This is a genomic window from Achromobacter aegrifaciens, assembly GCF_902859735.1.
GTDB lineage: Bacteria > Pseudomonadota > Gammaproteobacteria > Burkholderiales > Burkholderiaceae_B > Achromobacter > Achromobacter aegrifaciens.
Genome location: NZ_CADIJY010000002.1, coordinates 1 through 57671, shown reverse-complemented (window position 1 = coordinate 57671; position 57671 = coordinate 1). Strand labels below are relative to the sequence as shown.

Genomic DNA, 57671 nt, shown 5'->3' with positions numbered 1-57671 from the left:
ATGGGCGAAGGCCGCGGCATGGACGCCGACCAGATGCGCTTCGTGCGCGAAATGGAACAGCGCACGGTCGAACGCATCCTCACCATCCTCAATCCGCTGGTTGGTCCCGGCAACGTGCACGCCCAGGCCAGCGCCGACGTCGACTTCGCCCGCCGCGAAGAAACGTCCGAGGTCTACCGCCCGAACCAGGAGCCCGGCCAGGCCGCCGTGCGCAGCCAGCAAACCAGCGATTCGACCCAGCGCGGCATCAACCCCGCGCAAGGCGTGCCCGGCGCGCTGTCGAACCAGGCGCCGGCCAACCCCCAGGCCCCCATCGCCAACCCGCCGCAACCCCAGCCGCCCCGCCCCGGCCAGCCGCAGCAACCGGCCAACGCCCAGCAGCAGACCAGCACGCAAGCGGCCACCGGCAACCTCAACGAACGCCGCGACGCCACCACCAACTACGAAGTGGATCGCACGATCAGCCACATCAAGCAGCCGGTAGGCAACCTCAAGCGCCTGTCGGTGGCCGTGGTGGTCAACTACATGCGCGACAAAGACGGCGAACTGCAGCCCCTGCCGGCCGAAGAGCTGAACAAGCTGACCAACCTCGTGCGCGAAGCCATGGGCTACTCCGAGACCCGTGGCGACTCGCTCAACCTGGTCAACAGTCAGTTCAACGATGGCCCGCCGCCGGTGCCGATGTGGCGCGATCCGGAAATGATCTCGCTGTTCAAGACAATCCTGGCCTGGCTGGTCGGTGGCGTGCTGGCACTGTGGCTGTATCGCCTGCTGCGCCGCACGGTGGGCGACTACCTCTACCCGCCGGTCGATCCGGAACAGGCTGAAGCCGAACGCATCGAAGCTGCACGCGAGGCCCAGGACGCGGCCCGCGCCAAGGAAGTGGACCGCTACCAGGACAACCTGGAACGCGCCCGCACGATGGCCAACAAGGATCCGCGCGCCGTCGCGATGGTTCTGCGCACCTGGATGAATAAAGATGAAAAATGATTCCACCCCGCTGGACGGCATGACGCGCAGCGCCGTGCTGATGATGTCGCTGGGCGAAGATGCGGCGGCCGAGGTCTTCAAATACCTCGGCGCCCGTGAAGTCCAGCAGGTCGGCGCCGCCATGGCCAGCCTGAAACAGGTCACGCGCAGCGACGTTGCAGTGGTACTGGAAGAGTTCCGCCAGGAGGCCGACCAATTCATGGCCGTCACGCTGGGCTCGGACGACTACATCCGCACCGTGTTGACCAAGGCACTGGGCAGCGACCGCGCAGCCGGCCTGATCGAAGACATCCTGGAAGCCGGCGAAGGCGGCAGCGGCATCGATGCGCTGAACTGGCTGGATCCGAACACCGTGGCCGAACTTATCGGCGACGAACACCCGCAGATCATCGCGACCATCCTGGTGCACCTGGAGCGCGACCGCGCCGCCGGCGTACTGGCGCTCCTGACGGACCGCCTGCGCAACGACGTGATGCTGCGTATCGCCACGTTCGGCGGCGTGCAGCCCGCAGCGCTGTCCGAGCTCACGGAAGTCCTGAATTCGGTCCTGGCCGGCCAGGGCGCAAAGCGCAGCAAGATGGGCGGCGTGCGCACCGCGGCCGAGATCCTGAACATGATGAACTCGACCCAGGAAGAAACCGTGGTCGCCAGCCTGCGCGAGCGCGACAACGATCTGGCACAGAAGATCATCGACGAGATGTTTGTCTTCGACAACCTGCTCGACGTCGAGGATCGCGCCATCCAGCTCATCCTCAAGGAAATCGACAACGACACGCTCATGGTTGCGCTCAAGGGCGCGCCGGAAGAGCTGCGCGCCAAGTTCCTGCGCAATATGTCCAGCCGCGCGGCCGAAATGCTGCGCGAAGACCTGGACGCGCAAGGTCCGATCCGCATGTCCAAGGTCGAGACCGAGCAGAAGAAGATCCTGCAGATCGCGCGTCGCCTGGCCGAAAGCGGCCAGATCGTCCTGGGCAACCAGGGAGACGACACCTATGTCTGAGGTGGACAGCGGCGCCACGACGCTCATCTCGCGCAGCGCCGCCTGGCGGCGCTGGCAGATGCTGTCGTTCGACGAGCCCGCGGTCGTCGAGGCGGAGCCGGAACCCGAACCCGACCCCGGACCGGATCCCGACGTGGTGATGGCCCAGCTGCGCGCCCAGGCGCTTGTCGAAGGCCGCGAGGAAGGCCACGCGCAGGGCCATGCCGCCGGCCTGGAAGTTGGCCAACAGGCTGGCTACGAAGCCGGCCTGGCCGCCGGCCGCGAACAAGGCTACGCAGAAGGTCTCGTCCAGGCGCGTGAACAGGGCGCCGCGGAAGCACAGCGCCTGCATGCGCTGGTCGAAGCCTGCGCCGCTTCCCTCGGCTCGCTCGAAGAAAAAATGGGCCAGGGCCTGCTGACCCTCGCCCTGGACATCGCCCAGCAGGTAGTGCGCACCACGCTCGCAGACCAGCCGGAAACCGTTATCAACGCGGTGCGGGAAGTGCTGCACATCAACCCCACCGCCGGTGGCCAGATGCGCCTGTGGGCCAACCCCGAAGACATCGAACTGATCCGCCTGCATCTGGCGGATGAGCTCAAGGAAGGCCACTGGCGCGTCCTGGCCGACGAGTCCATCTCGCGCGGAGGCTGCCGCGCCGAAACGCCCTTTGGTGACATCGACGCCACCTTGCAGACGCGCTGGCGCCGGGTCGCGGCCTCCTTGGGCCGCAACGTATCCTGGGAGGAACCGGTGTGAGCGCCAATCCGGCCTCCCTCCAGCCAGGCCAACCGGCTGCGCCCGCTATTACGGTTCCGGTCATCGACCGCTGGCAGACCCAACTGCAAATCGGCTCCATCCGCGCGGGCTCGACCGATCCGTGGCTCGTCAGCGGCAAGATCACGCGCGCCACAGGTCTGGTGCTGCACGCGACCGGCCTGCGTCTGCCCGTCGGAGCAGCCGCCCGCATCGAAATCGCTCGCGGCCACGACCACTGGGCGGATGCCGAAGTCGTGGGTTTCGACGGCCACACGCTCTACCTGATGCCGCAGGCTGATATCTCGGGCCTGCCGCCCGGCGCCCGCGTCGTGCCTGGCGAGCCCCCCGTGCAACGCCAGATTCCGTTGCCGCGCAAGGCCGAACTGAACGGCAACGCCAAGCCGCAGCTGGGCCGCCACCTGCCGGTGGGCAACGCCTTGCTGGGCCGGGTCCTGGACGGCGCCGGCCGCCCGCTGGACGGACTGGGCCCGCTCACGGGCGCCGAACTGGCCCCCCTGTCCGCCCAACCGATCAACCCGCTATCCCGCGCCCCCATCGATACGGTGCTCGACACCGGCGTGCGCGCCATCAATGGCCTGCTCACCGTCGGCCGCGGACAGCGCATGGGCCTGTTCGCAGGGTCTGGCGTCGGCAAGAGCGTGCTGCTCGGCATGATGGCTCGTTACACCAAGGCCGACGTCATCGTCGTCGGCCTTATCGGCGAACGTGGACGCGAAGTCAAGGAATTCATCGAACACAACCTGGGCCCGGAGGGTCTGGCGCGCTCCGTCGTGGTGGCTGCGCCGGCGGACGTGTCGGCGTTGCTGCGCCTGCAAGGCGCCGCCTACGCCACGCGTCTGGCCGAACACTTCCGCGATCAGGGCCTGGACGTGCTCCTGATCATGGATTCGCTGACCCGCTACGCCATGGCGCAGCGCGAGATTGCGCTGGCCATCGGCGAGCCGCCGGCAACCAAGGGCTATCCGCCCTCGGTCTTCGCCAAGCTGCCGACGCTGGTCGAGCGCGCCGGCATGGGCGCGCCTGGACCATCCGGCAAGGCCGGCTCGATCACCGCCTTCTACACCGTGCTGGCCGAAGGCGACGACCAGCAGGATCCGATCGCCGATTCGGCTCGCGCCATCCTGGATGGCCACGTCGTGCTGTCGCGCCACCTGGCCGAAGCAGGCCATTACCCGGCCATCGACATCGAAGCGTCGATCTCGCGCGCCATGACTTCGCTGATCACGCCCGAGCAGTTCGCCGTGGTGCGCCGCTTCAAGCAAAGCCTGTCGCGCTACCAGCGCAACCGCGATCTGATCGCGGTGGGCGCCTACGCTGCCGGCAACGATCCGCAGCTGGACGAGGCCATCGCCCGCTATCCACGCCTGGAAGCCTTCCTGCAACAAGACATCGGCGAAAACGTCGGCTATGAAGCCGCCGTCAGCCAATTGCGCGCCAGTTTCGAATTGAGGGACGCTTATGCCTAGCCAATTGCCTTTGGACATGCTGATCAACCTGGCCAAAGAGAGCACGGACGAAGCCGCCCGCCTCCTCGGCAGGCTCAGCGCCGAACGCACCAACGCCGAACGCCAGCTGTCCATGCTGCACGACTACCGTCAGGACTACCTGGAACGGTTGCAACAGGCAATGACCAGCGGAATGTCCGCCAGCGACTGCCATAACTACCAGCGCTTCATCAGCACGCTGGACGACGCCATCAGCCAACAACAAGGCGTGTTGCGCCAAGCCGACGACAACCTCGTCAAGGGCCGGCTCTACTGGCAACAGGAAAAGCGCAAGCTCAACTCCTACGACGCCCTGGCGCAGCGCGAACTGCGCGCCCAGGCCGTGGTGGAATCCCGCCGCGAACAGCGCGCCAACGATGAATATTCCGCCCGTCTGGTCCAGCGCCAGACCGGCATGCATTAAGCAATACCTAACAGGAAGCCCCAGATGAACGCTCCCCTGCCCCTGCCCTCCATCGCGCCCGCCGCACCCTCGTCGATCGCCGACGCGCTCGGCGCCAAGAGCGCGCCTACAAGTAACAAGAAGGGCCCCAGCTTCTCCGACGTGCTGGCCCAGCAGCGTCCCGCGCAACAACGCCCCAACCAGGCCGCCGACTCGCGCCCCGCCAACAACGGCGCCAAGACGCCGGCTGATGGCAAGACATCCAGCGACCCAGCCGCCCGCGCCGAAGGCGCCGCCGCCGGCGCCATCGACGAGGCGGTGCAAGCCGCCGCGCAGGCCGAGGCAGGCGCACTCGCCGTTGCGGCCGCTCAACCCGCGGTCATACTCCCGCAGCAAGCCCTCGAAATCGCGGCCCAGGCCGCAGAACAAGTGCAGCTCGCGCGCGGCAACGCCACCGCTGCCGCCGCAGCGATGAGCAGCGGCGCCGCCGTTCTGACCGCCGCATTGAATGCCGCCGACGCGGCACCCGCGACGCAGGCGCAGGCCGCTGCCATCGCAGCCTCTGGCGCTGTCGGCCTGACCGCTCCGCAGGCAGAGGCTGCCGCCGCGTTGGCCGCCCGCGAGACAGAAATCGCCGTACCGGTGGTCACCGCGGCAGCCAAGCCGGGCACTGACGCCGCGGCCGTCGCGCAAACGCCGGTCCGCACCCCGGCCGCTACCGCGCCCGTCAAGGCCGAAACGCCGCGACTCGCTGCGGAGGTCGCGCTGCCCCGTCCCGCGCGCGACGCACGCCCCGCCGCGGACCATGGCACCATGCCAGAACAGACCGACGAGACCCCTGCCCTGGCCAGCGCGCAACAGCAATTCCAGGCGCCCCAGCATGGCGCCTCGGCCCAGGACCATCTGGCCCAGGCGCTTGCCGCAGCCGCGCAGCGTCCTGCCGCCGCTCCCATTGCAAACCCCGCAGCAGTCGCCGCACCGGTCGTGCCGGTCGTGCTGCAAGTCGCCACTCCCGTCGGCGGCACCCACTGGGGCACGGAGCTCGGCCAACAGGTCGTCATGATGAGCCACAACGCGCGCCAAGGCATGCAAACTGCCGAACTGCGCCTCGATCCGCCCGATCTCGGCCCGCTGCGCGTCAGCCTGAACCTGTCGGACGGCGTCGCCAGCGCTTCGTTCGTGTCGGCCCACGCCTCGGTGCGCCAGGCGATCGAAACCGCCATCCCGCAACTGCAGCAGGCGCTGGCCCAGGCCGGCATCTCGCTGGGCCAGACCAGCGTGGGTGAACAAGCCGCCCAACAAGAATTCGCGCAACAAGGCGGCAACGGCTCGCAGCGCCATGCCGGCGGCAACCAGATTGGCGCCGAAGCCGTGGCTGAAGCACCGGCTGCGGTAACGGCCCCGCGCAACGCCAACGCGCTGGTGGACACCTTCGCCTGACAAAGCAACGCATCGCTCCCGGCCACGGCTGCGGGCGGTGCAGCAATAGCTTGAGATACGCGGCTTTCGCCCTGTTTTTCGCCTCCAAGCGGAAGCGGCATTTGGGGCAGAATGCTTTCATCCACTAAGAACCCGTTTTCATCAGCGGCAAAACACGCATCGACACCGAGATGGCGACTTCCAAACCTTCACCCATGCCTGCGCGCGGCGCGCCTTCTTCCCGCTCCGGCGGCATGGGCCGTATTCTTCGCCCCTTGCTGGCAATCCTGGTCCTGCTCATCGTTGCCGCGGCCAGCGCCGGCGCAACCTGGTTCATCACCCAACGCATGCAGCCGCAGAACAGCGCAACCGTGCAGCTCGGCGTCGGTCAGGTGCCGGCAGGGCAACCTGGCCAACCCGGTCAGCCCGGCCAACCCGAACAAGGCCCGCAAGCAGCCCCGACCACCTTTGTCGCGCCGCCGGCCAACCCGGTCGCCGTGCCCGCGCCGATCTTCGTGCCGATCGAACCCTTCACCGTCACGCTGCAGAATCCTGATACGGAACGCATCATGCACGTGGGCCTGACGTTGCGCGTCAGCGACGAACAAACCCGCACGCGCCTCGAAAAGTACATGCCTGAAGTGCGCAGCCGCATCCTGATGGTGCTGTCGTCGCAATCGCCCACCGGCGTACAGACTCAGCAAGGCAAGACCGACATGGCCAACGCCATCAAGCAGGCCGTGAATCGCCCCTTCTCGCCCCTGCCGGACGGCCAGTACGTCACCGACGTACTGTACACGGCGTTCGTGGTGCAATAAGCATGGCCTACGAGGCATTTCTTTCGCAGGACGAGGTTGATGCGCTGTTGGCGGGCGTCACCGGCGAAAGCGACAGCAAAGCTAGCGCCACGGACCCGAACGCCGGCGCCCGCGCCTACGACCTGAGTTCGCCCGAGCGCGTCGTACGCCGCCGCATGCAGACGCTGGAGCTCATCAACGAGCGTTTCGCCCGGCAGATGCGCCACGTGCTGCTGAACTTCATGCGCCGCAGCGCGGACATAACCGTAGGTTCGATCAAGATCCAGAAGTACGCGGATTTCGAACGCAACCTGCCCGTGCCGAGCAATCTGAACATGATTCAGATGAAGCCCCTGCGCGGCACGGCCCTCTTCACCTATGACCCGAACCTGGTGTTCCTGGTCATCGACAGCCTGTTCGGCGGCGATGGCCGCTACCACACGCGCGTCGAAGGCCGCGACTTCACCACGACTGAACAGCGCATCATCCGGCGCCTGCTCAACCTGACCCTGGAAAGCTACGGCAAGTCCTGGGATCCCGTCTATCCGATCGAATTCGAGTACGTGCGCTCGGAGATGCACACCAAGTTCGCCAGTATCACCGGCAACAATGAAGTGGTGGTCGTCACCTCGTTCCACATCGAATTCGGCGCGACCGGCGGCGACCTGAACATCTGCCTGCCTTATTCCATGATCGAACCGGTGCGCGATCTGCTGACGCGCCCGCTGCAGGAAACCACGCTCGAAGAAGTGGACCAGCGCTGGGCGCAGCAGCTCTCGCGTCAGGTGCGTAGCGCCGACATCGACGTGGTTGCGGAATTCGCCCGCATCCCCTCGTCGATCCGCGAACTGATGAGCCTGAAGGTCGGTGACGTCCTTCCCGTAACCGTGCCCGAAACCATAGTCGCCAGCGTCGACGGCGTGCCGTTGATGGAATGCGGCTACGGCGTCTTCAACGGCCAGTACGCCCTGCGCGTACAGAACATGTTTACCCACGATACAGAATCCAACGAGGCCTCTGACCATGACTGACAAGAACGAGCCCGGTACCGGCTCGTCCCCGGCCGACGACTGGGCCGACGCGCTCGCCGAACAATCCCGCGCCAATCCGCCCACCCAGGCCGACGGCCTGAAGCCCCAGGACGACTGGGCGGCCGCCATGGCCGAGCAGACCAGTGCGGCGGCACCCGCTGCCGCGCCGGCCCCCGCAGCGGCGGCGCCTGCCGCTCCTGCCGCAGCCGCCCAATCTGCCGCCCAATCCGTATTCAAACCCCTGGCCGGCGCCACCGGCGGCGCGGGCGCGGATATCGACCTGATCATGGACGTACCCGTCCAGCTGACGGTCGAGCTGGGTCGCACCCGCCTGACCATCAAGAACCTGCTCCAGCTGGGTCAGGGCTCCGTGGTCGAGCTGGACGGCCTGGCAGGCGAGCCGATGGACATCTTCGTCAACGGCTACCTGATCGCCCAGGGCGAAGTCGTGGTCGTGGAAGACAAGTACGGCATCCGCCTGACCGACATCATCACGCCGTCCGAGCGGATCAACCGCTTGAACAACCGCCGCTGACCCTGGCGCCATGGACGATACCGCCCTCCTGCGCGTCGTTGCCGGCCTGATCCTGGTCGTGGCCGCCATCCTGGCCTCGGCCTGGCTGGCGCGCCGCGCCGGGCTGACACAACGCGGCGGCGGCAACCTGCTGCGGCAGGTCGCAAGCCTGCCCGTCGGTCCGCGCCAGAGCATCGTGGTGGTGGAAGTCGAGAATACCTGGCTGGTGGTGGGCGTCGGCCCGAACCAGCTCAATACCCTGCATACCCTGCCCGCCGGCCAGTTGCCGGAGGCTTCGACCTTGCCCGCGGCCGCCTTCGCGGCCAAGCTGGGCCAGGCGCTCAAGCGCCGCTAGCGCCGCCGCGCCCTCCAAGCGACACCCATGAGTTTGCCCACAAGCACGACACCCGTCCGCGCCCGGCCCGGCGCGCTGCACCTGCTCGGCGCCGCCGCCCTGCTCGGCCTGGCCCTGTTTCCCGCGGGTGTCGTCGCGCAGGCAACCTTGCCCGCGCTGACCGCCACGCCGGGTCCGAACGGCTCCGAAACCTATTCGCTCAGCATGCAGACCCTGCTGCTGATGACGTCGCTGTCGTTCCTGCCTGCCGCGCTGCTGATGATGACGGGCTTCACCCGCATCATCATCGTGCTGGGCCTGCTGCGCAGCGCCATGGGCACGGCCATGTCGCCGCCCAACCACGTGCTGATCGGCCTGGCGCTGTTCCTGACCTTCTATACGATGTCGCCGGTGTTCGACAAGATCTACACCGACGCCTACAAGCCGCTGTCCGAAGGCTCGATCCAGTTCGAGGCTGCAGTCGAGCGTGCCGCCGCGCCGCTGCGCACCTTCATGTTGCACCAGACGCGCGAGAACGATCTGTCGCTGTTCGCCAACCTGGCCAAGCAGCCGGCGCTGGAAGACCCTACTCAGGTGCCCCTGCGCATCCTGGTGCCGGCGTTCATCACCAGCGAACTCAAGACCGCGTTCCAGATCGGCTTCACCATCTTCATCCCCTTTCTCATCATCGACCTGGTCGTCGCCAGCGTACTGATGGCGCTGGGCATGATGATGGTGCCGCCAGTGACGGTGGCCCTGCCCTTCAAGCTGATGCTTTTCGTGCTGGCCGACGGCTGGAACCTGCTCATGGGCTCCCTGGCCCAGAGCTTCTATCAATAACGCCTGGAGGAAAATCGCCATGACCGCCGAAACCGTCATGACCATGACCTACCAGGCGATGAAGATCGTGCTGGCGATGGCCGGGCCCTTGCTGCTCGTGACGCTGGTGGTCGGCCTGGTCATCAGCATCTTCCAGGCCGCCACGCAGATCAACGAAATGACGCTGTCGTTCATTCCGAAGCTGCTGGCCATGTGCGGCGTGCTGGTGCTGCTGGGCCCCTGGCTTATCGGCGTCATGGTCGACTACATACGGCAGCTGATCGGCCAGATCCCCATGCTGGTGTCCTGAGCGGCACCCGCCGCCGGACACCGGACTTCTCCCATGATCGCCTTCACGCTCGAGCAGCTCAACGGCTGGATCGGCCAGTTTCTCTGGCCGTTCGTGCGCATCCTGGCGCTCGTGGGCACCGCCCCGCTGTTCTCCGAATCGCTGATTCCCATCAAGGTCAAGGTCGGGCTGTCCTTCGTCCTGGCCGTCGCCATCAGTCCGGCGCTCGATCCCGTGCCGCCCATTGCGCCCGGTTCGTTTACCGGGCTGTGGATGGTCATGCAGCAAGTGCTGATCGGCATCTCGCTGGGCTTCACGATGCGCCTGGTGTTCGCCGCCGTGCAGACCGCCGGCGAATTCGTCGGCCTGCAGATGGGCCTGTCGTTCGCCTCGTTCTTCGACCCGGCTTCCGGCGCCAACACCGCGGTGCTGTCGCGCCTGTTCAACATCATCGCGATGTTGACTTTTCTGGCCCTGGACGGCCATCTGCTGGTCCTGGCTGCGCTGGTTCGCTCTTTCGACACCTTGCCCGTCGCCATGATCCAGTTGCATCAGAACGGCTTTGGCGTGGTGGTGGAATGGGGCAAGACCATATTCGTATCGGGCCTGTTGCTGGCCCTGCCCCTGATCTGCGCGCTGCTGACCATCAACCTGGCCATGGGCATCCTGAACCGCGCGGCGCAGCAGCTGTCAGTGTTCTCTATCGGCTTTCCCGTAACGCTCATCATCGGCGTCACCATTCTGACGGTCGTGCTGCCGCACGCCGGGCCCTTCCTGGAATCGCTGTTCGAATCTGGGCTCACGGCGATGAGCCGGGTCGCCGACGCTCTGGCGGGCAAATAGGACTGGACTGGTAGTGGTGGATGCCGGGCGGTGCGTGACACCGCCCGTTTCCGTTTACTGCTGCCCGGTAAGGCGGAACACCCGGATCGTCTCGCGCAGCGCGCCGGATTGGTTGCCCAGCTGCATCACGGCGCCACCCAGATCCTGAACCAGCGCGGTGTTCTGCACCGTCATCACGTCCATCTGCGACACCGCCGTATCCACCTGCTCGATGCCGCTGGACTGTTCCTGCGAAGCCTGCGAGATCTCGCCGATGATGTCGGTGACACGATGCACGGCGGCCACGATGTCCTGCATCGTCGCTCCCGCCTGCTCGGCCTGCTGGGAGCCCTCGGTCACACGTTCCACCGAGTCTTCGATCAGGCCCTTGATCTCTTTGGCTGCCTGCGCGCTCTTCTGCGCCAGGCTGCGGACCTCGCCCGCCACCACCGCGAAGCCCTTGCCGGACTCCCCGGCGCGGGCCGCTTCCACGGCGGCGTTCAGGGCCAGGATGTTGGTCTGGAACGCGATGCCTTCGATGATGCTGACGATATCGGCGATCTTGCGGGAGCTGTCCGAAATGCCGTGCATGGTGCTGACCACCTGCCCGACCGCCACGCCGCCCTTGCGCGCCACTTCCATGCTGCTGGCCGCAAGCTGGTTGGCCTGACGCGCGTTGTCGGCGTTCTGCCGCACCGTGGACGTCAGCTGTTCCATGCTGGCCGCGGTCTGCTGCAAGGACGCCGCCTGGCCTTCGGTACGACCCGCGAGTTCCTGGTTGCCGCGCGCGATATGCGCTGCGGCATGGGTCGTGCCTTCAATGCCGCGATACACGTCCTGTGCAATCCCGATCAGGCTCTTGCGCATCACTTCCAGCGAGAACTTCAAACTTCCGACTTCATCGTCGGAATCCGCCACGATCTGCGTGGTCAGATTGCCCGCGGCCACCTGACGCGCCATATTGGCGGCATCCACCATCGGATCCAGCAGCGAGCGCGACAGGCGCCAGCCCATGCCAAAGATGGCGATGACGCCCAGCGCAATGGCCGCGCAGCCAACGCTCGCGCCCAAGGTGCCCAGTTCCGCCCAATTGGCCCGCAGGCCGTAAATGCCCGCGCCAGCCATGATTGCGGATGACAGCAGCGCGTGGCGCAGCATGCGGCTGCGGACATTGCGCCGGAATGGAAATGCCAGCACGTCCACGCCGCGCCGCCAGCCCGCCCGCACGGGACGCCCGCGCAGGATGCGCACGCCCTTGGCCGTGCCCTCGCGAATTCGGGCATACAAATCCTCAGCCATTTCGATCTGTTCTTCGGAGGGGCGCACCCGTACCGAGGAATACGCCACGACCTCGCCGTTTTCGACGATGGGCGTTGCATTGGCCAGCACCCAGTAGTAACCGCCGTCCTTGCGCCGATTCTTCACCAGGCCCAGCCACGACTCTCCGGCCTGCAGCGTTTCCCACAGGTCTTCGTAGGCTTCGGGCGGCATGTCGGGATGGCGCACGATGTTGTGCGGTTTGCCGATGAGCTCTTCGCGGGAGAAACCGCTGACTTCGACAAAAGCCGGGTTCGCATAGACGATCCGGCCCTTGGTATCAGTACGCGAGATCAGGTATTGATCCTCGCGCAGCTTGGTTTCTACATTGTGGACGGGTAGGTTGACGCGCACAGCTTGCCTCCGGATACATCATGTCGAGCAGCGAATGGATATCGGCGAGCAAACCGGATCTGACGCCCCGCATAGACGTGTTCCCCCGCCAGGTTCGTCAGGCTCCGGGACGGCATGGCCCCGCATTTTCGAACACTGTTCACCGCCCTTTTCAGGCGTTATTGTTGTTAACGACCAAATTTTCGAAAACTTAACGTGCGCATGAATTTGCGCACACCAAGGCGCAAAGCATATGGACCGCGACCGCGCATCAGCGCGGCCGCGGTCCTGTTACTGACGTCAGACGACGGGCATCAAGCCTGCGTCAGCGTCGGCGCGGCGTAACCGCCTGACAACTGGTGCGCAGGAACTTCGATCACTTCGCCCGTGTTGATCTTGAACACGGCCACTGCTTCGGCCAGGCGCTGCGCCTGCTCCTGCAGCGAACCCGCGGCCGCGGCCGCCTCTTCCACCAGCGCCGCGTTCTGCTGCGTCACCTCGTCCATCTGCGACACGGCACGGTTCACCTGGTCGATGCCGCTGGACTGCTCTTCGGAAGCGGCCGAGATCTCGCCCATGATGTCCGTCACGCGCTTCACCGAGGCCACGATCTCCTGCATCGTGGCACCCGCACGCTCTACCTGCTGCGAGCCCGCGCCGACCTTGCTCACCGAATCCTCGATCAGGCCCTTGATTTCCTTGGCCGCCTGGGCGCTGCGCTGCGCCAGCGAGCGAACCTCGCCCGCCACCACGGCAAAGCCCTTGCCCTGCTCACCCGCGCGCGCTGCTTCCACCGCCGCATTCAGCGCCAGGATGTTGGTCTGGAAGGCAATGCCATCGATCACCGACACGATCTCGGAGATCTTGCGCGAGCTTGCCGAAATGCCTTGCATCGTGCTGACCACCTCCGACACCGCCGAACCGCCGCGCTCGGCCACATCGGACGCGCTGGCCGCCAGCTGGTTGGCCTGGCGCGCATTGTCCGCGTTCTGCTTCACGGTCGACGCAAGTTCTTCCATCGAAGCCGCGGTTTCCTCCAGCGAAGCCGCCTGCTCTTCCGTGCGGCTGGACAGATCCGTATTGCCGGCCGAGATTTCGCGCGAACCCACGGTGATTTCGTCCACGCCGCTGCGCACCGCGGATACGGTACGGGTCAGGCTTTCCTGCATGCGCTTGAGCGCGGCGAACAACTGGCCGATCTCATTGTGAGAACGCACTTCCACGCGGCTGGTCAGGTCTCCGGCTGCAATCTTGTCGAAATGCTGGCCGGCTTCCACCAAGGGGCGCACCACCAGGCGGCCGAACACCAGACGCGCCAGAATCATCAGCAGCACAGCCAGGCCGACCGCGACACCCACCGCCACCATGGCGAGGTTGAAATTGGCTTCGGCCTTTTCGATCGTGGCTTGCTGCTGGTCACCGATGTACTTGCCAAACTCGCTGAGCGCCTCGATGAAGGCTGCGCTGCGCGGCGTGCCGTACTCGTTGTTCACCATGTAGAAGGTGGAATAGTCTTCGCTGCGCAGGGCTTCGACCATGGTATCCACGCCGTCGTCGATGTAGGAACGATAACGACGGACCAGGTTCATGGACAGCTGGCGGCCCGTATCGTCCTGCAGCATGTTCTTCTGGAAATCGGCGAAACGGCTGCGCACGCCGGTCAGCAGGTCCGTGGCGCCCTTCAAGGCCGCCGCGGCATCGCGGGCCGAGTTCTCGCCGCTGCCCCAGCCGGATTCCTGCAGGTGGCGCGCGGCGACCATCAACGCAACCCGCGCGCGCAACATGTCGCTGTTGATCACTTCGACCTGCTTCGAACGTTCGGTCAGTGCATTGACCTCGCGAATCGACTCATAGTTGTTCTGCAGGAAATACGCGGCCAGACCGCCCACCGCCGCGATCAACACGGCGAAGAACGCCATGACCCACAGCAACATGGTGCCGACGCGGGCATCGCGCAACCGCAGCTTGCGCTTCACCTTGGGTGCGCGCGCGGCCTTCTTCTTGCCGACCTTTCCGGACTTCGTACCGGACTCGAGACTCGCTTCCATATTATTTCCCCATCCCTCAGGAACTACTCTGACCAAATAAAAAACCACCCGATGGACATGCCTTGTTACACGAGACATGCACTCCGGGCGACGTACATCGCGGCTCGCGCCGCGATGCTCCCCGCTGGACTACAGGGCGCTATTTGCCCTGAGGCTGCAATCCGGCCGGTTCACCCGGACCCGGTATGTAGATGGTCTGCACCTCGGGGGCCGCGGCGGGCGGCGCCATGTCCTGACGCAAGTCAGGCATAGGCGCGGGTCCCAGCAGCTTCTGGCGTTCCCAGGGTTCCAGCAAGATATTGGTGCTGTCGACGAGGCGCAGCAGTCGGCCGTCCGGACCGAATTGCAGCAGCGCTTCCTTGCGGCTGTACAAGCCGTCCGCGACGAAGGTGATTTTGAAGGCCCAGAGCGCGAGCAGCGTACCGTCGGTCTGCTTGTAGAGTTTGTCGGGCGGGGCGGTCAGTGCACGTGAAGCCTCTTCCAGCGTCGTCTGCCCAGGGGTCAAGGTCGACAGCTTGTCCGGGTCGAAATTGTGCCCCGACGCCGCGCAGCCGACCAGAAGAACCGCCACCACGGCCGTCGCCAGAAGATGTATATAGCCTCGCATACCCTACCCATTTACCGGCAACGCCGGTGTCAGAAAGATTCCCAGTCGTCATCCGCAGGCGCTGATCGGCGGCCAGCCGTCGCGGCGGGCTTGGCCGCCGGTGCAGCAGCCGGACGTACCGTGGGACGGCGCAGCGGCCGCGCCGCTGTCGCCCCTTCAGCCGCAGCCGGCTTGGTCCGGGTGGAATGCGTCAAGCGCACGGCCGGCACTGCCTTGGTCTCCGCCGCGGGCGCGTCCGCCTGCACTGCGGGCGCGACCGGGGCAGCCACGCGCGCCGCCGGACGTTGACCCGCCAACTGATGCGCGGGGACTTCGATCACTTCGCCCGCATTGACCTTGAACACAGCCACCGCTTCGGCCAGGCGTTCCGCCTGTTCCTGCAGCGAACCCGCGGCCGCGGCAGCCTCTTCCACCAGCGCCGCGTTCTGCTGCGTCACCTCGTCCATCTGCGACACGGCACGGTTGACCTGGTCGATGCCGCTGGACTGTTCCTCGGAAGCGGCCGAGATCTCGCCCATGATGTCCGTCACACGCTTCACCGAGGCCACGATCTCCTGCATCGTCGAGCCGGCGCGCTCCACCTGCTCCGAACCCGCGCCGACCTTGGACACGGAATCCTCGATCAGGCCCTTGATTTCCTTGGCCGCCTGCGCGCTGCGCTGCGCCAGCGAGCGCACTTCGCCCGCCACCACGGCAAAACCCTTGCCCTGCTCACCCGCGCGGGCCGCTTCTACCGCCGCATTCAGCGCCAGGATGTTGGTCTGGAAGGCAATGCCATCGATCACCGACACGATCTCGGAGATCTTGCGCGAACTGGCCGAGATTTCCTGCATGGTATTGACCACTTCCGACACCGCCGAACCGCCGCGCTCGGCCACGTCGGACGCGCTGGCCGCCAGCTGGTTGGCCTGGCGCGCGTTGTCCGCATTCTGCTTCACGGTCGATGCCAGTTGCTCCATCGAAGCCGCGGTTTCCTCAAGCGAAGCGGCCTGTTCTTCCGTGCGGCTGGACAGGTCCGTATTGCCGGCGGAAATCTCGCGCGAGCCCACGTTGATCTCGTCCACGCCACGGCGCACCGCAGATACGGTACGAGTCAGGCTTTCCTGCATGCGCTTGACCGCAGCCATCAACGTGCCGATCTCGTTGGTCGAGGTCACGTCTACGCGGACGGTCAGATCACCGCCAGCGATCTTGTCGAAGCTGTCGCTGACAGCGCGCAAAGGCCGCAGAACGACACGATTCATGAACAGGAAGGCGCCCAGCCATACCGCCACGATCAGCACCGCCAACGCGGCGTACACAATGGCCATCGTCGCCGCCTGCGAGCGCGAGGACGACACCATCTCTTCGCTATAGGAGGTAATGTCTTTGGCGAATTCGCCCAGTTGTTTCGAGAACGCCCCGCTCGCGGCGCCGGCCCTGGTGTTTTTCAAATCCAGGTAAGCCGCCGAATCGCCCTTGTCCAACGCCGACATCATGGCTTGCAATGCGTCTGCGAAGCCGTTGAACGAGGAAAGAAGGTCACCCTCGGCGCTCTTGCCTACCGCCGTGGTCTTCGGGATGGCCTTGAAGGTCTCCATCTTCTTCTTGGCGTCGGCGACCAGCTGTTGCACCGTACGGGTGTTCTCGCTGGCGCCATTGGCGTCGCCCGTGGCCCGCTGCGCGGCAGCGATGTCGGCGCGTATGGTCGCGCGCAGCATCTGCGTGTAAGCGTCCTTGATCAGATTCGCCTGCTGTACGCTCAAGCTATCCAGTGCATTGATCGCCTCGGAGTTGGAACGCATGCTGTTCCAGCCCAGGACGATGGAAACCAGCGCGGCCAGCGCTACGGCCAACTGGGCAAGCATCAAGCCCGTACGCACCTTCAGATTGCTAAACATTTCCGTATATTCCGGTAGTCGTCCCGGCGGCACTCTTGCCGCCAGGCCGTAAATAGGGGGGTAGCTTTACTGCCTGTGCTGCGCTGACGGATCCCTCCGTCAGAAAGACTCCCAATCGTCATCCGCCGCAGGCGTTGGGCGCCGGCTGGAGGCTGGCGCCGCAGGCGCGGCATCCTTGGCGCTCGCCGGGCGACTGGCTGGCCGGCGTAGCGGACGAACGGTGGTGGCCGCTTCCGGCGCCGGCTTGGGCCGGGCGACCTGAGTCAGGCGTGGCGCAGGCGCCGCCTTGGGTGCAGGTTCCGCCGGCTGAGGCGCTTCAGCGTTAACGGGTTCGGCGGGCACCTTGCCTGCCGCAGCCTGCGGCTGTGTGGGCGGCGCCGGCATGCGGGGCGCGCTGCGTTGCGATGCCAATTGCTGCGCGGGGACTTCGATCACTTCGCCCGCATTGATCTTGAACACGGCCACTGCTTCGGCCAGGCGCTGCGCCTGTTCCTGCAGCGAACCCGCGGCCGCGGCCGCCTCTTCCACCAGCGCCGCGTTCTGCTGCGTCACCTCGTCCATCTGCGACACCGCGCGGTTCACCTGGTCGATGCCGCTGGACTGTTCTTCGGACGCCGCCGAGATCTCGCCCATGATGTCGGTCACCCGCTTCACCGAGGCCACGATCTCCTGCATCGTCGACCCTGCGCGCTCCACCTGCTGCGAGCCCGCGCTGACCTTGCTCACGGAATCCTCGATCAGGCCCTTGATTTCCTTGGCCGCCTGGGCGCTGCGCTGCGCCAGCGAGCGAACCTCGCCCGCCACCACCGCAAAGCCCTTGCCCTGCTCACCCGCGCGCGCCGCTTCCACCGCCGCATTCAGCGCCAGGATGTTGGTCTGGAAGGCAATGCCGTCGATCACCGACACGATCTCGGAGATCTTGCGCGAGCTGGCCGAAATGCCTTGCATCGTGCTGACCACTTCCGACACCGCCGAACCGCCGCGCTCGGCCACATCGGACGCGCTGGCCGCCAGCTGATTGGCCTGGCGCGCATTGTCCGCGTTCTGCTTCACGGTCGACGCAAGCTCTTCCATCGACGCCGCGGTTTCCTCCAGCGAGGCCGCCTGCTGCTCGGTGCGGCTGGACAGGTCCGTGTTGCCGGCGGAAATCTCGCGCGAGCCCACGTTGATCTCGTCCACGCCACGGCGCACCAGCGCCACGGTGCGGGTCAGGCTTTCCTGCATACGCTTGATAGCGCCAAACAATTGGCCAATCTCGTTGGTGCTGCGCACGTCGATGCGACCGGTGAAATCGCCGCCCGAGATCTTTTCAAAATGGTCGCCCGCTTCCCGCAACGGGCGCAGCACGGTCCGGCTGATGAACAGCCAGCAGCCCAATGCCAAGGCCAGGGAGATCGCCAGCATGACTATCGTGACCGTGCGCGAAACGCCGTGGGCCGCTTCGGCCTGCACCACCAGCTCATCGGTGCTGGAGTCGATATGCGCCAGCACGCCGCCGACCGCCTCTCTCAGAGCCGTGTTCGCCGCGCTTCCCGCGTCGTTCAGATCCAGGTAGTCCTGCACGGCCATGGTCGACAACGCGGCCGCCTGACGCCTGACCACGTCGCTGAACTGCTTGTAGGCGCCTTCCAGCTTTTGATTCAAAGCCTCCGAGCCTTCCAGGCGCGGTGCCTTGCGGTATGCGTCCAGCGCCTGGGCGCCTTCCTGCATCAAACCTTCCGCGCGCTTGGCCTGCGAAGTCGCCTGTTCGGTCTTTCCTTGCTGCAGATCCATCAGCGACGTCGCCAACAGCAAGCGGCCGCGCAGGAACAGGATGTAGGCCCGGTTCAGCTGCGAGGCCTGCGTGGAATAGGCGTCGTTGACCCGCTCCAGCTTCTCATTGCTCGAGTTCAGCCCCATCCACGCCACGCCATTTGAGATGAACATGGCGCCCGTGAAGAGCAGCAACACCAAAACGAGACAGGTGCGGACTTTCAAGTTGACAAGCATGGAATATCCGAGCGTTAAGCAATGTGAAACGACTATTTCCTACTCTGCACGCACACACGGACGCCCCGGCCCCTGGCCAGTAGCGTCCGCAAAGGCGCAACCCTACGCACCCGATGGCGCGTTTTTGTACCTACCGCATTGCTACTTGCGGCTGAACAGACTTGATCCCTGGATGGTCATGAATGCTGCCGACGCCGCTTGCAGCGCGACCTGGCGTAGCGCGAGCTGGCTGGCGCCTTGGTAGTAGTCCAGTTCTTCCAGATCAGACAGAGACTTCGAGTAAGACAGGCCTTTCTGCGTACCCGTGGAGTTCAGTGCGTCCAGTTCGTTCATCCTGGCGCCGACCGAAGCCTGCACCGTGAGAACGTTGTCGTAGGTGTTCGCCAGCTTCTTGTTGGCCGTCGCTAGTGCATTGTTCAGTTTGGCGGTCGCGACGGGGTCGCCAGCGCTGGGCGCGTCCAGCGCAGCGATGACATTGTCCAGGGTAGCGAACACGTCCATATCGATAGCCTGGACGCTATCGACGTTGATCACGTCACCCGCATTCGGGGCGCCCTTGATCGATACGGATACACCGCTACCCAAATTGATCGTGGCGCCGTCAGCGTAAGCTGCAGGCGACCCGGCCGCCGGAACAGTCGTGCTGGAACCATCGGGATTCGTCGTCGTGACCCGATACCCAATCTTTCCAGTAGCCACATCGGTTTCAAACTGCACCGCGAACTTCTTGCCAGCGTTGGCCGAGCCCGGCGTCACGGATGCCGAGCCAAACTCGGCGGTGCCAGTATTGGAGTCTGCCCCCGACGCGACAAAGGCTTGCGATCCCGGATTGGCGCGACCGAAAATATCCTTACCCAGATCGCTGGTGGACAGTTGGCGGCTTTGGTCAACCTGAATGGTCCGCTCACCTACCGAATTGCTATAGACGATCTTGCCCGTGGCGTCCTTGGAGTACGGTATCACGTTGCCATCGTTGCCCGAGAACAGATACTGGCCATTGCCGTCCGTCGTGTTCGCTAGACCCAACAGCGCATCGCGCGTGTTTTTGAGCGCGGTGGACAACGTCTGGCGGTCGCTATCAGAGAGCACACCGCCTGCCTGAATGATACGGGTCCGCGCTTCCTGCAAGGCGTTTGTCACCGCCGTCAAGGTATTGCCTTCCTGACCCAAATTCGTGTTGGCCGTCTGTCGGTTCATGCCATACGTATTGTTCATGCTCTGCGTCTGAGCCACGCTAATGGCCAACGCAGCGGCCAGGGGATCATCCGCCGGAGTCAGGTTCTTGCGTCCGCTACCGACCTGTTCAACCAGGCGGTTCATATCGGATTCCTGAGAGAGAACGCCCTTCAGGCCGTTCGAGTACATCATCGAGGTGCTCAGGCGCATGGTGAAGCTCCGAAATTTTCTTTATTTGTCACGATTCAACGATCCGATCAGCCGCGCAGACCCAGCAGCGTGTCGAACATGGTGCTGGCCACGTCAATGATGCGAGCACTGGCTTGATATTGTTCCTGGTACAGCGACAGGCTGACGTATTCTTCGTTCAGGTTGACGCCCGAGACAGCCTGCTGCGCCGCAGTCTTCTGCGTGATCAGGTTTGCCTGCGCGGTCGCCGCGGACTTGAGTTGAGCGGTTTGCACCCCAACCGTATTCACCACCTGGCCGAACATATCGTTCACGCTCATCGTGCCGTTACCAAGCACCTTGCTGTTCTGCAGCTGAGCCAGTTTCAGCGCGTTCTTGCCGTTGGCGTCACCGCCTTCTAAGTCGGCCGCCGCGATCTTGTAAGGATCGGAGATCAGAACGGTAAGATCGCGTGCCGCATCGCGCGTGGGTGCCAGCGACCATTTGTCGCCAGCCTGGGGCGGCGCGCTGATGGTCAGGGTCACACCCATCTCGCTGTCGAGATTCAGCGTGCCCGGCGTCCCGGTGGCCGGACCGTTGTAGACCTGCGAACCTTCCGGCATGCGCAGCACGCGGTAGTTCGTGCCGTCGAAGGAAATCTCGTATTCCTTGGCGTTGATGTTGTTCAGGTTCGTGAACTGACCCGAAAGCGACGCGTTGCTCTTGTTCTGCGCATTCGGTACGCCCTGCGGCGAACCGATGCCAAAGAAGTCCGTGCCGGGATTGCCGTTCTGGTCCAGGCCCTGCTTGTGCTGCTCGTTGAAGGACAGCGCCAGGCCGACGGCCATCTGACCCAGCTGGCTTTGCATGACATCCAGCGAAGTCGCGCGAAATTGCAACAGGCCGCCCAGCGAGCCGCCGGTCACTTCCGCATCATCCAGCTCCACGGCGACCGTCTTACCCGAGCCGGCCGGCAGCGTGTAGGCAATGGCGGTGCGTCCCGTATCCTTGGAGGAAGCCACCGCTTGCAGCGGATAGATGGTGTTGCCGGATAGCAGCGCCTGGCCACCGTTGGCCAACGTAATGTTGATCTTGTCGCCTTGTTCGTAGGTGGTGATGCCTACCAGCTGATTCAGTTCCATGACGGCCTGGTCGCGCTGATCCAGGAGATCGTTCGGAGGACTGCCGCCCGCCTTGCCCGTAGCCAGCGAGATTTGCTGGTTCAGATCGTCGATACGCGTCAGATAACTGTTGACCTGCTCGACCGTCGTGGTGATCTGCGTGTTCAGGCCGATGCGCTGGTTTTGCATCTCGGTGTAGGCCGAACGGATCTGGGTGGCCAGGCTATTGGCCTTGCCTAGCAAATCCTGGCGCGCGGCAGGGTCGGCAGGCTTGCTGGCCACCGCATTCATGCTGGTGAAGAAATTGGTCAGGCCCGGCGCGATGCCGACGGTGCGGTCGGCGAACAGGTTGTTGATTGCCGAAACCTGGTTGTATTGCGTCTGCAACTGGGCGCCACTGCCCTGAGCGCCGACCAGTTGCTTGTACAGGAAACTGTCGTAGCTGCGCACGACCGTGTCGACCTGCACGCCTCGGCCTATGTAGCCGTTGCTGGTCGCCTGGGCGCCGGCAGTCGAAACCATGACGCGCTGGCGGTTGTAACCAACCGTGGTGGCATTGTTGATATTGTGGCTGGTGGTGGCCAGCCCTGCCTGAGCGGCGTTCAGCCCGCCCAGCGCCAATTTATACATATTCATGCTGACAATGCCCCGTATTTAACCGCTGATATACCTGGATATCCAATTAACGGCAGGAGGTGATCCGAATTTAGAGTCCTTCCAACATCTGGCGAGAAATTTCCACCTTGGATGCCGCACCCCGCAGCTGGCTCATCACGCCGATCAACTTTTGCGCATACTGGGGATCCGTCGCATAACCCGCATCCTGGATCCGGCGCGCCGCCTCGATCTCGTTGCGGGCCTGCGTGACGCCCTCGTAGCGCGGGCTGTTGCCGATCAGACGGGCGTAATCCGCGAACGATTCCTCGTAGGACGCGTAGGCGCGGAAAGGTTGCGTCACCTTTTTCGCCACGCCGTCTTCGTATTCAGTAGTCAGTACGTTGACAACCTGCCCCTTCCAGCTGGATCCCGCCTTGATGCCGAACAGGTTGTAGCTGGTGCTGCCGTCCTGGTGCTTGATCTCGCGCTTGCCCCAGCCCGACTCCAGCGCCGCCTGGCCCATGATGAGGCGGGCCGGCACGCCGCTTTGCTGGGAAGCGAGATTGGCTGCGCGCGACATCTTGGATACGAAGGCGACCACGTGGTCGGGCGCGCCTTCCGCAGCGGCCAGCGCCCGGTTCTGCGCGCTGTTATTGCGCATCACATTCAGCAATGCCGACACTTCGCGCGAGCCAGCGGCGCGGAAGTCGAGGTCCGCGCCCTCTCCCAGGCGCTTGACCGCATCCGCGCCCAACTCGCCGGGCTTGCCCTGCTGCATCTGTGCCAGAATGGCGCCGGACAGGCCGATGCCAGGCGACGCCAGATGCAGGGCCAGCTGCTCGTCCGCCATGGACTGCAGCATCTGCGTCTGCTGCGAGTCGAACAGCCCTTCCTTGGGCGTCGCCTCGCGCATGCGCTTGACCATCATCTGCAGGAACAGGGCCTCGAACTGCTTGGCAACCTGTTTCTGCTGCTCGGTCCCCTCAGGATCCTTTTTGACATCGCGCTTCAGGTCAGACAGGCGGCCCATGTCGAAAACCGAATCCTGCCGGCTGGCGCCGCGCGCCGCATCATTGGTGTACGCCATGGCCGTCAGATGATTTCCAGTTCGGCGCGCAAGGCGCCGGCGGTCTTCATGGCCTGCAGAATCGCCAGCAGGTCCTGCGGCGTGGCGCCCAGGGCATTCAAGCCCTTGACCACATCCGCCAGATTGGCGCTGGTGCTCACGCGTTGCAGGGAACCGTTCTCCTGACGCACCTCGATCTGCGTATTGGGTACCACCACCGTCTGCCCTTCGGTGAAAGGCGTGTCAGGCTGCGATACCTGGTTCTGGCGATTGATGATGACCGACAGATTGCCGTGGGCCACGGCGGCTTCTTCGATCATGACGGTGCGGTTCATGACGACCGAACCCGTGCGCGCATTGATGATGACCTTGGCCACCGTGGGCGCGCGCGCCACCTGCAAGTCTTCGAGCTGCGACAGGAAGCGCGCCTGCGAAGCCTGATCCATCGGTGTGCGCACCTGCACCACGCGTCCGTCCAGCGCAGTGGCGGTGCCTTGGCCGAACTTGCGGTTCAACGCCATGGCCACATTCTGCGCCGTGCCGAAATCGGTATTGTTCAGTTCCACATAAACGTAGCCGTCACGCGCGAACGTGGTGGGCACGCCGCGCTCTACGATGGCGCCCGCGCTGATGCGCCCGCCATTCAACTGGTTGATCTGCACGCTGGAGCCACCGGCGGAGGCGCCCGCGCCGCCCACCAGGATGTTGCCCTGGGCGATCGCGTAGACCTGGCTATCGGCCCCCTTGAGCGGGGTCATCAGCAATGTGCCTCCGCGCAGGCTCTTTGCGTTGCCCATGGACGAAACCACCACGTCCAACGTCTGGCCCGGACGGGCGAAAGCCGGCAGCGTGGTCGTGACCATGACCGCGGCCACGTTCTTCAATTGCATATTGCTGCCGGGCGGAACGGTGATACCGAGCTGCGACAACATATTGGTCAGACTTTGCTGCGTGAACGGCGTCTGCCGCACCTGGTCGCCGCTGCCATCCAGACCCACGACCAGGCCATAGCCGATCAGCTGGTTGCCCCGCACGCCCTGGATCGACGCCAGGTCCTTGAGCCGTTCGGCGTGCGCCGCACCCGCGCCGGCCATCAGCCCGACCGAAATGCAGACGCGCGCCAACAAGGACACCAAGGCGGATATCGGATTCGGTTGTTTCATGTTCAGAACGGCGAAGCGATCAGGAAGAAGCGTTGCAGCCAGCCCATGGTCTGGACTTCGTCCATGACGCCTTTGCTGCGGTACTCGATGCGGGCGTCGGCCACCTGCGTGGACGACACGGTGTTGGTGCCGGTAATGGAGCGCGGATCGACTACGCCGGAGAAGCGCACAAATTCGCTGCCCCGGTTGATGGCGATCTGCTTTTCGCCCGCGACCTGCAGGTTGCCGTTGGACATCACCCCCACCACCGTGGTCGTGATGGTGCCGGTAAAGGCATTGTTCGCCGTGCTGTCGCCCTTGCCCTGCGACACATTGCCGCCCTTGGCGTCGGTGTTCAGGTTGGCATTGGCCCAACTATCCATGAAGGACGGCGCGGCGGCGATGCCCAGGGAAGCGCTGCCGCTGCGGTTGGTGTTGGTGGCGACGTTCTTGGAAGCGTTGGTCTTTTCGTTCAGGACGATGGTGACGATATCGCCCACGTTGCGCGGCCGGCGGTCCTCGAACAAGGGATAGTTGCCGTAGGTCGTCGGCTGATAGATCGAGCCCGTGGGCTGCGCCATGGGCGTGGGCGGCGGCGGCGGCGCCGCCGTCGTCGGCCCGGTCACGATGGGCTCGGGCGGGATCATGGCGCAACCGGCCACCAGCATAGCCAGGGCCGCACTCGATACCAGGCGCAGGACAGACATGGACATCACAGTTGGGTCAGGCGGGCCAGCATTTCGTCCGAGGTCTTGACGGCCTTGCTGTTCATTTCGTAGGCGCGCTGGGTGGTGATCATGTTGACCAGCTCTTCAGCGACGTTGACGTTGGAGGTTTCAACGTACTTCTGCATGATCGAACCGGCGCCGTCCACGCCAGGCTGCAACAGGTTGGCGGGTCCCGAAGCGTCGGTCTCCAGGTACAGGTTCTCGCCGACGCTCTGCAAGCCGGTGGGGTTGATGAACGTGGCGATCTGCAGCTGGCCGATCTGCACGTTGATGCCAGCGGCGCCGGGCTGCGTCACCGAAACGATGCCGTCGTTGCCGATGGAGATCGACAGCGCATTGTCGGGGATGTTCATCGGCGGCTGGATCACGTAGCCGCTGACGGTCGTCAACTGGCCGTTCTGGTCGCGTTGCAGTGCGCCGTCGCGGGTGTAGGCCTGGGTGCCGTCAGGCAGTTCGACCTGCAGGAAACCACGGCCATTGATGGCGATATCCATCTCGCTGCCGGTGTTGTTCAGATTGCCGGCGGTGTGGATGCGCTCGGTCGCGGCCACGCGCGCACCGGTACCCAGTTGCAGGCCCGACGGCAGCTGGGTAGCGTCGCCGACTTGGGCGCCAGGCTGACGCAGCGTCTGGTACATCAGGTCCTGGAACACGGCGCGACCACGCTTGAAGCCATTGGTCGAAACGTTGGCCAAGTTGTTCGAAATCACGTCCATGGAAGTCTGCTGACCTTCCAGACCCGTCTTGGCGATCCACAACGAACGCATCATGATGAAGTACTCCTGGTGCCGCGGCCCTGCCGCGCGCAAAAAATGTTTCTAGTTCAGTCGCCGTATCACGCGCTTACCGACAGGATGCCGTTGGCGCGCTCGGCGTTGCGGTCCGACTGCTGGATCACCTGCATCTGCTGCTCGAAGCGGCGGGCGTTGGCGATCATGCCGACCATCGCCGCCATCGGATTGGTGTTGCTGCCTTCCAGCACGCCCGACAACAGCCGCAGGCTGGGGTCGGCAGGCACCGGAGGCGCGGGTTGGCCATTGACGGGCGCCATGCGGAAGACGCCATCGTCGCCGTGCACCAGCTGCTCGTTCTGCGGGCTGGCCAGTTTGATCCGGCCCAGGTTCAGGATGTTGTTCGGCGCGTCGCCTGCGCCGATGGCGGTAATGGTGCCGTCCGCGGTGATGGTCAGCGCGGCCTGGTCGGGCACGTCGATGGGGCCGCCCTGGTCCGACAACACGGGTTGGCCCAACGAGGTCTGCAACAAGCCATTGATGCCGACCTGCAGGCTGCCGGCGCGGGTGTACGCCTCGCCCTGCGGCGTCTGCACGGCGATCCAGCCACGCTCGCTGGACAGCGCCACGTCCAGGTCCCGGCCCGTGGTCTGCATATTGCCCATCTGGAAGCTGTTGCGCGGCGTGGACGCCACCGTCGAAACACGCGTGGGCAGACTCGTCCCATCCGTGACCGGCACGGAGCGGTACAGCGCGATCTGCTCGCGGAAACCCGCCGTGTTCACGTTGGCCATGTTGTTGGAAAGCGCGGCCTGATGCTCGGTGATGCGCGCCGCGCCATTCATGGCGGTGTAGATGATACGGTCCATTGCCTATTCCGTCGGTGTCGTCTCGTGCCTGCCCGGCTTACTTCAGATTCATCAGGACTTGCATGATTTCGTCCTGGGTCTTGATGGTCTGCGAATTGGCCTGGTACGTGCGCTGGGCGATGATCATGTTGACCAGTTCCTTGCTCATGTCGACGTTGGACGACTCCGTGGCCTGGCCCACGACCTTGGAGAGGCCGTTGGTGCCGGGCTGGCCCAGGATGGGCTGGCCGGAGGCGGAGGTTTCCGTCCAGGCGTTGTTGCCCACGGGCTGCAGCCCCTGCAGGTTGGAGAAGTCAGCCAGCACGATGGTGCCGACGACCTGAGTCTCGCCGTTGGTGTAGCTCGCCACTATGCTGCCGTCACCACTGATGTTGATGCCGCTGAACTCGCCGGAAGCATATCCGTCCGGCTTGGCTACCAGCTTGTAGGCGCTGCCGAACTGTGTGGTGCCGGCGTAGTTCATCGCAATGTTGATCGGATCTGCGGGCGTGGTGCCGCCGCCCGGGTTGGCGAAGGACAGGTTGACGACAGGTGCGCTGGTCATCACGCCGGCCTTGTTAAAGGTGAACTTCTGCGGGTTGCCCCAGACTCCGCCCGCTTCGGTGGTCGGCGCCATGGCCTGCCCGTCGATCGTGTAGTAAACGTCGTACGTGCTGGTATCCGCAGTAGCTGCGGGGCGCTTCACGAAGTACTGCATGACCTGATGGGAATTGCCCAGCGAGTCGAACACCGTCATCGGCGAGGCGTTGGTATAGGTGTTGGACAGCTTCGGGTCGAACGGCTTGCCAGTTTCGACGACAGCCGCCGTGTACTCCGTGAACGCCCCCATCTTCGACAGATCACCGCTCGTAATAACTCCGCCCGCGCCCACGGTTACCGTTTCCGTACCGACGGTGAAGGTGGAGCCCGCGGCGGGCAGCCCACCACCGGCGGGCTCAGTATCCTCCAGTTTGGCGGTACCCGTGGCATCTCGGCTGAAGGTGTACACAGTGCCAGGCGCCGTGCCCAACGTGACCCTTCCAAGGACGGGTGCCTTGGTTTGCGTATCCGTTTCGTAGATGACTTTCGCGTTGGCATCCAGGTTGGCCACGGTGGTGCCAGTGGAAGTCGCCTTCGGTGCCACGTTGGCAGTAGGCAACTGCAATTCCACCGGATTCGCACCCACGGAGCCCGGCGGATAACCCGTCAGACGATAGCCCTGTGCGTTGATGATGAAATTGTTCTTGTCGACCAGGAATTCGCCGTTGCGGGTGTACATCACCGCACCGCTCTGGTCGGTTACGCGGAACATGCCCTTGGCGCCGTCAATGGCGATGTCGTATTCGCCGCCGCCGCCGTTCACCGTACCCACGGTAAAGCGCTGGTTGATGGCCGCAACCTTCACGCCCAGGCCGACGCGCGAACTGGCGTAAACGTCGGCGAACGACGCGGTGGCGGACTTGAAGCCGACCGTGCCGGAGTTGGCGATGTTGTTGCCGATGACGTCCAGGTTCTGCGCTGCGGCGTTCAAGCCGCTCAATCCTTGTCCGAAACCCATGTTTGTTCTCGCTAATCTTTAACTAGGGGAAGCCGCCGCCCTTGCGCCGGCACCGATACATTGCGCCCGCTTCAGGCGCCGATCACCTTGCGCACGTCCAGCATGCTGGTCTGGCCTTCCAGGCCCAGATCCAGCCTCAGGCCTTCAGTGGAGTACGCCACGCTCTTGACCTGGCCGTAGCTCAGGACTTCCGCATTCACCTTCTTGCCATCGGCATCCGTAGCCAGGACGGACACGGTGTACGCGCCCGGTTCCAACACAATGCCGTTATCGTTCTTGCCATCCCAGGACAGCGTGTACACGCCGGGCTTCTGGTCTGTCGTTTCGATCGTGCGCACGACCGCGCCATTGGCGTCGGAAATGCGGATCTGCACTTTCTGGGCATCGCCCTGCAGGTCCAGACCGTAAGGCGTGACGACGCGGGCCTCGGGATTTGCCGCATCCACGCCAGACTTGATCTTGGAGCCGGGAATCAGCACGCCCTTGCCTATCATGGCCACGGCATTCATCGACTGCGACACGTCGATCTGGCCGCTGATGGCGAGCATGGTGTTCTTCAGGTTGGTGATGCCTTCCACCGTGGAGATCTGCGCCAGCTGGGAGGTCAGCTCGGCATTCTGCATCGGGTTCAGGGGATCCTGGTTCTGCAGCTGCGTGACCAGCAGTTTCAGGAACTGGTCCTGCAGGCCTTGCGCCGTGCTGCTGCTATTGGCGCCCGTTTGAGCCAGGCCCAAGCCGGTCTTGCTCGTCGATTGGTCGATAGTGGTCATGGATTAACTGGTTCCGGAAATTAGGACTGGCCGATGGTCAGGGTCTTCTGCATCAGGGCCTTGGCGGTGTTGAGCACTTCCACGTTTGCCTGGTAAGAGCGCGAGGCTGCGATCATGTTCACGGTTTCGGCCACCGGGTCGACATTGGGCATGCTGACGTAACCCTGCGCGTCGGCCATGGGGTGCTGCGGGTCATAGACCTGCTTCAAGGGTGACTGGTCTTCGACCACGCCAGCCACGCGCACGCCGCCGATTTCCTGGCCCAGCGCCTGGCCGGCCGGGGGATTCACCTGGAACACGACCTGACGGGCGCGGTAGGGTTTGCCGTCGGGGCCAACCACGCTGTCGGCGTTGGCCATGTTGCTGGCCGCCACGTTCATGCGCTGCGATTGCGCGCTGAGCGCCGAACCGGCGATATCGAAAATGCTCAACAAGGACATTGCCTGCCGCTCCCTTTAAAGAATCATTCCTGAATTGCGGCCATCATGGTCCGGATACGGCCAGACAGCATCTGCATCGTGCTTTGGTAATGCAGCGTGTTATCCGCGAACTGCACGCGTTCGATGTCCATGTCCACCGTGTTGCCATCCATGCTCGGCTGGTACGGCAGGCGGTACAGGAGTTCCGTCGGACCTTGCGATACGGCCTTGGCCGGAATATGGCGAGCGGCAGTCAGCGTGAGCGCGGTGTCGGGCAGGCGTTTCGTGCCTTCCATGGCGTTGGCCATGGCCGTCTTGAAGTCGAAATCGCGCGCCTTGTAGTTGGGCGTATCGGCATTGGCGATGTTCGACGACAGCACTTCCTGGCGCTGCGCGCGCAGTCCCAGGGACTGCTGGAAGAACCGAAAATCTTCATTAAGCCTGTCTAGCATCGGGGCGCCTTGGTGCGTTGCAATTCAGATAAAGCCAGGGACGCCGGACAGACCGTTATCCCATTGGATGACGGCATCATAGGGGCCGGGGGCTCAACACAATCAGCCAAATAACCCGTCATTTCTCATCCAATTCACGTATTGCCGAATGCCGCGGACTTCTACAATTCCTCCATCATGAAAATATCCGCACTCCGACTCCGCGCGCGCGCAGGCTGCCTGGCAGCCCTGCTGCTGCCCCTGGCCGCCGCGCAGGGGCAGGAAGCCGCCGTCCAGGCACCCGAGGCGATCGCTCTTGCCGCACAAACCTATCTGCTGGATCAACTGGCCGGCCTTCCAGGGCAGCCCTCGATCGCGATAGACCCGCCGCGCGCGGAACGCCTGGCGCCTTGCGACGCCATGTCCCCGTTTATGCCCTCGGGTATGAAACTGCGTTCACGCATGACGGTCGGGGTGCGCTGCAACGCGCCCAAGCCCTGGACGGCGTATGTCCAGGCGACGGTGAGCGTGCCGGGCCACTACTACGTCGCCGCCCGCATGATTGCTGCGGGGCAGGCCCTGACGCCGGACGACCTCGCTCCAAGAGACGGCGATTTGGTCTCCCTGCCCCCTGGCGCGATTACAGATCCGCAAACCGTGGTGGGCATGTCGGCCGTGCACCGGATCAATGCGGGGCAAGCGGTGCGGGGTTCCGGATTGCGCAACGCACAATCGGTGGTGCGCGGCGCCAACGTCCGCATCAACGCGCGCGGGAAGGGCTTCGTCGTCAGCAGCGAAGGCCAGGCGCTCGACAACGCCGCACCTGGCGCAACCGTGCAGGTCCGCACCGCAGGCGGCCAAGTGGTCAGCGGCGTGGTGCGCAACGCCGGCCTGGTGGAAATACAACTGTAATTGTTGTTACATGTCGCATTGCACCAACACGCCGCCTGCCCCTAAAGTTCCGTCCGGCCCTGCCGTTACTGAGGCATAAGTAGGCGAAACCGTCGCACAACCGACCCAGGACGCCCTGCGGAGAAAATCTTGAAGATCAATTCGACCACCAACCGCCCCCTATCGGCTGACGCCGTCGCGCCCCGCGCCGACTCGGCGGTTGCCCAGGCCTATGGCGCCAGTAGCGCCAGCGGCTCCAGCAGCTCGCAGGTGGCGCTGAGCTCGGCGTCGCGCAAACTGTTGGCGCTGCAGGACGGCTCCAATGACATCAACGTTGAACGCGTCGCCGCCATCCGTGCGGCAATCGCATCGGGTCAGTTGAAGATCGACACCGGCCGCATCGCGGACAGTCTGATTGCCAGCGCCCGCGATTTGCTGAAGTAACCCCGAATCTCCCGAGTCCAACAGCATGACCATGAGCACCGTCGAATCCCTGCAATCCTGCATGCGCCAGGAAGATGCCCTGATCACCGAGTTCTCCGCCATTCTGGAAGAAGAGACCGAGGTGCTGGTGGGCTTGGGAAGCGTCGGCACACTGCAGGAAATCACCGAGCGCAAGGGCGACGTCGCCCGCAAGCTTGTGGACCTGAGCCAGGTCCGGGACTCCCTGCTCGCGGAAATTGGCCTGCCCGCCGGGCACACCGGCACCGAGCAGGCGGCTGTTCTGCACCCGCAACTGTCCGGCGTCTGGCAGGCTTTGCTCAGCAAATCGGCATCCGCCAACGAAATCAACCTGCGCAACGGCGCGCTCATCGACGTGCATCTGCGCTACACGCAGCAGTCGCTGGACGCCCTGCGCGGCTTGGGCGCGGCGGGTGGCACCGTGTCCACTTACGACGCCCGCGGGCGTGGCGCACGCAGCGGCCCGGGCCGCAAGCCCATCGTGGCTGGTTGAACCTGGCTGGATGGGTAAAGCGCGCCAGTTCGCGCGCAAGATCCCACCTCGCTATCGAGCGCAACCCATCACATATTTGCGCAAAGCCACTGCAACAACGGCCGTCGTCACCCCGCCGTCATTTCCAACATCGCATACATCTTCAGCAAAGCCACCGGCAACATGCGCCCGGACAGCTTGCGATCCGTTCCCATGATGCCCGACAGGGGGCCGCGCAGCACTTCCGCTGCCGGCGTATGCGCCAGCTGCCAGCATGCCGCGCCCATCTGGCCGGCCATTAGCGATTGGCGCGCCAAGGCATGAGCGCCGTCCACCGCCGGCAAAGCCTGCCACGCATTCGCCATATAGCGGAACCCCGCCTTGGCCTCATCCTGCAGCACCAGCCAGCGCGCCACGGTGGCGGCATCCGCTTGGGACGCGGGCAGATTGGTCATGCCGAACAACTGTCCGGCCACCTCACCACTGACCGTGTCGATCAGCCGGGCGCAGACCAGCCGGACGGGCTCGCCACCGTTGCGGCCCGGCACGATCACTTCCGTACCTGAGGCCCACAACGCCAGGGGCACGCGCTTGCTGCCCTGGACGCTGTGCAGCCCCGGCATGTCGCCAGGTTGGCCGACGGGCAGATAGCCCACGCTCTTGCCCACGGCATTCAGATTGGTCGGGCAGTCATCCTGGATGACGCGCTGCCCGCCAGCGCTGCGCGCAACCCAGGCAACGCCCTGCTCGTTCAAAGCTGGCCACAAGGCGGAAGTACCGGTTTCCAGCATGTGTACGACCGGGACGCGCGCCAGTTTCTCGGCCAGCCAGGCCACTCGCGCCTGTAGCGCCAGGGCCGCGTCCGGCTGCGCCGGCGCCGCTGGCGCAAAGGAGGACAACAGGCCGTGCGGCAGCACCAATTGCTGCGCCGGTGCCGCCAAAGCCGTGCCCCGATCACTCATCAGCAGCGTGCCCAGCAAGGCCCCGCCCGGGAGGCCCTCCCCCTTCATGGCGGTTTTGCCGTGCATGGCAAGCAGGTGCCGTCCGCAAACCGCGGAAAACTCTCGACGCACCATCGCCAAGGGGTCATCGCCCAAGGCGGCTACGCCCGCGCCCGAACTGTCGCCGACATAGCCGCGCCAGGATGCGCGAGCCTGCACGCAGGCGGGATCGCTTTCCAGCCAGGTGATCGCGTCGTCCAGGTTCTGCGCGGCCTCGATGGACCCCGCGCCGCCTTGTGGACGCAGGATGGCGGACGCCAACAACTGCCGCTTGCGAGCTGGATCCACGCTTTCCGGCTCCCGCGACGCGGACACCAGCGTAGCGAGGTCTGCCTCGCTAGGGGTGTACAGCGCGCGGGCGCGCTCGACCATCGAGAAGGCGCGGTCGATCAGCACGTCGGCGCGGGCCAGCTCCATGTGTTCCGGCACTTTCTGCCCGACCGACATGTAATGGATGGGCAAGCGATGACGGATGGCCGTATCCAGCGCCGCGCCCAGGCGCGTAGCTTCGTCCAGCTTGGTAATGATGCAACCGGCGACATCCTCGCCCACGCCATTGCGATACGCATGCGCCACTTCATCCAGCGTGTCGCCTTGACTGGCCGCGTTGAGCACCAGTAGCCGGCGCACGGGTTTGCCCGCATTGCACAGCATGGCTGCCTGTTCCGCCACCTGGCGATCGCGCTGGCTGATGCCGGTGGTATCGATCAGCACGATCTTGCGGCTGCCCAATTCGGCCAGGATGCGGCGCAACTCGCCCGCGTCGCGCACGGAGTGGGCGGGCACGCCCATCAGGCGTCCGTAGATCTGCAGCTGTTCCAGCGCGCCGATCCGGAAATTGTCGGTGGTCAGCATCGCGACCTGCTCGCGGCCCTCGCGCGCCACGCAGCGTGCGGCCAGCTTGGCCAGCGTGGTCGTCTTGCCCACACCGGTCGGACCGACCAGGGCATATACGCCGCCAGCCAGGAACTCATCCTCGGAACGCAGCACGGGCAGGTGGGTCACCAGTTCGTTGCGGGCCCAGCTCAGCGCCGCTTCCGGCGTCATTCCTTCCGGCAGGCGCTCCACCAGCGTGCGCACCAGCTTGGTGCTGAACCCCGCATCCAGCAGGCTGCGGAACAGAGCCGCGCCCGCGGGTTCCCGACCTGGCCCTTGGCGGCCGCCCCAGAGCAGGCCATCCATGCGGCTTTCCAAAGCGCCGCGCAGCGCGCTGATGGCGTCCTGCAGTCCGGCTGCGGCGTCGGCCGGCATCGCCGCAGGCGGCAAAACCGGCGGCTGACGCAACGGCGCGTCCGGCATGCGGGCCATGGCAGGCGCGGGTGCCGGTTGGGGCGTGGACGGCGTATAGGCCGCAGGCGCTGGAGCCGCGCTTGCCGGCTGGCCCGCATAGGCTACAGGCGCCGCCGGGACCAACCCTGCCGGCGCGGCAGCATATGCGGATGCGGCTGCAGGAGCGCCAGGCGCGGCAGCGGATGCAGCGGACTGATCTGTGGGGACCTGGCGCAACGGCGGCAGCGATGGCAATTCAACCCGCACGGGCGCCACCGGCTGGGGCGCTATCGGAGCAACCTGGGGCGTCTCATCTTCAGGCTGTGTCGAAGAAGCGTAAGCGGTCTGGTATGCGGCGATCGAACGCGACGGCGCCGCATATCCGCCCGGCGGCATCACAGGCGTGGACGCGCGCCCTGCCTGCTCAGGCAGATCGAAGCGCATGCCCGCAGGCGGCGGCGCTTCGGGCGGCCGGACGGGCGCGGCGTCCTGGCGCGGCTCGGCCTCATGGCCGGCATCGTCAAAAGCGCCTTCGACGGTGGCCAGCACCTCCACACCGCCATCGACGCTGCGGTTCGACACGATCAGCGCGTCCGGGCCCAGCACCTGCCGGACCTGGCGCATCACATCGCGGCTATTCGCCCCAAAAAATCGGCTTATCTTCATGCCCCATTACCTCCGCCGATCAGCGCGGTCACACGCACCATGCGCTCATCGGGTATTTCCGTATTCGACAACACGCCCAGCTGCGGCAGATGGTGCCGCAGGAAGCGCGACAAAGGCGCACGCAAGACCGGAGACACCAGCAGCACCGGCGCGTTGCCCTGCGATTCCTGGCGTTCGACCGCAGCCTGCGCTTCGCGCAGCAAGGTATCTGCCAGCCCGGGTTCCAGGCCGCCGCTGGTCGTCATCGCCTGCGAAAGCACACGCTCAAGCTTCACGTCCAGGCCAATCACCCGCAGCTCGCCCTCTCCAGGGAACCATTGCTGGGTGATGGCGCGGCCCAGCGAACGGCGCGTCAGCGCGATCAGTTCGTTGATGTCGGGCTGGCTGCCCGTACCCGCGGCCAGCGCCGCCAGGCGCGGACCGTGCTCGGACAAGGTGTCGATGATGGTGCGCATATCGCGGATCGGCACCTCTTCCGACAGCAGGCCCTGCAATACCTTCTGCAATGCCGTGAGCGACAGGGTCTTGGGCACCAGATCTTCGACCAGCTTGGGCGCATCGCGTCCAATGCGGTCCAACAATTGCTGCACTTCCTGGCGGCCCAGCAGATTGGAACCGTGACGATGCATCAGGTGATTCAGATGGGTAGCGACCACGGTACCTGCATCGACCACCGTATAGCCCGCCACCTGCGCCTGATCGCGCAAACTGCCGTCGATCCACAGCGCCGGCAAGCCGAAGGCGGGATCGGTCGTGGGCGTGCCCTTGATCTGCACAGTCACGCCGCCCGGGTCGATGGCCAGCCACTGGCCAGGCATGGCGACGCCGTGACCGACCTCCACGCCGGACAGCAGGATGCGGTAATCGTTGGGCTTGAGCTCCAGGTTGTCGCGGATATGCACGACCGGGGGCAAAAAGCCTACGTCCTGCGCGAATTTCTTGCGCAGGCTGCGAATGCGGTGCAGCAGTTCACCATTCTGGGCGTGGTCCACCAGCGGGATCAGGCGGTAGCCGACCTCAAGGCCTAGCTGGTCCACCATGGACACGTCGTCCCAACTGGCCTCGGCCGCCGCGGCCTGCGCCTGCGTAATCGCCTGTGGCGGCACCTCGGCCGCCGCGGCCGCTGCCGCGGTTTGTCGCTTGTACAGCATCCAGCCGCCCCAGGCCAGCGCGCCGGCCAGGGTCAGGAATGCAACGTGCGGCATATTGGGGATCAGGCCCATGATGCCGACGATACCGGCGGTCAGGAACAGCACGCTGGGGTTGGAGAACAGCTGGCTGAGAATCTGCTGGCCGATGTCCTGGTCGGTGGATACCCGCGACACCACCACGCCCGCCGCGGTCGAGATCACCAGCGCCGGGATCTGGGCCACCAGGCCGTCGCCGATGGTCAGCAGCGTGTAAACGCGTGCCGAATCACCCATCGACATGTCATGCTGGGCGACGCCCACGATCAAGCCGCCGATGATGTTGATCGCCATGATCAGTAGGCCGGCGATGGCGTCGCCGCGCACAAACTTGCTGGCGCCGTCCATCGAGCCGAAGAAGTCGGATTCCTGGGAGACTTCCGCGCGGCGCTTGCGCGCCTCGTCTTCGCCGATCAGGCCCGCGTTCAGGTCCGCGTCGATCGCCATCTGCTTGCCCGGCATCGCGTCCAGGGTGAAGCGCGCGCCCACTTCGGCGATACGGCCCGCGCCCTTGGTGATGACGATGAAGTTGATGATGGTCAGGATCACGAAGACGATGATCCCCACGGCGAAGTTGCCGCCGACCAGGAAGTGGCCGAAGGCCTCGATGACCTTGCCCGCGGCGTCGGGCCCGGTGTGGCCATGGAGCAGCACCACGCGGGTGGAAGCGACGTTCAACGACAGGCGCAGCAGCGTGGCGAACAGCAGCACGGCCGGAAATGCCGCGAAATCCAGCGGCTTGCGCGTAAACATGGCCACCAGCAGGATCATCACGGACAACGCGATGTTGAAGGTGAACAGCAGGTCGAGCAGGAACGTGGGCAGGGGCAAAACCATCATGCCCAGCACCATCACGATCAGGATGGGCCCTGCCAGCAGCCGCGCATGCGTGGCCCCGTTACTTTTCAACATGGTGAGCAAAGCGCTCATTCCTTAAGCTCCTTGTGCTGCGGTTTTGGCTTGCGGGTCCAGCTCGACCGGCACGGGCAACCGGGTCGGGGCCGTCGGCTCGGCGCCCCAACCGGCCCGCCAGGAGCGCAGCTGGAAGACCCACGCCAGCACTTCTGCCACCGCGGTGTAGAGTTCGGACGGGATTTCCTGCCCAAGCTCCACGTGTTGATGCAATGCGCGCGCCAAGGGCGGCGCTTCCAATGTGGGGATGCGGTTCTCGGCGGCAAGCTCGCGGATCTTGGCTGCGATCAGGCCCGTACCCTTGGCCAGCACCCGCGGTGCGCCGCTCTTTTCCTCGTCGTACTTCAGGGCCACGGCGTAGTGCGTGGGGTTGGTGACCACCACGTCCGCCTTCGGCACCTCTGCCATCATGCGGCGGCGCGCCGCCTGGCGCTGCTGCTGCCGGATGCGCGCCTTCACGTGAGGGTCGCCTTCGCTTTCCTTGTGTTCCTGGCGCACGTCTTCCTTGGACATGCGCAGCTTCTTCAGGTGGCTCCAGATCTGCCACGGCACGTCCAGCATGACGATGATCATCAGCGACGCCACGATGAAGGCGCAGCACATCGCCACCAGCGTCAGCGCCTTGATCAGCGCCGCCGACGGCGCCACGTGCATCAGGCTGAGCATGTCGTCGTGGTAGCGCCAGATGACCCAGACCGCCACGCCGCCGACCAGCGCGGCCTTGGCCAGCGCCTTGATGAGCTCCACCACCGTCTGTGACGAGAACATCCGCTTCACCCCGGAAATGGGGCTGAGCTTGGAGAAATTGAACTGCAGGGGCTTGCCCGAGATGACGATGCCGCCCAAAAGCACGCTGGACAACACGGCGATGACAGCCAACAGCCCGAAAATCGGCAACAGCACCAGCAGGGCCTGGCCGAAACCCTCCACCGCACGCTCGACCATCACGCCGGGATCGAGAACGATGCGCTGATCGAACGCCAGGCCGTTGCGCAACACGCCGCTCAGGGTCCGATAGAGCGAGCTGCCGCCCACCCAGATGGCGCCCACGCCCGCCGCCAGCATCATGAACGTTCCCAACTCGCGGGAACGCGCAATCTGCCCCTCCTCGCGCGCCTTTTCCAGGCGCCTGGGAGAGGCGGCTTCGGTTTTTTCGAGGTCGCTTTCTTCGGCCATGCTCTGCGGTGTCGTTGCGGCTCGCGGATTCTGGAATTACGAGCTGCCCGCCGAGATTCTAGGAGGCCCCGGGGTCTGGCGATAAGCCAAGAAACGGGGGGAAAGCGGCGCTATTCCCGGATGCGTTTCAGGCGGCGCGCTCCAGGCCCGCCCGGAACGCCCTCAGGCCCGGGCAGGCCAGCCACGTCAGTGGCCTGTGGCGACCGCCAGCCGGTCTGCCTCGCCCTCTCCGGCCGCCGCCTGGAAGCGGTTGAAGTCCAGGCCGATCCGCACCGCGCCCCAATGTTCCGACCCCAGATAGACCGGGATGGAAATGTCATTGACGATTTCGCCCGTATCGCGGGAATAGGTCTGCAGCAGCATCCCGCCGGTATTGGTCGCCAGGCGCAAGCCCACCGGATCATCGAAGATGCGCTTGTTGCGCACTCGCAGGATGTCCTGCTTCGGATCCCCGGTAGGCGCTTGCGAAAAGCGGCGATTGTGGGCCGGCGCGTAACCCCGGCCGTCCACCAGGATCGTGTAGATCCCGCCCGGCACGCCATCCAGCACGCTATCAAGCAACTGCGTCACGGTCTCATCGATCTGCCGGTCGTAACTGGTGTGGTAGCGCGCAGGGTCGCTGCCGGGAATGCGCCGGTAATGGCGGTCGAACACATCGGCACCACGGCTTCTGGCGTCTTCCAGAAGGTTGACAGCGGCGTCGCGGAAGGCTTCGACAGCCTGGGACAGGCCGTCGAAGGCGGTATTGCCGGTGCGCATGTCGGCCAGTACCTCCTGCACGCTCTCCGTCTGGCGACGGATGCGGTCGATTTCGCTGGACATGTTGCCGACGCGATTCAGCACGTCGGCGCTCAACGCCGCTATCCGCCCCACCTCCTCGCTCATACCGTGGTTGGTGGAGTCCACCTCGCCTATGGCCTGGACAACGTCGCCGACCTGGCGGTTCATGCTGTCGAAATCCCGCACGAAACGCTCAAAGCCGGAGCATGTCCGATCCAGCACTGCGCCGGACGCGTTGACGTCCTCGCGCAATGTGCCGGTCTGATGCTGGGTCGTCTCCACCAGCTCCAACATTTCGGCGGTATGCCGGCCGATATCGCTGGTAGCCGAGTTCACACGCTCGGCCAGCCGCCCGACCTCGCTGGCGACCACGGCGAATCCCCGCCCCGCATCCCCCGCCCGGGCCGCCTCGACCCCGGCGTTCAAGGCCAGGAGTTGAGTCTGCAAGGCGATCTCCTTGATCAGCTTGCTGATGTCGCCAACGGAGTGGGCGCGGTCTGTCAGTTGACCGACCACCTCGGTGAATGAAGCCATCTCCCGCGTCATGCGCTCCACCCGCGCCTTGACGTCGGACAGTTCGGCCAGCGCCTGCTGCGCCGCGTGCAGATTTTGCCCTGACACCTCGGCAATCTCGCGCGCATGGGTGGAGGTTGACGTCGACAACGCGGCGATTTGCGCGCCGCTGGCCGCGAGCGCTTCCGCGGCCCGCGCCTGCTCCTGTGCCAGGATCGAACAATGGCCCGCCTGGAACTGCGTGCGCGCGGCGTTCAGCGCGATTTCGATGCTGGATTGGCGTACGGTCATGATGCGGCTGCGTATGCGCGCCATGAAACCGTACAGCGGCCAAACGGCCGGGCTGATGGATAGCGTACGTTCCGACAGGGTCGCGTCGCCGCGATTGAGCCGCCGCAACAACCGCCACATGCCGCCCAGGCGGAATACGGATCTGGCCATGATCAATCTCCTTGTGCCGGCCCGGATCGCCTTCTATGGGCATCCGTTGCCTGGCGCGCATTGCGCGCCATGATTCACGCTGCACGGCCCCTGATTATTGTTTTGGAGGGGAGTCTATCCACGAGGCGCGCTTTGCGCCCTTAGGGACTACCTTCATGCGCGGGCGGCACCACCCGGAAAATGCACCGCCGGAGTCCCTGTCCGGCGGCGCGGCTCCCGGCTAGAAGCCCAGGCTGGCCAGCAGGTCGTCGACCTGGTCCTGGCTGGTCACTACGTCGGTCTTGCCTTGCGGACTGATCTGCGGCCCGTTGAGCAGGCTGTTGGCTTCGTCGCGGCGTTCTTGCGGGACGTTGTCCAGCAGCACCTGCAGCAGTTCACGCTCGATCGCGCCGACCACGTCCATCATGCGCATGATGACCTGGCCCGTGAGGTCCTGGAAATCCTGCGCCATGATGATTTCCATCAGCTGGGATTGCGTCTGCTGCGCCTGCTTCGGCACATCCTGCAGGTAGGCGCGCGTGTCCTTCACAAGCTCGCGCGCCTCGGGCAATTCCAGGGGCTGGTCGTACCACTGCTGCCAGCGCGCATCCAGCGCCTGCGCCGAGCGCGACAGGCCATCCTGGATGGGGCCGGCCTGCTCGGTGGCGTTCAAGACGCGGTTGGCGGCCTGCTCCGTCATCTGCGCCACGTAGCGCAGACGGTCGCGTGCATCGGGAATGGCGTTGGCTGCGTCCTTGATGGCCTGATCCAGCCCCAGTTCGCGCATGCTGTCGCGCAGCATGCGCGTCAGCGACGCGATGCGGTGGATCAGGTCGGGGGAATCGCCCGGGCTCTCATGTTCCGTCGTGCTCATGGCTCACCTCAACCGGCGATTTTCTCGAAGATCTTGTTGAGCTTCTCTTCCAGCGTCGCCGCCGTGAAAGGCTTGACCACATAACCGTTGGCGCCGGCCTGGGCCGCGGCAACAATGTTTTCCTTCTTGGCCTCGGCCGTCACCATCAGCACGGGCAGCGAGGCCAGCGCCGCGTCGGCGCGGATCTGCTTGAGCATCTCCAGGCCGTCGAGATTGGGCATGTTCCAGTCCGACACCACGAACTGGAAACCGCCGTTGCGCAGCTTTTCCAGGCCGATGGCGCCGTCTTCGGCCTCATCCACGTTCTCGAAACCCAGCTCTTTGAGCAGGTTGCGGATGATCCGCCGCATGGTGGGGAAGTCATCCACCACCAGAATCTTCAGGCCCTTGTCTACCATCTTCTACTCCAGAAAAAATTTAGCTTGGACCGATCGGGGAGCCTTGCGCGTCAGACGCGGTGCCCGCGATCGCCCAGGCGAGTCAGAATGCGTTCGCTTATCGCCGACAACGAAACCACTTCATCCGCGGCGCCCAAGGCGATAGCTTCGCGGGGCATACCGAAGACGACGCAGCTGGCCTCGTCCTGCGCAATCGTGTGGGCGCCCGCGCGGTGCATGGCCAGCATGCCGGCCGCGCCGTCCTTGCCCATGCCGGTCAGGATGACGCCGATGGCGTTCTTGCCCGCGGCGACGGCCGCCGAGTTGAACAGCACGTCCACCGACGGGCGATGGCGGTTGACGGGTTCGCTGGCTTCAAGCTCGATCACGTAGTTGGCACCGCTGCGGCCCAGACGCATGTGCATGTCACCACCCGGCGCCAGATAAACGTGCCCGGGCAACACGCGGTCGCCGTGCACGGCTTCACGGACCGTCACCGCACACAGGGCATCCAGGCGTTGCGCAAAGGAGCGCGTGAAGCCCGCCGGCATGTGTTGGGTGATCAGGATGGCCGGGCTGTCGGGCGGCAACGGCTGCAGCACCTCGCGGATCGCTTCCGTGCCGCCCGTGGACGCGCCGACGATGACCAGCTTTTCCGAGCTGGACAGCGGACGGCGCAACATGGGCGCGGGTGCGGCGGGCGCGGCGTGCGCTGCTGGCGCGCGCAGCTTGGCGCGCGAGGCGGCGCGTATCTTGTCGGCGATGATCTCGGTGTATTCGAGCAGGCCGTCGCGGATGCCCAGCTTGGGTTTGGTGACGAAGTCGATGGCGCCCAGTTCCAGGGCCCGCAACGTGATTTCGCCGCCGCGCTCGGTCAGCGACGACACCATCACCACCGGCATGGGCCGCAGGCGCATCAGTTTTTCCAGGAAATCCAGCCCGTCCATGCGGGGCATTTCCACGTCCAGCGTCAGCACGTCGGGGTTATGGCGCTTGATGAGTTCGCGTGCCACCAGCGGATCGGGCGCGGTTGCGACCACCTCCATGTCCGGCTGGCTGTTGATGATCTCGGTCATCAGGCCACGCACCAACGCCGAATCGTCCACACACAAAACGCTAATTTTCTTCATTTTTGCTGCCTCGGCCCGCTCAGGACCTGCCCGCGCATTCATAGACAGTCTGCCCGCGCAGACGAAAGTCCCGGCTGATATAGGTGAAGTTCTCGGAATGGCCAGCAAACAGCAAGCCACCCGGCTTGAGCAGCGGCACAAACCGTTCCAGGATCCTGGCCTGGGTAGGTTTGTCGAAATAAATCATGACGTTGCGACAGAAGATCACATCAAACTGTTCGTTGATCTGCCACGTCGGCGCCAACAGGTTCAGCGTCTCGTATCGGACCATGTCGGCGATCTCGGGACGCACCCGGACCTGCCCTTCGTTGGCGCCCCGGCCTTTCAAGAAGAAGCGCCGCAGACGCTCGTTATCCATTTTGTCCACGCGCTCGGCCGGGTAGACCCCCGCGCGCGCACGGGTGAGCACATTGGTGTCGATATCGGTGGCCAGCACCGAACTTGCACTGGCCCGAGGGCCCAGCGCTTCCACCAGCGTCATGGCGATGGAATACGGTTCTTCCCCGGTGGAGGCCGCACAGCACCACACCGACACCGGGCCGCCGCGCCGTTTGGCAAAGTCAGCCAAGATGGGGAAGTGATGCGATTCGCGGAAGAAGGCGGTCAGGTTGGTCGTCAATGCGTTGACGAAATCTTCCCACTCGGCCGCATTCGGCTCGTTTTCAAGCTGGTCCAGATAGCTGCCGAAATCCTGCATGCCCAGCGCGCGCAGGCGCCGGGCAAGCCGGCTGTAGACCATTTCGCGCTTGTGCGTGCCCAGCGAAATTCCCGCATAGGCGTGAATCATCTTGCGCACGCGCGAAAAGTCCGCGTCGCGAAAATCGAATTGGCGTTCCACCGAAATGGACGGCGCCTGGGTTGCCGCTGCTGTAGCCACTGCGATCCTCAGTGCCCAAGCGCAAGCGCGTCAGGCGCCTGCAAGCGGGTGTCGTCACCGGCGGAACGCGCCGACGACAGGCGCTGGGCCGGAACCTCGATGACCTCACCCACGTTGATTTTGAACACGGACACCGCTTCGGCCAGGCGCTGCGCCTGCTCCTGCAGAGAACCCGCAGCTGCTGCAGCCTCTTCCACCAGCGCCGCGTTCTGCTGCGTCACCTCGTCCATCTGCGACACGGCACGGTTGACCTGCTCGATGCCGCTGGACTGCTCTTCGGACGCCGCCGAGATCTCGCCCATGATGTCCGTCACGCGCTTCACCGAGGCCACGATCTCCTGCATCGTCGAGCCGGCGCGCTCCACCTGCTGCGAGCCCGCGCCAACCTTGGTCACGGAATCCTCGATCAGGCCCTTGATTTCCTTGGCCGCCTGGGCGCTGCGTTGCGCCAACGAGCGCACTTCGCCTGCCACCACGGCAAAGCCTTTGCCCTGCTCGCCCGCTCGGGCAGCTTCCACCGCCGCATTCAGCGCCAGGATGTTGGTCTGGAAGGCAATGCCGTCGATCACCGACACAATCTCGGAAATCTTGCGCGAACTTGCCGAAATTTCCTGCATGGTGTGGACCACTTCCGACACCGCCGAACCGCCGCGCTCTGCCACGTCCGAGGCGCTGGCCGCCAGCTGGTTGGCCTGGCGCGCATTGTCGGCGTTCTGCTTGACGGTAGAGGCCAGCTCTTCCATCGAAGCCGCGGTTTCTTCCAGCGAGGCCGCTTGCTGCTCGGTGCGGCTGGACAGGTCCGTATTACCTGCCGCGATCTCGTGCGAACCGACGTTGATCTCATCCACGCCGCGGCGCACTGACGCCACGGTGCGGGTCAGGCTTTCCTGCATGCGCTTCAAGGCGGCGAACAGCTGGCCGATTTCGTTGGTATTGCGCGCGTCCACGCGGGCGGTGAGGTCGCCACCGGCGATGCGGTCGAAGTGATGACCGGCTTCCTTCAGCGGCAGCAGCACGCGGCGACGCAGGAACACATAGGTGGCGAACACAAGCAGCGCGGCGATCACGCCGCCGGCGGCGACTGCCATCAGGACGAACTGGTAGCGCACCTGTGCCACTTCGTGCGCATCCAGCGTCTTGCTGGCGCGCCAGAAATCAAAGCCTTCGATGGCGCGCGCGTACCGGCCCTCGAGAGCGTCCTGTACCGTCTGGACTTGCTTCTGGTAGGCAGGCATGTCCGCCTTTTCCAAGGCTGCCACCAGCGGCGTCAGCCCTTGCCGGACCAGCGCGTCATAGGATTCGTCGATTTCTTTCAGGGCGTCGGCCGCTTCGGCGGGCCGAGCCAGGCTCTTGTAATACTCGTACTCGGCCTGCCCCTTGTTCATGGAGGCCTTGGCCCGCTCCAGCAGGCCAGCCGCCTCGGAGGACAAGCCCTGGGTCAGCAAGGTGGGCTGCCCCACGCTCTTCACGATGTCCGCATAGTTGGCGGCGGCCGCGCGGCCCAGGCCAGTCATGGTGTCCTTGTAGCTGGAGACCACGCGGCCGACCGCGTCATCCAGCTCTTGCGATTGCTTGATCTGCGCCAGGGTGCCATTGCTGATGCGCAGGGACAGCACGCCCAACGCGGCCCCTATCACCAACATGAATGAGAAAAACGCCAGCACCCACAACAGGCTGCTGCGTATCGTCATGTTTGCGAAGAACTTGCGCATCACAAGAACCACTCCCAGATTGAAGTCGTTAAAGGAAAGCGCCACATTGGGTTCAATATGGCGCTTTTACCTCCCAGCAGGCCGTTCCGATCAGGACGCGACCTTCTCCACCAGCGCCATTTCGTCGCTGGTCATCATTTTTTCAATATCCACCAGGATCAGCATGCGTTCGTCCACCGTGCCCAGGCCCGTCAGGTACTCGGTGGACAAAGTGGCGCCGAATTCCGGCGCCGGGCGGATCTGGCCCGAATTGAGCATCAGCACATCGGACACGCCATCCACCACGATACCGACGACGCGGCGGTCGAGGTTCAGGATGATGACCACGGTCTGCTCGTTGTAGTCGACGCGGCCCAGGTTGAACTTGATGCGCAGGTCGACGATGGGCACGATGATGCCGCGCAGGTTCGTCACGCCCTTGATGAACGGCGGAACATTCGCGATGCGGGTGACCGTGTCGGCGTCGTAGCCGCGGATCTCCTGCACCTTCAGGATGTCGATGCCGTACTCTTCGTCGCCCAGCGTGAACACCAGGAACTCGCTGCCGACATCTTCATTGCGCGCGGCTTGCGCTTGCGGTTTGGCTGCCATGAGGTTTATTTCTCCATCAATTCAGAATGGCTTCGGGCTGCGACCAACGCTCGCGGTTGGCGCGCGCAAGCGCAAATACGTCGACGATCAGGGCCACGCTGCCATCGCCCAGGATGGTGGCGGCGGAAATGCCCGGCACCTTGCGGTAATTCGATTCCAGATTCTTCACCACGACCTGGTGCTGGCCGATCAGGTGATCCACCAGCAACGCAAACCGGCGGTCCTCGGCTTGCATGATGACCGCGATGGCCTGCGTGGGATCGGTCTGGGCGTCGCTGACCGAGAACACCCGGTGCATTTCGACCAGCGGCAGGTACTCGCCGCGCACGTGCATCACGCGCTCGTTGCCCGCCACCGAGTAGATCTGGTCATTGGTGGGCTGCAGCGATTCGGTTACATGGTTCAGCGGCAGAATGAAGGTTTCCTCGCCGACGCGCACCGACATGCCGTCCAGAATGGCCAGCGTCAGCGGCAGGACGATGCGCGTCGTGGTGCCGTTGCCCGGCTCGCACGACAGCTGCACGTGGCCGCCCATGTCCTGGATGTTCCGACGCACCACGTCCATGCCCACGCCTCGGCCGGAGATGTCCGTCACCTTTTCGGCCGTGGAAAAGCCCGGCGCAAAGATCAGCTGCCAGATTTCGTCGTCCGGCGAATTCTCGTTGACGGGCAGGCCCTGGGCGATCGCCTTCTTCAGGATCTTGTCGCGGTTCAGCCCGCCGCCGTCGTCGCTGACTTCAATGACGATGTTGCCGCCGTTGTGCTGGGCCGACAGCACCAGCTGTCCGACGGGGTCCTTGCCAGCGGCGACGCGCTTTTCGGGAGTCTCGATGCCGTGGTCCAGGCTGTTGCGCACCAGGTGGGTCAGCGGATCGATGATGCGTTCGATCAGGCTCTTGTCCAGTTCCGTTGCGCGGCCGTGGGTTTGCAGTTCGATCTGCTTGCCCATCTTGCTGGCGATGTCGCGCACCAGGCGTGGGAAGCGGCTGAACACGTAATCCATCGGCATCATGCGGATGGACATGACCGCTTCCTGCAGGTCGCGGGCATTGCGCTCAAGCTGTTCCATGCCATTGAGCAGGCGGTCGTGCAGCACCGGATCCAGCGTGGATGCGGTCTGGGCCAGCATGGCTTGGGTAATGACCAGTTCGCCCACCAGGTTGATGACCTGGTCGACCTTTTCGACGCCGACGCGGATCGAGGTGGATTCCTTGTCCGCGTGCGCCGGAGCTGCCGCAGCGGGCCGGGCTGCGCGGGTGGACTGTGTGATGGCCTCGGCGGCCGCAGCCGACTCGGCGACGGCCGGCGCTTCGGGCGCCGTCTGTGCGGGAGCCGGCGCGGGCGTCGCAGCCGCAATTGGAGCAGCAGCCTGCGTTACGCCCGCCGGAGCAGCCTCGCGGCTGATTTCCAGCTGGTCGCCGTCGACGATGAAGCAGCATACTGCCTCGATATCGTCCGGCGTGCAGGTGCTGTCCATCCAGACGGTCAGGGCGCCGTCGGCGCGTTCGCTGGCCTTGACGTTGCCGAGATTGCCCATTTCCTCGAGGAGAGAGGCGGCGTCCTTGTCCGAAACCTTGGTGATCCGCACACGCAGAGGCAAGCTGCCGGCTTCCGCTGCCGGCGCTTGCTCTGCGGGCTCGGGGGCAGGCGGCGGGGCGATCACGGGAGCCGGGGCCGGAACCGGAACCGGCGCAGCCACGGGTGCAGGGGCCTCGGCCGGCGCGGCTGCCGCGGCGGGATCCTTATGCTCCAGCGCAAGCTGCCTCAATACGGCGCAGATACGCTCAAACACGGCTTCATCGGGCTCTTCGGAGGCCCGATAGGCATCCAGTTGGCTTTTGAGCACGTCTTTCGTTTCCAAGAAAATATCGATCATGTCCGTACGCAGCGCCATTTCGCCGCGACGGATCGCATCCAGGAGGTTTTCCAGCAAATGGGTCGTGCCCGCCAGCTGCGTGAAGCAGCCGAAGGTGGCCGCCCCACCCTTGATCGAGTGGGCGGCGCGGAAGATCGCGTTGAGCTGTTCGATGTCGGGCGCGCCCACATCCAGCTCGAGCAGCAGCTGCTCCATCTGCGCGAGCAGCTCGTCCGCCTCGTCGAAAAAGGTCTCGTAAAACTGACTGAGGTCCAAACCAGAACTCATGACCCGTACGCCTTCAAAAATGAACTTGCTTACGCGCCGGCCTGCTCGTCGAGCAGTTCAGACGCCAATTCCACCAGCACATCCGGGTCGACCGGCTTGGAAAGCCAGCCACAGACCCCCAGATCCCGGGCGGCCATCTTGCTGTCCACGTCGTCCTCGGTGGTCAACACCAAGACCGGCACGTCCAGGTACTCGTCCTCTTGGCGCAGTCCCTGGATCAGCTCCAGACCGCCCATGACCGGCATGTTCCAGTCGCTGACCACCAGGTCCACCGGGTGGCTCTTGGCCAATTCCAGCGCTTCCTGGCCATTGCCGGCCGTCAGGACTTTCCATCCAGCGCCCGTCAACGTCGCCTGGACGATCATGCGCATCGTCGCCGAGTCGTCCGCCACAAGAATCGTTGCAGCCATTGCTATCGAACCCCTTCCGCGGGCGGGTTGCTCTCCGCCTCGCCTGGTTTGGTTGCCGTCGTGGCCTGGGCCGCGGCTTGCGCCGCTTCCACCGCCGTTCCTACCTCGCGGGCATCCTTGGCGCTGACGTCCGCAGCCGCGGCGTTCTCGCTTTCGATGCGCCGCTGGGTGCTCTGGTTGAGCACCACAAGGCTGATACGTCTATTAACGGCCGCATACGGGTCATCTTTAACCAGGCTCATGCTGGACGACAGCCCCTGGATGCGCAGGACCTTGCTTTCGTTCATTCCGCCCGCCACCAGCTCCTGGCGCGACGCATTGGCGCGGTCGGCCGACAGCTCCCAATTGCTATAGGCGCGCTCTCCGCGAGCGTATTGCGAGGCGTCGGTGTGGCCGGAGATGCTGACCTTGTTGGGCAATTCATTCAGGACCGGCCCCAGTTCCCTGAGGATGTCGCGCATGTAAGGCTGCACTTCCGCGCGGCCGGTGGCGAACATCGGACGGTTCTGGTTGTCGATGATCTGGATGCGCAGACCCTCGGTAGTCAGGTCGATCAGCAGCTGCGGCCTGAAGCTCTTCAGCACCGGACTCGTCTCGATGACGTTTTCGAGCCGCTTTTTCAGATTTTCCAGGCGATGCTGTTCGCGGCGTTCGGCGTCGCCCATGGGCTGGGCCTCGACGCGGTTGCCCTGCGCGCGGCGCACATCGCCCTCGCTGCGCAAGGGATCCCTGCCGCCTCCTGGAACCGCGCTGGTCTCGGCCGAACTGCTGGGCCCGCCCGTAATGGCGACGCGCAATGGCATGCGGAAGTACTCCGCAATGCCCTTGAGCTCTTCGCGCGGGACCACGCTGATCAGCCACATCACCAGGAAGAACGCCATCATCGCCGTGATGAAGTCGGCGTATGCAATCTTCCAGCTGCCGCCGTGGTGCCCGCCGCCGTGGACCTTCTTGCGGCGGATCACCACACGGTGGTTGTTTACCGTGCTCATGGCCCGCTCCGTCAGGCCTTGCCGGTGGCGGTGGACTTGGCTTGCCGGACGTGCTCTTCCAGCTCACCAAAGGTCGGACGCACTGCGGAGAACAGCACCTTGCGGCCGAACTCCACGGCCAGCTGGGGCGGATAGCCGTTCATGCTGGCCAGCAGCGTGGTCTTGATGCATTCCAGCACCTTGGTGGCCTCATCGCTGCGCCGCTCGATGCGCGACGCCAGCGGCCCCACGAAGCCGTAGGCCAGCAGAATACCCAGGAACGTGCCCACCATGGCCTTGGAAATCAGGTCGCCCAGGATCGCCGGAGGCTGGTCCACGGCGGCCAGTGCCTTGATCACGCCCAGCACGGCGGCCACGATACCGAAGGCCGGCAGGCCATCGGCCATTTGCTGCAGTGCGCGCACAGGAACTTCGCGCTCATGGCGGTAGGTTTCGATTTCCTCATCCATGAGCGTCTCGATTTCGAACGAGCTCATGTTGCCACTGATCATGATGCGCAGGTAGTCCGTGATGAACTCCATCAGCTTGGCGTCTTTGGCGATGCGGGGGTACTCGCTGAAGATCGGACTGGACTCCGGGTCTTCGATATGCGATTCGATAGCCATGAGGCCTTCGCGGCGTGCCTTGTTCAGCAGCACGTACAAGAGCGCCATCAGCTCCATGTACACGTCCTTGCCGTAGCGCGAGCTTTTCAAGGCGTCGGGCAAGGCGGACTTGACCAGCATCAACGACTTCTTGCTGTTGCTGGCGAGGAAGGCACCAAAAGCCGCCCCGAAAATCAGCGTGAGCTCGAACGGCTGGTATAGCGCGCCCAAATGGCCGCCCAGCGCTATGAAGCTGCCGACGACCGACACGGCCACCACGAGAAAACCGATAACAATCAACACATCAGGCCCCTGCCAACGAAGTCTAAAACTGGCGTCAATGATCCCCTGTTCCCCCCGACCCAAAAAGGCGGGTTACGGGGAGTTTTCCAGGGCTTTTGATGTATTTGAATACCGCCGGTCAGAGCCGGGCGGCATTCGCAACGGGTGCGGGGCGGGTGCCGGAGCGCGCCTTGGCCGCAGCGCGGGTCTTGCCGGCACGGGGTGGCGGCCGGCAGATCGCGCACACGAAATCCGACTGGGGATCGTGGGCATGGGCGATGAAATGCCCCCCGCATTGGCGGCAGGCGGACATTTGCAGCATGCCGCTATCAAAAAAGCGCACCAGCATCCAGGCGCGCGTGAAGCTCAGGACGGGCTCTGCGCCTTCGGCGGCATCGGTGCCGGCGTTTTCGAGATAGAGGCGATAGGCGTCGATGGTGGCGCGTATGCCCTTGCTGCTGGTGCGCGTATTCAGGAACGAATACACGTTGTAGAAGAGCGAGGAATGGATGTTCGGCAGCCAGGTCATGAACCAGTCAACCGAAAAGGGCAGCATGCCCTTGGGTGGCGAGCAGCCGCGGATTTCGCGGTACAAGCGTGCCAGGCGGTCGTGGCTGAGGCTGGTTTCAGCCTCCAGCACCTGCAGCCGGGCTCCCAAAGTGATCATGGAGCTGGCTAGCAGAATGTCATCCGCTTCCTGCGAAACGCTCTTGGTGGCCATTACACGTGCTTCCGGATGGAATGATCAGGCCGTCAGGCCAATTCTTCGACAGGCTGCTTGGCCAGCAGGATGGTTGCGTGCGCTTGCTGCAGCGCACCACCCAGAACGTCATGGGTCAGCGCGGACAACAGGCTGTAGTCATCGAAGCGGAAGCGGCACAGCAACGAGCTGGAGCTTGCGAGCTTGACCAATTGCGCCGGCGAAAGGCGCATGAGGATGTCAGCAACCTCATTGCTGAATCCCAGGCGGAACATCGACGCCGCGTAGTCGTCGCGCAGCATGCGCTGTGCCAGTAACAAATAGGACAGATTCACTTCGCGAATGTCTGTCAGCAATGAATTTTCGACTTGTTGCACGCCCAACTCCCTATTCCCTATCCCGCCGATGGGGGCTTGTGTAAGCAAAAGCACCGGAATTCCGTTGCCATTACGTTCGATACATCCCGCTTTGATGCGAAATGTATCATTTGTTCGCAATTTAAGTAAAATTTACCACAGCTGATGTCATTTTCTATGACTTATATGACAAAACTTTGTTGATGTTGCGCAACTTACCGTTTCCGATACACCTTGACATATAAATTTCAGACGAATTTACGTCAATTTGGCAAATAAGCATTCAAAACATTGCGTACTTTGAGGAATGAAACGGTGTTGTTTGCCGACAATGGCAGCTTGCAGATCACTAAATCCACCTAGCTTTAGCGCCGCCGCGCGTTTGTCGACAATGTCGCAAATTGACAACAACAGACCACGCGCCACGATGGACACCGCCCGACACTCCCGCAATGCCTCACGCAGATGACAGCCTGGTCGAATATGCCCCGCTAGTGCGGAAGCTGGCCCTGCAATTGCTCGCCCGGCTACCCGCCAGCGTAGAGCTCGACGACCTGATCCAGGCCGGCATGATTGGCCTGCTCGATGCCGTGCGCCGCTACCAGGAAACGGCCGACGCCCAATTCGAGACCTACGCCACCACCCGCATCCGCGGCGCGATGCTGGACGAATTGCGCGGACAGGATTGGCTGCCCCGCAGCGTGCGCGCCAAGGCGCGCAAGATCGAGCAGGCCATCCAGCAGCTCGAACAGCGTTTGATGCGAGCGCCGACGGAAGCCGAAATTGCGCAACAGCTCGACATGCCCCTGGGTGACTATCAAACACTGTTGCACGACGCCCAGGGCGTGCAGATCGTGCACTACGAAGACTTCACCACCGAGCCCGACTCGGCTGGCGGTCAATCCGACTGGGCGGCCACCCTGAACCATGGCGCGGCCGGCGGCAATCCGCTGGATTCGCTGCTGGCCGGGGACTTCCGCCAGGCGCTGATCCACGCGATCGACGCCCTGCCCGAGCGTGAAAAGTTGCTGTTGTCACTTTGCTACGAGCAAGGACTGAACCTGAAGGAAATCGGCGCGATCCTGAATGTGACCGAGGCACGGGTGTGCCAACTGAGGTCGCAGGCGACGGCGCGGATACGGGCGAAGCTGAAGGAACAGGCTTGGCAGGAATTGCCTCAGGATGGGCAAATTGCGCAGGTGATATAGATCAGCACCGGTTGCGTGCCTGGCGGGAACCTCTTGCACGGCCGGCCCTCACCACGGAAGGCTCTTAACATGACGGACGCACATCGCGTCCGTTTTGCATTGCATGCCAGCAGCAGATGATGGACCGTGCGCAAGCACTCCATACATTGATTCAGAATGAAGGAGCCGCACGGATGCGGCGCGCCCATGATGCTCACCCCCCCCTAAAGATAAGTATCGCGGCATGCGCGGTACGCCGCCGGGGTCGGGCGTCTGCCCATCCTATCGAGACGAAAGAAAAATCCCGACTTTCGCGAAATGGCGCTAAAGATTGATTTTGGACTGCCGTAATCCTGGCAACGGAGAGATTCCTAGACACCAAGTCGACGAACTTTCCCGTTAACACCAGTGGGCGGCCTTGCTGCCCAGTTTGAAGAAGCCTTTCTCTCTCGGGAGCCTCACATGGCAGTCATCAATACCAACTACCTGTCCCTGGTTGCACAGAACAACCTGACCAAGTCGCAATCGTCCCTGGGCAGCGCCATCGAGCGCCTGTCGTCGGGCCTGCGCATCAACAGCGCCAAGGACGACGCCGCTGGCCAAGCCATCGCCAACCGTTTCACCGCCAACGTCAATGGCCTGACCCAAGCCGCCCGCAACGCCAACGACGGCATCTCGATCGCCCAAACGACCGAAGGCGCCCTGAGCGAAATCAACAACAACCTGCAGCGCGTCCGTCAGTTGTCGGTGCAAGCTGTCAGCGGCACCAACTCCCCCTCCGACCTGCGCTCGATCCAGGACGAAATCCAGCAACGCCTGGACGAAATCGACCGCGTGTCGGCCCAAACGCAATTCAACGGCGTGAAGGTCCTGTCGGCCGACAACAAGATGACGATCCAAGTTGGCGCCAACGACAACGAAACCATCAGCATCGACCTGAAGCAGATCACCGCCGGCACGCTGGGTCTGGGCAGCTTCAGCGTCGCGGGTCCGACGGTCAATGCAAGCGGCGCGATCACGAAGGCGGACGGTACCGCCGCCACAAACGTGTCCACTGCCGACTTCCAGAAGGTCTTCGGTAACGACACCCAATTCACGGCTTCCTCGGTCAGCTTCGGCACCAATGCCCGGGCCGACTTCGCTCAGAAACTGGGTGTGTCCACGGACAGCGTTTCGCTCAGCGACAAGCTGACGGCAGATGGCCGCGGCAACTGGTATGCCACCGTGACCGTCACTCCCGCGTCGGCCACTGAAGTCGAAAACCTCGCCAGCCGTGGCATCACGGTGGGTGCGGATGGCAAGGCACTGGCGTCTGGCGCCGCTTCCAATTTCTACATCGCCGTGAACCCGCAATCGACCGCCTCGTCGGGTACCGCCACTGCAAACTACACGCTCAACAGCAGCGACCTCAGCGTTGCCTCGTTGACCACCGGCTCCACCGCCAACCCGCTGGCCAAGCTGGACAAGGCCCTGTCGGACGTCGACGCCCTGCGCGGTGAACTGGGCGCTGTTCAGAACCGTTTCGAATCGACGATCGCCAACCTGAACAACACCATCACCAACCTGTCCGCCGCCCGTTCGCGTATTCAAGACGCCGACTACGCCACGGAAGTGTCGAACATGACCAAGGCCCAGATCCTGCAACAGGCTGGCACCTCGGTTCTGGCGCAAGCCAACCAAGTTCCGCAAACCGTTCTGTCGCTGCTGCGTTAATCACGCCGCAACGCCTGACGGTCGGGTAGATGCGGGGCCTCTGGGCCCTGCCCTCCCGGTACCGACCCAGGGCCCTCACGCCCTAGTCGAGACCAACAAGCCGGCATCCGCCGGCTTGTTTCTTTTTGGCCCAACTTGTCGCTAGCGCTCCATGCCGGCGCAATTTGTTCACCGCATCCATGAGATTGGATCAGCCCGGCAACGATACGGACCTGGCGCCGAACCGGCATATACCCCAGTCCCAATCAAGCCCCATTTTTTCGGACTATTCCCCTTTTTCACTTCCTCCGATTGCCTCATACTCGCGGCTGCACGCTTTGTATCAATAATTTTCACAACATGACCGCGACGCCTCCCGATCCACTCGCTACGCAGCACAGCAGCATTCCGGATCCCGATGCCCAGGCGCCGATGGATGAGCAGACCCTGCGTCTGCGCGAAGAGAACCGCGCCTTGCGCGAATTGCTGGTGGCGCAGGCGCAGGCCGCGCCCGCGCCGCAGGAACCCGGTCCGCTACGGCGGATGTTCTGGTGGTTGATATCGGCGCCTGGCGCTGCACTGGTCCGCTGGCGCGCCCTGGTGGGACGCGAAGACGCGCGGCCGATCACGGGTAGGCGCTTGGGATATGCCACGCTGACCGTGCTGTATACACTGGCAATCTATGGCGCGCTGGTTTTGCTGGTGGTGTCATGGAGCTCGCCGAATACGACCGTTTCGGGCTCCACGGCTGCCGGCCCGGTACGGATACCTCTGACACCGGCGCCACCTGCGAACGCGGAACCTGTATTCGGCCACCCGGAAATGACGTCGTTGGCGGTGCCAGTACCCGTTCCAGATTCGGACTCCGATTCCGGTTCGGGCCCAGGTTTGGCAGAACCGCAACCTGAGCCCACGGCACAGCCCGCCCCTGCTGAACAGCAACCCACCTCGCAGGCGCAGCCCGAGCACGATGCGGCGTCGCGCGCGGCAGCGAGCACAGCGGTGGACACGGTGAACACTGCTCCCAGGTCTACCCTGCGCGTGACCGAAATCCCCGCAGCAGACCCCATGGCCTGGGTGGAAGAGCTGAAAGGTGAGTTGGCACGTTGCGCAACGCTGGGGTTCTTTGATCGCCCCGACTGCGCCTGGGCCGCACGCCGGCAGTTCTGCGAGCCCAATCGCGCTTGGGGCACCATCAAGGAATGCCCGAATCGGCCGTGATGACCGCCACGAATCCCGTGCATCCGGGTGCGGCCCACGCGATAATCCAATACCGGCTTAAGCCCCCTACCAAACACTAGGACACCCCAAGCATGGACGCATCGATCAGCGACACCGTCAATACCGCCCTGGCTTTGCAGGACGCGAATGTCATGCAGGAAGTGCAGGTCCGCGTACTGAAGAAGGCGCTCAATGCGCAAGCGGACACGGCCTTGACGCTGATGCAGTCGCTGCCGGTGCTGGCAGTAGACGCCACGCTGGGTTCGCGCATCGATACGCACGCCTGAACGCCGCGCCATACGCACACAAAAAAAGCGCCGGTCCCTGTCCAGGGCCGGCGCTTTTGCATTGCGCGGGCGGCATGACCGCCCTCCTGCGCATTACTTCTTCTTCATCGGCGGCAAGTCGGTGCAAACACCTTCTGCAACTTCGGCGGCCATGCCCACCGATTCACCCAGGGTCGGGTGCGGGTGGATGGTCTTGGCGATGTCGACGACGTCGGCGCCCATTTCCACGGCCAGGGCCAGTTCGCTGATCAGGTCACCCGCATGGGTGCCGACGATGCTGCCGCCCAGGATGCGGTGCGTTTCAGCGTCGAAGATGAGCTTGGTGAAGCCCTCGTCGCGGCCGTTGGCGATGGCGCGGCCGGAGGCGGCCCAGGGGAACACGCCCTTCTCGATCTTGATGCCCTGCTTCTTGGCTTCGTCTTCGGTCAGGCCGACCCAGGCCACTTCCGGATCGGTGTAGGCCACCGACGGAATGACGCGGGCGTCGAAGAAGGACTTCTGGCCTGCGGCGGCTTCGGCGGCGACGTGGCCTTCATGCACGGCCTTGTGCGCCAGCATGGGCTGGCCGACGATGTCGCCGATGGCGTAGATGTGCGGCACGTTGGTGCGCATCTGGCGATCGACTTCGATGAAGCCGCGGTCGGTCACGGCGATGCCAGCCTTGTCGGCGCCGATCTTCTTGCCGTTGGGGCTGCGGCCCACGGCTTGCAGCACCAGGTCGTAGCGCTGCGGCTCCTTGGGCGCGCCCTCGCCTTCGAAGCTAACGTAGATGCCGTCCTTCTTGGCTTCGGCGCCCACGGTCTTGGTCTTCAACATGATGTTGTCGAAGCGGTAGGCGTTCTTCTTCTGCCATACCTTGACCAGGTCGCGGTCGGCGCCCTGCATCAGGCCGTCCAGCATTTCCACCACGTCCAGGCGCGCGCCCAGCGTAGAGTACACCGTGCCCATTTCCAGGCCGATGATGCCGCCGCCGATGATCAGCATCTTCTTGGGCACTTCACGCAGCAGCAAGGCGCCGGTGGAGTCGACGATGCGGTCGTCCTGGGGCAGGAACGGCAGCTTCACCGACTGGCTGCCGGCGGCGATGATGGCCTGCTTGAAGCGCAGGGTCTGGGTCTTGCCGTCGGCGGCCTTGACGGTCAGGTGGTTGGGGTCGGCGAATTCGCCCACGCCATGCACCACGGTGACCTTGCGGGCCTTGGCCATGCCGGCCAGGCCGCCGGTCAGCTTGGCGACCACGCTGTCCTTGTAGCCGCGCAGCTTGTCCAGGTCGATCTTGGGCTCGCCGAAGCTGATGCCGTGGGCGGCCAGTTCGCGGGCTTCATCGATGATGGCGGCGTTGTGCAGCAGCGCCTTGGACGGAATGCAGCCCACGTTCAGGCAGACGCCGCCCAGGGTGTCGTAGCGTTCCACCAGGACCACGGACAGGCCCAGGTCGGCGGCGCGGAAGGCGGCGGAGTAGCCGCCGGGGCCTGCGCCCAGCACCAGCATGTCGTACTCGCCATCGGCCGAGCCCTTGAAGCTGGCCGCGGCGGGCGCCGCTGCCGCAGCCGGAGCTGCTTGCTTGGGCGCCTCGGCGGCCTTGGGGGCTTCCTTGGCGGCGGGCGCGGCGGCTGCGGCGGCGCCCGCGGCAGCTTCCACTTCCAGCACGACCGTGCCTTCGGCGACCTTGTCGCCGACCTTCACGTTGATGGACTTCACCACGCCGCCCTGCGACGCGGGGATTTCCATCGAGGCCTTGTCGGACTCGACGGTGATCAGGCTCTGCTCGGGCTTGATCGTGTCGCCCACGGCGACCAGCACTTCGATGACTTCCACTTCCTTGAAGTCGCCGATGTCCGGCACTTTGATTTGAACGGTATTGCTCATGGGGCTCCCCGTTTACAGCGCGATGCGGCGGAAGTCGGCCAGCAAGGCGCCCAGATAGGCGTTGAAGCGCGCGGCGGAGGCGCCGTCGATGACGCGGTGGTCGTACGACAGCGACAGCGGCACGATCAGGCGCGGCACGAACTGCTTGCCGTCCCACACGGGCTTGTGCGCCGAGCGCGACACGCCCAGGATGGCCACTTCAGGGGCGTTGATGATGGGCGTGAACGAGGTGCCGCCGATGCCGCCCAGGGACGAGATCGAGAAGCAGCCGCCCTGCATTTCGGCGGGCGAGATCTTGCCGTCGCGGGCCTTCTTGGACAGGTCGGTCATTTCCTGGGCGATCTGCAGGATGCCCTTCTTGTCGGCATCGCGGATCACCGGCACCACCAGCCCGTTGGGCGTGTCGGCGGCGAAGCCGATGTGGTAGTACTGCTTGAGCACCAGGTTGTCGCCGTCCAGCGAGGCGTTGAACTCGGGGAACTTCTTCAGGGCCGCGACCACGGCCTTGATCAGGAAGGCCAGCATCGTGACCTTGATGCCCGACTTCTCGTTTTCCTTGTTCAGCGTGACGCGCAGCGCTTCCAGGTCGGTGATGTCCGCTTCGTCGTTGTTGGTGACGTGCGGGATCATGACCCAGTTGCGGTGCAGGTTCGCGCCGGAGATCTTCTTGATGCGCGACAGCGGCTTGGCTTCGATCGGGCCGAACTTGGTGAAGTCGACCTTCGGCCACGGCAACAGTCCCAGCGCGGCGCCGTCGGCGGAACCGCCAGCGGCCGCGGCGGGCGCCGCCAGCGCCTGCTTGACGAAACCGCGCACGTCGTCGGCGGTGATGCGGTCCTTGGGACCCGAACCCTTGACCTTGCTCAGGTTCACGCCCAGTTCGCGCGCGAACTTGCGCACCGAGGGGGACGCGTGCGGCAGCTGGCCGGGCTTGAGGTTGGCGTCTTCGAGCGCGGCGGCGGGAGCCGGACGCTGCGCGGCAGGCGCAGGCGCTTCGGCCTTGGCGGCGGGCGCGGCGGCGGCCTCTGCCTTGGCGGCCGGAGCCGGGGC

Annotated in this window: 54 protein-coding genes (1 of these 54 running past the window's edge); 20 read left to right on the top strand and 34 right to left on the bottom strand. The window is 64.4% G+C overall.

The window, feature by feature from the left end; all coding sequences use genetic code 11:
* From fliF to fliR, 13 genes are all read left to right on the top strand, one after another.
* Positions 1–990, top strand: partial view of a flagellar basal-body MS-ring/collar protein FliF gene (gene fliF, locus HV766_RS06245; RefSeq protein WP_125470854.1) — the 3' portion only. The gene continues 672 nt to the left of window position 1, outside the view; the window shows 990 of its 1662 coding nt (coding positions 673–1662); its start codon lies beyond the left edge, outside the window; the stop codon is at positions 988–990.
* Positions 980–1990, top strand: a complete 1011-nt coding sequence (gene fliG, locus HV766_RS06240; RefSeq protein ID WP_054456694.1) for a flagellar motor switch protein FliG — start codon at positions 980–982, stop codon at positions 1988–1990. The genes fliF and fliG overlap by 11 nt, the downstream gene beginning before the upstream one ends.
* The gene (gene fliH, locus HV766_RS06235) at positions 1983–2726 is read left to right on the top strand and encodes a flagellar assembly protein FliH (RefSeq protein ID WP_175180797.1); all 744 of its coding nucleotides are present in this window, start codon (positions 1983–1985) and stop codon (positions 2724–2726) included. The genes fliG and fliH overlap by 8 nt, the downstream gene beginning before the upstream one ends.
* The gene (fliI, locus tag HV766_RS06230; RefSeq protein WP_175180796.1) at positions 2723–4213 is read left to right on the top strand and encodes a flagellar protein export ATPase FliI; all 1491 of its coding nucleotides are present in this window, start codon (positions 2723–2725) and stop codon (positions 4211–4213) included. The genes fliH and fliI overlap by 4 nt, the downstream gene beginning before the upstream one ends.
* The gene (gene fliJ / locus HV766_RS06225; protein ID WP_175180795.1) at positions 4206–4655 is read left to right on the top strand and encodes a flagellar export protein FliJ; all 450 of its coding nucleotides are present in this window, start codon (positions 4206–4208) and stop codon (positions 4653–4655) included. Before fliI ends, fliJ begins: the two co-directional genes overlap by 8 nt.
* Positions 4656–4679: 24 nt before the next feature.
* Positions 4680–6074, top strand: a complete 1395-nt coding sequence (locus HV766_RS06220) for a flagellar hook-length control protein FliK (RefSeq protein ID WP_175180794.1) — start codon at positions 4680–4682, stop codon at positions 6072–6074.
* A gap of 170 nt (positions 6075–6244) precedes the next feature.
* On the top strand, positions 6245–6871 hold the full coding sequence (gene fliL, locus HV766_RS06215; protein WP_054456689.1) for a flagellar basal body-associated protein FliL: 627 nt from the start codon (positions 6245–6247) through the stop codon (positions 6869–6871).
* Between the two features lie 2 nt (positions 6872–6873).
* Complete coding sequence (gene fliM, locus HV766_RS06210) at positions 6874–7881, top strand: flagellar motor switch protein FliM (RefSeq protein ID WP_119452079.1); 1008 nt, start codon at positions 6874–6876, stop codon at positions 7879–7881.
* Positions 7874–8416: a flagellar motor switch protein FliN gene (gene fliN, locus HV766_RS06205; protein WP_175180793.1), complete on the top strand. Its 543-nt coding sequence runs from the start codon at positions 7874–7876 to the stop codon at positions 8414–8416. The genes fliM and fliN overlap by 8 nt, the downstream gene beginning before the upstream one ends.
* A 10-nt stretch (positions 8417–8426) precedes the next feature.
* Positions 8427–8750 (top strand): flagellar biosynthetic protein FliO, encoded by a 324-nt coding sequence (gene fliO / locus HV766_RS06200; protein WP_054456686.1) that lies wholly within the window; start codon positions 8427–8429, stop codon positions 8748–8750.
* A 27-nt stretch (positions 8751–8777) separates the two neighbouring features.
* Positions 8778–9569, top strand: a complete 792-nt coding sequence (gene fliP, locus HV766_RS06195) for a flagellar type III secretion system pore protein FliP (RefSeq protein ID WP_175180792.1) — start codon at positions 8778–8780, stop codon at positions 9567–9569.
* Positions 9570–9588: 19 nt separating this feature from the next.
* On the top strand, positions 9589–9858 hold the full coding sequence (fliQ, locus tag HV766_RS06190) for a flagellar biosynthesis protein FliQ (protein ID WP_008163193.1): 270 nt from the start codon (positions 9589–9591) through the stop codon (positions 9856–9858).
* 33 nt (positions 9859–9891) lie between these two features.
* Complete coding sequence (gene fliR, locus HV766_RS06185; protein WP_054456684.1) at positions 9892–10680, top strand: flagellar biosynthetic protein FliR; 789 nt, start codon at positions 9892–9894, stop codon at positions 10678–10680.
* A 54-nt stretch (positions 10681–10734) separates the two neighbouring features.
* Here the strand turns inward: fliR and HV766_RS06180 are convergent, their stop codons facing one another.
* The 16 genes from HV766_RS06180 to flgB all read right to left on the bottom strand — a co-directional run bounded on the left by HV766_RS06180 (position 10735) and on the right by flgB (position 29609).
* Positions 10735–12330, bottom strand: coding sequence for a methyl-accepting chemotaxis protein (locus HV766_RS06180; protein ID WP_054456683.1), 1596 nt, complete (start codon positions 12328–12330; stop codon positions 10735–10737).
* A gap of 293 nt (positions 12331–12623) precedes the next feature.
* Positions 12624–14357, bottom strand: coding sequence for a methyl-accepting chemotaxis protein (locus tag HV766_RS06175; RefSeq protein ID WP_054456682.1), 1734 nt, complete (start codon positions 14355–14357; stop codon positions 12624–12626).
* 139 nt (positions 14358–14496) lie between these two features.
* The gene (locus HV766_RS06170; RefSeq protein ID WP_054456681.1) at positions 14497–14964 is read right to left on the bottom strand and encodes a hypothetical protein; all 468 of its coding nucleotides are present in this window, start codon (positions 14962–14964) and stop codon (positions 14497–14499) included.
* A gap of 29 nt (positions 14965–14993) precedes the next feature.
* The gene (locus HV766_RS06165; protein WP_175180791.1) at positions 14994–16844 is read right to left on the bottom strand and encodes a methyl-accepting chemotaxis protein; all 1851 of its coding nucleotides are present in this window, start codon (positions 16842–16844) and stop codon (positions 14994–14996) included.
* 99 nt (positions 16845–16943) lie between these two features.
* Entirely contained in the window at positions 16944–18833 is a 1890-nt protein-coding gene (locus HV766_RS06160) for a methyl-accepting chemotaxis protein (RefSeq protein ID WP_175180790.1), read from the bottom strand.
* A gap of 141 nt (positions 18834–18974) precedes the next feature.
* On the bottom strand, positions 18975–20219 hold the full coding sequence (gene flgL, locus HV766_RS06155; protein ID WP_175180789.1) for a flagellar hook-associated protein FlgL: 1245 nt from the start codon (positions 20217–20219) through the stop codon (positions 18975–18977).
* Between the two features lie 47 nt (positions 20220–20266).
* Positions 20267–21934, bottom strand: a complete 1668-nt coding sequence (gene flgK, locus HV766_RS06150; protein WP_054456677.1) for a flagellar hook-associated protein FlgK — start codon at positions 21932–21934, stop codon at positions 20267–20269.
* Between the two features lie 70 nt (positions 21935–22004).
* Positions 22005–22982, bottom strand: coding sequence for a flagellar assembly peptidoglycan hydrolase FlgJ (flgJ, locus tag HV766_RS06145; protein WP_175180788.1), 978 nt, complete (start codon positions 22980–22982; stop codon positions 22005–22007).
* A gap of 5 nt (positions 22983–22987) precedes the next feature.
* Positions 22988–24124 carry a flagellar basal body P-ring protein FlgI gene (locus HV766_RS06140; protein WP_119452088.1) on the bottom strand — a complete coding sequence of 379 codons (1137 nt, stop codon included), beginning with the start codon at positions 24122–24124 and terminating at the stop codon, positions 22988–22990.
* A gap of 2 nt (positions 24125–24126) precedes the next feature.
* Complete coding sequence (locus HV766_RS06135; RefSeq protein ID WP_175180787.1) at positions 24127–24816, bottom strand: flagellar basal body L-ring protein FlgH; 690 nt, start codon at positions 24814–24816, stop codon at positions 24127–24129.
* Entirely contained in the window at positions 24816–25601 is a 786-nt protein-coding gene (gene flgG, locus HV766_RS06130; protein WP_054456673.1) for a flagellar basal-body rod protein FlgG, read from the bottom strand. Before flgG ends, HV766_RS06135 begins: the two co-directional genes overlap by 1 nt.
* Before the next feature lie 65 nt (positions 25602–25666).
* Positions 25667–26431, bottom strand: coding sequence for a flagellar basal body rod protein FlgF (locus HV766_RS06125; protein WP_054456672.1), 765 nt, complete (start codon positions 26429–26431; stop codon positions 25667–25669).
* Between the two features lie 37 nt (positions 26432–26468).
* A complete protein-coding gene (locus HV766_RS06120) occupies positions 26469–27968 on the bottom strand; it encodes a flagellar hook-basal body complex protein (RefSeq protein WP_175180786.1) in 1500 nt (499 codons plus the stop codon).
* A gap of 71 nt (positions 27969–28039) precedes the next feature.
* Positions 28040–28738, bottom strand: a complete 699-nt coding sequence (locus HV766_RS06115; RefSeq protein WP_054456670.1) for a flagellar hook capping FlgD N-terminal domain-containing protein — start codon at positions 28736–28738, stop codon at positions 28040–28042.
* A 20-nt stretch (positions 28739–28758) separates the two neighbouring features.
* Complete coding sequence (gene flgC / locus HV766_RS06110) at positions 28759–29178, bottom strand: flagellar basal body rod protein FlgC (RefSeq protein ID WP_054456669.1); 420 nt, start codon at positions 29176–29178, stop codon at positions 28759–28761.
* A 23-nt stretch (positions 29179–29201) separates the two neighbouring features.
* Positions 29202–29609 carry a flagellar basal body rod protein FlgB gene (gene flgB / locus HV766_RS06105; RefSeq protein ID WP_054456668.1) on the bottom strand — a complete coding sequence of 136 codons (408 nt, stop codon included), beginning with the start codon at positions 29607–29609 and terminating at the stop codon, positions 29202–29204.
* Positions 29610–29786: 177 nt separating this feature from the next.
* Here flgB and flgA point away from each other — a divergent pair, with 177 nt between their 5' ends.
* From flgA to HV766_RS06090, 3 genes are all read left to right on the top strand, one after another.
* Positions 29787–30500, top strand: coding sequence for a flagellar basal body P-ring formation chaperone FlgA (gene flgA, locus HV766_RS06100; protein WP_125473406.1), 714 nt, complete (start codon positions 29787–29789; stop codon positions 30498–30500).
* Positions 30501–30629: 129 nt separating this feature from the next.
* A complete protein-coding gene (flgM, locus tag HV766_RS06095) occupies positions 30630–30923 on the top strand; it encodes a flagellar biosynthesis anti-sigma factor FlgM (RefSeq protein WP_054456667.1) in 294 nt (97 codons plus the stop codon).
* 31 nt (positions 30924–30954) lie between these two features.
* Positions 30955–31434 (top strand): flagella synthesis protein FlgN, encoded by a 480-nt coding sequence (locus tag HV766_RS06090; protein WP_054456868.1) that lies wholly within the window; start codon positions 30955–30957, stop codon positions 31432–31434.
* A 107-nt stretch (positions 31435–31541) separates the two neighbouring features.
* On the opposite strand, the gene flhF is transcribed toward HV766_RS06090, so the two are convergent.
* The 16 genes from flhF to flhD all read right to left on the bottom strand — a co-directional run bounded on the left by flhF (position 31542) and on the right by flhD (position 50386).
* Entirely contained in the window at positions 31542–34349 is a 2808-nt protein-coding gene (gene flhF / locus HV766_RS06085; RefSeq protein ID WP_175180785.1) for a flagellar biosynthesis GTPase FlhF, read from the bottom strand.
* On the bottom strand, positions 34346–36466 hold the full coding sequence (flhA, locus tag HV766_RS06080; RefSeq protein WP_119452092.1) for a flagellar biosynthesis protein FlhA: 2121 nt from the start codon (positions 36464–36466) through the stop codon (positions 34346–34348). The genes flhF and flhA overlap by 4 nt, the downstream gene beginning before the upstream one ends.
* Positions 36467–36469: 3 nt before the next feature.
* On the bottom strand, positions 36470–37624 hold the full coding sequence (gene flhB / locus HV766_RS06075) for a flagellar biosynthesis protein FlhB (RefSeq protein WP_054456664.1): 1155 nt from the start codon (positions 37622–37624) through the stop codon (positions 36470–36472).
* Positions 37625–37810: 186 nt separating this feature from the next.
* Positions 37811–39358, bottom strand: a complete 1548-nt coding sequence (locus HV766_RS06070) for a methyl-accepting chemotaxis protein (RefSeq protein ID WP_225588712.1) — start codon at positions 39356–39358, stop codon at positions 37811–37813.
* A gap of 220 nt (positions 39359–39578) precedes the next feature.
* On the bottom strand, positions 39579–40211 hold the full coding sequence (gene cheZ, locus HV766_RS06065; protein WP_042793272.1) for a protein phosphatase CheZ: 633 nt from the start codon (positions 40209–40211) through the stop codon (positions 39579–39581).
* A gap of 8 nt (positions 40212–40219) precedes the next feature.
* Positions 40220–40609: a chemotaxis response regulator CheY gene (gene cheY, locus HV766_RS06060; RefSeq protein WP_013393379.1), complete on the bottom strand. Its 390-nt coding sequence runs from the start codon at positions 40607–40609 to the stop codon at positions 40220–40222.
* A gap of 50 nt (positions 40610–40659) precedes the next feature.
* Positions 40660–41718: a protein-glutamate methylesterase/protein-glutamine glutaminase gene (locus HV766_RS06055; protein WP_013393378.1), complete on the bottom strand. Its 1059-nt coding sequence runs from the start codon at positions 41716–41718 to the stop codon at positions 40660–40662.
* A gap of 19 nt (positions 41719–41737) precedes the next feature.
* Positions 41738–42595 (bottom strand): CheR family methyltransferase, encoded by an 858-nt coding sequence (locus HV766_RS06050; protein WP_175180784.1) that lies wholly within the window; start codon positions 42593–42595, stop codon positions 41738–41740.
* A gap of 8 nt (positions 42596–42603) precedes the next feature.
* Positions 42604–44307: a methyl-accepting chemotaxis protein gene (locus HV766_RS06045; RefSeq protein ID WP_119451937.1), complete on the bottom strand. Its 1704-nt coding sequence runs from the start codon at positions 44305–44307 to the stop codon at positions 42604–42606.
* A gap of 90 nt (positions 44308–44397) precedes the next feature.
* Entirely contained in the window at positions 44398–44898 is a 501-nt protein-coding gene (gene cheW, locus HV766_RS06040; protein WP_054456661.1) for a chemotaxis protein CheW, read from the bottom strand.
* Between the two features lie 16 nt (positions 44899–44914).
* A complete protein-coding gene (gene cheA / locus HV766_RS06035; protein WP_175180783.1) occupies positions 44915–47041 on the bottom strand; it encodes a chemotaxis protein CheA in 2127 nt (708 codons plus the stop codon).
* 29 nt (positions 47042–47070) lie between these two features.
* A complete protein-coding gene (locus HV766_RS06030; protein WP_054456659.1) occupies positions 47071–47451 on the bottom strand; it encodes a response regulator in 381 nt (126 codons plus the stop codon).
* A 2-nt stretch (positions 47452–47453) separates the two neighbouring features.
* Positions 47454–48443, bottom strand: a complete 990-nt coding sequence (gene motB / locus HV766_RS06025; RefSeq protein ID WP_054456658.1) for a flagellar motor protein MotB — start codon at positions 48441–48443, stop codon at positions 47454–47456.
* Positions 48444–48454: 11 nt separating this feature from the next.
* Entirely contained in the window at positions 48455–49330 is an 876-nt protein-coding gene (gene motA / locus HV766_RS06020) for a flagellar motor stator protein MotA (protein WP_054456657.1), read from the bottom strand.
* 118 nt (positions 49331–49448) lie between these two features.
* Complete coding sequence (flhC, locus tag HV766_RS06015; protein WP_118934083.1) at positions 49449–50030, bottom strand: flagellar transcriptional regulator FlhC; 582 nt, start codon at positions 50028–50030, stop codon at positions 49449–49451.
* Between the two features lie 32 nt (positions 50031–50062).
* Positions 50063–50386, bottom strand: coding sequence for a flagellar transcriptional regulator FlhD (gene flhD, locus HV766_RS06010; protein ID WP_013393369.1), 324 nt, complete (start codon positions 50384–50386; stop codon positions 50063–50065).
* A 431-nt stretch (positions 50387–50817) separates the two neighbouring features.
* On the opposite strand from flhD, the gene HV766_RS06005 reads away from it, so the two are divergent.
* The 4 genes from HV766_RS06005 to HV766_RS05990 all read left to right on the top strand — a co-directional run bounded on the left by HV766_RS06005 (position 50818) and on the right by HV766_RS05990 (position 54752).
* Positions 50818–51573 carry an RNA polymerase sigma factor FliA gene (locus tag HV766_RS06005; protein WP_054456655.1) on the top strand — a complete coding sequence of 252 codons (756 nt, stop codon included), beginning with the start codon at positions 50818–50820 and terminating at the stop codon, positions 51571–51573.
* Between the two features lie 441 nt (positions 51574–52014).
* Positions 52015–53265, top strand: a complete 1251-nt coding sequence (locus HV766_RS06000; protein ID WP_175180782.1) for a FliC/FljB family flagellin — start codon at positions 52015–52017, stop codon at positions 53263–53265.
* 339 nt (positions 53266–53604) lie between these two features.
* Entirely contained in the window at positions 53605–54465 is an 861-nt protein-coding gene (locus tag HV766_RS05995) for a hypothetical protein (RefSeq protein ID WP_175180781.1), read from the top strand.
* Between the two features lie 92 nt (positions 54466–54557).
* Positions 54558–54752: a YjfB family protein gene (locus HV766_RS05990; protein WP_175180780.1), complete on the top strand. Its 195-nt coding sequence runs from the start codon at positions 54558–54560 to the stop codon at positions 54750–54752.
* 93 nt (positions 54753–54845) lie between these two features.
* Here HV766_RS05990 and lpdA read toward each other — a convergent pair whose 3' ends face one another.
* Together lpdA and HV766_RS05980 are read right to left on the bottom strand one after the other, a co-directional pair.
* On the bottom strand, positions 54846–56621 hold the full coding sequence (gene lpdA, locus HV766_RS05985; RefSeq protein WP_175180779.1) for a dihydrolipoyl dehydrogenase: 1776 nt from the start codon (positions 56619–56621) through the stop codon (positions 54846–54848).
* Between the two features lie 12 nt (positions 56622–56633).
* The coding region (locus tag HV766_RS05980) for a dihydrolipoyllysine-residue acetyltransferase (protein ID WP_175180778.1) at positions 56634–57671 on the bottom strand (1038 nt) is incomplete at its 5' end.

Bases quoted from the DNA above. Each gene is read 5' to 3' on its own strand.
- fliG (WP_054456694.1), top strand. From the start codon at position 980: ATGAAAAATGATTCCACCCCGCTGGACGGCATGACGCGCAGCGCCGTG.
- fliH (WP_175180797.1), top strand. From the start codon at position 1,983: ATGTCTGAGGTGGACAGCGGCGCCACGACGCTCATCTCGCGCAGCGCC.
- fliJ (WP_175180795.1), top strand. From the start codon at position 4,206: ATGCCTAGCCAATTGCCTTTGGACATGCTGATCAACCTGGCCAAAGAG.
- HV766_RS06220 (WP_175180794.1), top strand. From the start codon at position 4,680: ATGAACGCTCCCCTGCCCCTGCCCTCCATCGCGCCCGCCGCACCCTCG.
- fliL (WP_054456689.1), top strand. From the start codon at position 6,245: ATGGCGACTTCCAAACCTTCACCCATGCCTGCGCGCGGCGCGCCTTCT.
- fliM (WP_119452079.1), top strand. From the start codon at position 6,874: ATGGCCTACGAGGCATTTCTTTCGCAGGACGAGGTTGATGCGCTGTTG.
- fliN (WP_175180793.1), top strand. From the start codon at position 7,874: ATGACTGACAAGAACGAGCCCGGTACCGGCTCGTCCCCGGCCGACGAC.
- fliO (WP_054456686.1), top strand. From the start codon at position 8,427: ATGGACGATACCGCCCTCCTGCGCGTCGTTGCCGGCCTGATCCTGGTC.
- fliP (WP_175180792.1), top strand. From the start codon at position 8,778: ATGAGTTTGCCCACAAGCACGACACCCGTCCGCGCCCGGCCCGGCGCG.
- fliQ (WP_008163193.1), top strand. From the start codon at position 9,589: ATGACCGCCGAAACCGTCATGACCATGACCTACCAGGCGATGAAGATC.
- fliR (WP_054456684.1), top strand. From the start codon at position 9,892: ATGATCGCCTTCACGCTCGAGCAGCTCAACGGCTGGATCGGCCAGTTT.
- HV766_RS06175 (WP_054456682.1), bottom strand. From the start codon at position 14,357: ATGGAAGCGAGTCTCGAGTCCGGTACGAAGTCCGGAAAGGTCGGCAAG.
- HV766_RS06170 (WP_054456681.1), bottom strand. From the start codon at position 14,964: ATGCGAGGCTATATACATCTTCTGGCGACGGCCGTGGTGGCGGTTCTT.
- HV766_RS06165 (WP_175180791.1), bottom strand. From the start codon at position 16,844: ATGTTTAGCAATCTGAAGGTGCGTACGGGCTTGATGCTTGCCCAGTTG.
- HV766_RS06160 (WP_175180790.1), bottom strand. From the start codon at position 18,833: ATGCTTGTCAACTTGAAAGTCCGCACCTGTCTCGTTTTGGTGTTGCTG.
- flgL (WP_175180789.1), bottom strand. From the start codon at position 20,219: ATGCGCCTGAGCACCTCGATGATGTACTCGAACGGCCTGAAGGGCGTT.
- flgK (WP_054456677.1), bottom strand. From the start codon at position 21,934: ATGAATATGTATAAATTGGCGCTGGGCGGGCTGAACGCCGCTCAGGCA.
- flgJ (WP_175180788.1), bottom strand. From the start codon at position 22,982: ATGGCGTACACCAATGATGCGGCGCGCGGCGCCAGCCGGCAGGATTCG.
- HV766_RS06140 (WP_119452088.1), bottom strand. From the start codon at position 24,124: ATGAAACAACCGAATCCGATATCCGCCTTGGTGTCCTTGTTGGCGCGC.
- HV766_RS06135 (WP_175180787.1), bottom strand. From the start codon at position 24,816: ATGTCCATGTCTGTCCTGCGCCTGGTATCGAGTGCGGCCCTGGCTATG.
- flgG (WP_054456673.1), bottom strand. From the start codon at position 25,601: ATGATGCGTTCGTTGTGGATCGCCAAGACGGGTCTGGAAGGTCAGCAG.
- HV766_RS06125 (WP_054456672.1), bottom strand. From the start codon at position 26,431: ATGGACCGTATCATCTACACCGCCATGAATGGCGCGGCGCGCATCACC.
- HV766_RS06120 (WP_175180786.1), bottom strand. From the start codon at position 27,968: ATGGGTTTCGGACAAGGATTGAGCGGCTTGAACGCCGCAGCGCAGAAC.
- HV766_RS06115 (WP_054456670.1), bottom strand. From the start codon at position 28,738: ATGACCACTATCGACCAATCGACGAGCAAGACCGGCTTGGGCCTGGCT.
- flgC (WP_054456669.1), bottom strand. From the start codon at position 29,178: ATGTCCTTGTTGAGCATTTTCGATATCGCCGGTTCGGCGCTCAGCGCG.
- flgB (WP_054456668.1), bottom strand. From the start codon at position 29,609: ATGCTAGACAGGCTTAATGAAGATTTTCGGTTCTTCCAGCAGTCCCTG.
- flgA (WP_125473406.1), top strand. From the start codon at position 29,787: ATGAAAATATCCGCACTCCGACTCCGCGCGCGCGCAGGCTGCCTGGCA.
- HV766_RS06090 (WP_054456868.1), top strand. From the start codon at position 30,955: ATGAGCACCGTCGAATCCCTGCAATCCTGCATGCGCCAGGAAGATGCC.
- flhF (WP_175180785.1), bottom strand. From the start codon at position 34,349: ATGAAGATAAGCCGATTTTTTGGGGCGAATAGCCGCGATGTGATGCGC.
- flhA (WP_119452092.1), bottom strand. From the start codon at position 36,466: ATGAGCGCTTTGCTCACCATGTTGAAAAGTAACGGGGCCACGCATGCG.
- flhB (WP_054456664.1), bottom strand. From the start codon at position 37,624: ATGGCCGAAGAAAGCGACCTCGAAAAAACCGAAGCCGCCTCTCCCAGG.
- HV766_RS06070 (WP_225588712.1), bottom strand. From the start codon at position 39,358: ATGGCCAGATCCGTATTCCGCCTGGGCGGCATGTGGCGGTTGTTGCGG.
- cheZ (WP_042793272.1), bottom strand. From the start codon at position 40,211: ATGAGCACGACGGAACATGAGAGCCCGGGCGATTCCCCCGACCTGATC.
- cheY (WP_013393379.1), bottom strand. From the start codon at position 40,609: ATGGTAGACAAGGGCCTGAAGATTCTGGTGGTGGATGACTTCCCCACC.
- HV766_RS06055 (WP_013393378.1), bottom strand. From the start codon at position 41,718: ATGAAGAAAATTAGCGTTTTGTGTGTGGACGATTCGGCGTTGGTGCGT.
- HV766_RS06045 (WP_119451937.1), bottom strand. From the start codon at position 44,307: ATGCGCAAGTTCTTCGCAAACATGACGATACGCAGCAGCCTGTTGTGG.
- cheW (WP_054456661.1), bottom strand. From the start codon at position 44,898: ATGGCAGCCAAACCGCAAGCGCAAGCCGCGCGCAATGAAGATGTCGGC.
- cheA (WP_175180783.1), bottom strand. From the start codon at position 47,041: ATGAGTTCTGGTTTGGACCTCAGTCAGTTTTACGAGACCTTTTTCGAC.
- HV766_RS06030 (WP_054456659.1), bottom strand. From the start codon at position 47,451: ATGGCTGCAACGATTCTTGTGGCGGACGACTCGGCGACGATGCGCATG.
- motB (WP_054456658.1), bottom strand. From the start codon at position 48,443: ATGAGCACGGTAAACAACCACCGTGTGGTGATCCGCCGCAAGAAGGTC.
- flhC (WP_118934083.1), bottom strand. From the start codon at position 50,030: ATGGCCACCAAGAGCGTTTCGCAGGAAGCGGATGACATTCTGCTAGCC.
- HV766_RS06005 (WP_054456655.1), top strand. From the start codon at position 50,818: ATGCCTCACGCAGATGACAGCCTGGTCGAATATGCCCCGCTAGTGCGG.
- HV766_RS06000 (WP_175180782.1), top strand. From the start codon at position 52,015: ATGGCAGTCATCAATACCAACTACCTGTCCCTGGTTGCACAGAACAAC.
- HV766_RS05995 (WP_175180781.1), top strand. From the start codon at position 53,605: ATGACCGCGACGCCTCCCGATCCACTCGCTACGCAGCACAGCAGCATT.
- HV766_RS05990 (WP_175180780.1), top strand. From the start codon at position 54,558: ATGGACGCATCGATCAGCGACACCGTCAATACCGCCCTGGCTTTGCAG.
- lpdA (WP_175180779.1), bottom strand. From the start codon at position 56,621: ATGAGCAATACCGTTCAAATCAAAGTGCCGGACATCGGCGACTTCAAG.